Below are 44,394 nucleotides of genomic sequence, written 5' to 3' on the forward strand. Positions count from 1 at the left end.
CACCGAGATCATGTCGCACGGCAGGCCCAACATCGGCTACAAGGCCACGCGTTTCGAGCAGGACTGGACACCGGAAGGCGAGAGTTCGATCGACACCGCCCTGCGTCGTGCGGTCGAGAAAACCACCGTGCGTCACACCTTCCATCTGCCGCGAGGCGTGCGCGTCGAATGCGTAGTGATGCCGTTGTTCCCGATGGGCCTGCTCGGCTGCGGCAACGGCGATCCGCCACCCAAGCCAGTGGACGACAAAGTCTACGAGCGGATGAAGCTGGCGCCGGCCAACCCGCTGGTGCCCCCGCCGCCAGCAAGCTCCACCGCACCCGTCGCCAGCGCGATCAAACTCGACAACAGCGCGCAGTGCGCCACCGCACGCGTATCCGGTGGACCCTTGCCGCCCGGCTGCGTGGACGACCGTCTGCCAGCGGGTCGCGACCAACCGGCCAAAGCCACCTCCGCACCTACGTCATGGGTGCCGGCCAGCGATCAGTTCCACTAAGGCTTTCAGAGAAACGAGTTGAGAGGAGTGAGAGAGGGCTGGCCCCCTCGTTTCTTGCGCCTCAACGCGCGCTCCTCATAGAGATATGTCCAGGTGCCCATCCGGCCAGCCCATCAGTCACCCAGCCTGTGAAAGGCTGCATTGACGCTACCGACCGGTTTCAATAGCGTTACCTCCGGGGGATGTATCCGGCGACCGCGTGTCAACGCGTAGCCGATTCGTTGTACTTGGGGAGAAAATTTGATGAGTAAGCGTAGCCTGCGCCGCAGGGCGCCCTTGCCGTACCTGTATCTGGTGGGCAGTTCACTTGCGTTGGCCTGCCAGGTCGCCCTCGCGCAAAACGCGCCGGCCGACCAGGCGCCTTCCGCCAGCAATGCCAAGCAGCTGCAGTCGGTGGTGGTTACCGGTACCCATGCGAGCAATCGCACCGAGGCCGAGTCGCTGTCACCGATCGACGTGCTGAGCCCGGCCGATCTGCAATCCAGCGGCAATACCGACATCGCCAGCGCGCTGAACCGGCTGCTGCCTTCGCTCGATTTCCCGCGCCCGGCGATCAATGACGGCAACGATGCATTGCGCCCGGCCACGCTGCGCGGCCTTTCGCCCGACCAAGTGCTAGTGCTGGTGGACGGCAAGCGCTATCACACCAGCGCGCTAGTCAACTACAACCCCTCGGTGGGCCGCGGCTCCGCGCCGGTGGATCTCAATTCGATCCCACTCGCCGCCATCGACCATATCGAAGTGCTGCGCGATGGCGCGGCTGCGCAATACGGCTCCGACGCCATCGCCGGCGTGATCAACATCGTGCTGAAGAAGGGCGGTACCGGCGGTCACGTGCTCGCCAGCGGCGGCATCATGGACAAGGGCGACGGCGCGCAGAACGGCGTGGAAAGTTCGCTGGGCGTGCCGTTCGGCAAAGACGGCTCGCTGGGCTGGGGACGCATCTCGCTGAACTACCAGAGTGCGATGAAGACCGACCGCGCTTCCTTCGGCAAGCAGGATCCGGCCAGCAACGGCGGCCCGGAATACCAGCGCTACGGCGACCCCGGCGTGAAGACGCTGCAGGCGCTGACCAATTTCGACATAACGCTGGCGCCCAAAATCGATCTGTACGGCTATCTCAACTTGAGCCGTCGCAACGTGGATTCGAACGGCTATTACCGTACCGCCGGCTCCGCCCGCAACGTGATGGAGATCTATCCGTACGGGTTCCTGCCGCACATCGTCAACCACACCAATGACGTGGCTGCGGTGCTTGGCGTGAAAGGTGTCACCGACGGCGGCTGGCATTGGGACTTCTCGGGCAACTACGGCACCAACGTGCTGGACTTCGACGTGCGCAACAGCCTCAACGTAGCGCTGTATCGCACACTGGGTTACACGCCCACCAGCTTCCACGTCGGCAAATTCGGCACGCGGCAAAACGTTTTCAATTTCGACGCCAGCAAGGAAGTGGAAGGCTGGCTGCCGAATGCGCTCAACGTCGCGTTTGGCGCGGAATACCGCAAGGACGGCTACGACATCTTCCCGGGTGAGCCCGCGTCTTATTACGGCGACCCGGCCGGTGCCTACCCGACCGGCTCGCAGGTGTATCCGGGCCTGACGCCGTCGGTCAGCGGCAAGTTCAACCGCCACAGCGAGGCGGCTTACGTCGACCTCGAGAACGACATCACCAGCAAGCTTTCCGCAGGCGTCGCCGCGCGCTACGAGCACTACAGCGATGCCGGCTCCACCCGCTCGGGCAAGGTGTCGGCGCGCTACCAGTTCACCGACACGTTCGCGCTACGCGGTACGGTTTCCAACGGGTTCCGCGCACCTTCGCTGGCGCAGCAGAACTACGAATCGGTGGTGTCGATCATCCAGAACCAGCAGCTGGTGCAGGTCGGTACCTATCGCACGTCTTCGCCGGAAGCGCGTGCGTTGGGCGCCAAGCCGCTGACGCCGGAGAAGTCCGTCAACTACAGCATCGGCGCGGTGTGGCAGCCCACCAATGATTTCAACGCCGTGCTCGACGTGTATCAGATCCGCATCTTGCACCAGATCCTGTACTCCGACCAGATCGACCTGATCGACAACCCGGCGCTCTTCAATTACTTCAACTCGGTGGTGCCGAATTCGCAGGTGAGCGCGGCGCAGTACTTCGCCAACGCAGCTACTACGCGCACGCGCGGCGCGGACCTGATCGCCAACTATCGCCACGACCTCGGCGACTATGGCTCGGTGCGCTTCAACTTGGGCGCGAACTACAACCAGACGAGTGTGCTCAACGTGATTGCGTCGCCGTCGCAGCTGACCAGTCACGTACCGGGGCTGCAGCTGTTCGGCCGCGCCAGCAAGGGCATCCTCACGGCGGCGACGCCGCGCACCAAGTACATCCTTGGCGGCGACTGGCTGTATCGCGGTTTCGATCTGCACGCCAACATGACCCGCTATGGCGCGGTCACCCGCCTGGGCGACACACCGGACGGTGATCAGCACTTCTCCGCACGCTGGCTGCTGGACATGTCGGCCAGCTACAACTGGGATCGCTGGACCTTCACCACGGGTGTCGACAACCTGACCAATCAGTATCCGACCCGCGTTGCGCCGAATAATGCGTACGACTACTACAACGACGAAATTCCGTATTCGCCGTTGTCGCCGTTTGGCTTCAATGGGCGGTATTGGTACGCGAAGGTGGGGTATCGCTGGTAAGTCGAAGGTGGGTTGTTTGCCTTTTGCCTCCTCTCCCCCGTGTACAAATCGGTGAACGGGGGAGAGGATTGAGGTGAGGGGCGGGTGCTCGCGACAACCTCTCGCTGTCGTCACCCCGGCGTAGGCCGGGGTCCAGTGGCGTCGACGCTTCGATGTTCGCGGTATCGCGACCTGGCCGCTTACGCAGCGGGCGTTCCGACTCGCTGCCGCGAGCCGGGTCACTTCTCTTTGTTTGGTCAAAGAGAAGTAACCAAGAGAAAGACCACCCCTCTTCCGCGCTCTCCGGGCTTCGCCCTCCGAGTCCGTGAGGTCTGGCCGGGCTTTTCGACACGACGTCCCTGTCGTGTCGAAAAGGCATGGGCATCCGTGCCCATGCCCCTGCGGGCCTTATCGTCCAGCCCTCACCGCTGCACAGGGGCCCCCAAGATCAAAAGCAAACTCTCGCTCATCTGAGAGGTGGCGCGTAGGTTGGGGTGAGCGTCAGCGAACCCCAACACTGCATGGTCGCCATATCCAAATGGGTTGGAAAAGGAGCTCCATGCCACCGCGAGATGTGCACAAGAGATAGCTCCCCTTCGGGGAGGGGGCGGGGCGGCTGCTTAAAGCAACCGCCTCAATTCCTTCATTAGCGGCAACCGTCGCACGCGCACGGCGCTGACGCGGAATACCGCATTCGCCAGCGCGGGTGCGGCGGTGGGCATGGCGAGGAAGCTGGCGCCGGCGGGGTCGCGGTCGCTGGGGACGGTGATCACCTCGACGTTGTCGGGTAGTTGGGCGAGGGTGGCTAGCGGATAGTCTTTGTAGCTGCGCTGTTGCGGCTGGCCGTCTTTGAAGGTGATGGCGAGGTTGAGTGCGCTGGAAAGTGCGTCGAGGGTGGCGCCGGCGACCTGGCCTTCGAGGCCAGTGGGGTTGATCACGCGGCCGACGTCGACGGCGCAGACGACGCGCTCGATGTTGAGTTTCTCGCCTTGCATCGACGCTTCCACGGCGTGCGCTACGTAGGTGCCGTTGATGTGCCAGCAGGCGATGCCCAGGCCGTTCACGGTGCGCAACCAGTTCTTCCACTCGATGCGGTCGGCGACGAGCTTGAGCACGTTGATGAGGCGGCCGGTGTCGAGCGAGCCGCCGCTTTGCAGCGGGATGGTGCGTGGCTCGCCGATCAGGCGCAGGCGCGTGGTTAGCGGATCTTCTTTCAGCGCGTGCGCGATCTCGTCGACGAAGCTCTCGACGGCGAATGCGTTGCTGACATGCGGCATGCCGCGATGCGGGCCGCGCGGGATGGCGGACTGCAGGCTATACCAGTCGCTGCGGTAGTTGGGCACGAGGCCGGCGGGTAGTTGATTGGCGTCGACTTCGGAGGTCCACAGCCGGCTGTCCGGCACGTGCCGCTGCGCCAGTGCGGAGGCGCTGGCCATGCGTTGGTCCCAACTCACGATCTGGCGCTTGCGGTCCAGCGTGGCGCTGAGTTTGTGCACGCTGGACGAACGGTAATAGTCGTGGCCGAAGTCTTCTTCGCGAGTCCACAGCAGACGCACCGGCTTGTCGGCCAACTTGGCCAGCATCACCGCTTCGGCGACGAAGTCATGATCGAGGCGGCGTCCGTAGCCGCCGCCAACACGCGGCACGCGGATATCGATCTGGTCCGGCTTGAAGCCGGTCAGCCGCTGCACCACGGCCCAGGCATGCTGCGGCGCTTGCGTTGGCACCACCAGCGTGGCGCGTTCCTTGTCGACGCGCGCCAGGCAGTTCATCGGCTCGGCGGTGGCGTGGGCCAGCCAGGGTTGCACGTAGACGGCTTCGACGCGGCGTGCGGCTTTCTTGCCGGCGGCATCGACGTCGCCGTCATTGCGCACGCGTGTGCTGGGCACGGCGTTCTTGTCGTTGACCAGGTCGTTGGCCTGCTGTTCGAGCGCAGCGCTGTTCTCGCCACCGCTAGGGCCGGCCTTCCATTCCAACTTGAGCTTGGCGCGACCCTGCAGCGCCGACCAGGTGTCTTCGGCCAGTACCGCCACGGAGGGGGCCAGCACGGTGTCGCCGGGAAGCAGGCCAGGCTCGGGCTTGAGCTCGACCACTTTCACCACGCCCTTCACCGCTTCGGCGTCCGTGAAGTCCTTGCTGACCAGGCTGCCATCGGCCCAGGGGCAATGCAGCAACACCGCGACCAGGGTGTCGCCGTACGTGCTGTCGATGGCGAAGGCGGCCTGGCCGGTGACGATGGCACGTGCATCGACGTCGCCGGCCGGCTGGCCGATTAGCGTGTAGCGATCCGGCGTTTTCACTGGCACGGCGTTTTGCGGTGGCGCCACCTTGGAGGCGGCGTCGGCGAGGCTGCCATAGTCGAAGCGGCGACCGTCGGGTGCGATCACCCAGCCGGCCTGCGTGCGCAGACGGTCGGCCGGGACGCCGAGGCGGCGGGCCGCGGCCTGCATCAGCAGCCAGCGCGCGAGTGCGCCGGCTTGGCGCAGATCGTTCCAGGCCGCGGGAATGGAGTCGCCAAGGCCGCCGGTCTGGTGGCCGTAGATCCAGCGCGGCTCACCGTTGCCGTTCTCCACACCCAGCCCGAGCTGGACCACGCTCACGCGCGCCCAGTCGGCATCGAGTTCGTCGGCGATGATGCGCGGCAACGCCGTGGCCGTGCCGGTGCCGGTATCCGGGTCGCGTGCGCCGATCAGCACGTTGCCGTCAGCGTCGATGCGCACGTACGCGCCGAGACCGTACAAGGTGTCGCCGAGCAAGGCTGGCGGCACCGGCACGTCAGTGGCTTCGGCCAGGCGTATGCCGACGATCAGCGCGCCAGCGGTACCGGCCAGCACCTGCAGGAAGCGGCGGCGCGAGGGAAGGGCGGGGCGCACGGGCCCGATGTCATTAAGCCCGATGTCATTAAGCGTGACGTTGTCGTCGTGTCGGTGGCTCACGCGCGGCCTCCGTCGATGGCAGCCGCTGCACGCTTGATGGCGCGACGCACACGCGTCTGGCAACCGCAGCGGCACAGGTTGGGCAGTTGTTCGATCTCGTTGTCGCCCGGGTGTGGATGGCGGTTGAGCAAGTCGAGCGAAGCGATCAGCCAGCCGGGCGTGCAATAGCCGCAGCCGATCGCATCCTCGTCCACGAACGCCTGCTGCAGCGGATGCAGCTTGCCGTCGACGGCGGCCAGGCCTTCGACGGTCGTGACCTTTTTGCCGGAGACCTGGTGCATGGGCAGGGTGATCGCCGACACGGCCTTGTTGTTCACCAGCACCAGGTCGGCGCCCCCCAGCCCGTGTTCGCCGCCGTACTTGGTGCCGGTCAGGCGCAGCACGTCGCGCAGATACCAGAGCAGCGGCATGTCGGCGTCACCGGTGTGGCGGAATTGCCGGCCGTTGATCTCCAGTTCGATGCCTTCACGCACCTTTTCGGGGGTGATATTGCTAGTCGGGTGGGTGGCCAGGGCCTGGGCTTGCGCCATCGTGGAACTCTCCTTGCGTATCCGCGCATTGTGGCATTCCGGCGGCCCGCATTGGGAATGCGAAGGGCCGCCGGCGGGCGCTGCGGTTCATGCAGCGACCCACGCTGGTGCGTGAAGCTAAGGAGCTTGTTTGTCTTATTCGACGTGCGTCGCCGGCTGGCCGGGAAACATTCGCCGCCACGCGTAATACACCGGTACACCGGCCGCCATGATCAGCAGGCCCATGCCGGCATTGCGCGGGTTGTCCAGCATGGTCTGCACCACCACCCACGCGATCACGCCGACAAAGATCAGCGGAAGCAGGGGATAGCCCGGCACCTGGAAACTGGCCTGCGCTCCTTGCCGGCGGCGATACCAGAACAGCGTGGCCACACCCAGCGCGCAGGCCAGCCAGTCGCCGAAAGTGGCGTAATCCAGCAGCTGGCCGTAACTGCCCGAGACGGCCAGCAACACGGCCCAGCCCGAAAGCAGCAGCAGAGCGACATTCGGCGTGCGGTGCTTCGGATGCAGCCGGGCCACGCTACGGAAGAACAGCCCGTCCTCGCCCATCACCTGCAGCACGCGCGCGCCGGCCACCAGGGTGATGTTGCAGAAGCCCAGTGTGGAAATCGCGATGCCGACGGCGATCAGCTTGGCGCCGATCGGTCCGAACACACGGTTCATCACATCGGCGGCTGGCGTGCTGCTCGCCGCGAGGCCGTCATGGCCCAGCACGGCCAGATAGGCCACGTTGACCAGCGCATAGGCGGCGATCACCAGCAGCATGCCCAGCAACAGCGCGCGCGGCAGCGTGCGTTGCGGCTCGCGCACTTCGCCCGCCAAGTTATTGAGGTAGGTGAAGCCCGAGTATGCGAATAGCACCGGCAGCGCCGCGCCCATGAAACCCACGTCCGCTCGCGAGGCGTCTGCCGCCAGCACCCCCGAGCTGCCCGCACCCGCGAGAAAGAGACCGCATACCACCAGCACCGCCACCGCCAGCAGCTTGAGCAGCGTGAACAGGTTCTGCACCTGCGCGCCCACGCGCAGACCGAACAGATTGATCCCCGCCACAAACACCAGCGCGCCCGCCGCCAGCGGCTTGATGGCTGTTGGCGGCAGGCCGAACACCGAAGAGGCGTAGCTGGCGAAAATGGTCGCCACCGCCGCGCTGGAGCCGGAATAAATCACCAACAACATGGTCCAGCCGAATAGAAAGCCCGCCAGTGAGCCGAACGCCTCGCGCAGATAGACATAGCTGCCGCCCGCATGCGGCCGCCGCGCGCCAAGTTCCGCGTAGCACAGCGCGCCGATCAACGTGAGCAAGCCGGCGCCGACCCATATCAACAACAGCGCGAGCCCCGACTCCGTGCGCTGCGCAGCGATACCGGGGTTCAAAAAGATACCGCCGCCGATGATTCCGCCGACCACGATCATCGCGGCATCCCACGGACTCAATCGCCGCACATAACCGCTGGTCGTGGGAGAGTCGCTCATGGATGGTTCGCCCTATGAAAGTTGCAGGCGAGCATGGCGGCTGGGCCTGTTTGCAGCAAGTCCCTCACTCCAGCCCCATTGTGGAGCTGTCTCTTGTGCACATCTCGCGTCGGCAAGGAGCTCTTTTTCCGACCTATGTGGATTTTGCGACCATGCAGTGCTGGGGTTCGCTGACGCTCACTCCCAACCTACGCGCTTAGTGATCACCGTAGTGGAGCTTGCAGCTGATAATGGAGATGCACTCATCATCGAAGGCGTAGACCAGGCGATCCTTCTTGTTGATGGACCTGGACCAAAAGCCGGCTAGATCACCGCTCAACTCGTGAGGATCGCCCAATCCGTCGTTCGGAGTCCTCTGCGCGTCCTTGATGAGGGAATTGATCTTCTTCAGGGTCTTCTTATCTTCGGCCCCATCCTGGTAATCCTTCCAGGCTTCGTCCGTGAACTTGATACTTCGTGCCATCAAGTGGTCTCCTCTTCCTCCCCCTCGATCAACTCTCGTTTCTTAGCCTTGCCCGCCTTGAACTGAGCGATGGACTTGGCGAGGTGATCGCGGTTTGCTTTGTTGCTGAGCAGGTGAATGGTGTCTGCCATCGAGTTGTAGTCCGCAAGGGACATGACTACTGCGTCCTCGTGGTCGCGGCGATGGATGACCGTGATTGAGCAGTCGCTCGCTACGGTATCCAACACATCCTTGAGGTTGTTACGGGCGTCGGAAAAGCTGACAACTCGCATTGGGTTCTCCTGTCTGTCTTACCTTTCTATGTGTTTCTGATGTCTTTCTTAACTTGTGCAAGTTGTTGCACAAGTTAAGTTTAGGGCATGTCCTGAGGGGCAACAAGTGTTTAGTGCAACAGCTACCGTTTAGCGCCTCAGATGCAAAAAAAAGCCGGCACCCTCGCGGGTGCCGGCCGGTCAAAACGTCATCGCAAGGAAACTTCAAAAGCTTTGCAGGAACAGATCCAGATTGGTCACATTGAGCGTGCCGATGCCGGAACCAGGCTGATACCCCGGCTTGCCGGCATAGAACCAGTTGTCGCCGTGGCGGATGTCGTTGAACCCCGACCACGGTCCATAGCCGAAGATGTTCTGCAGCAAGTACACCTGCGGATTCCAGAAGCCGACGCGGTGCCCGGCGCTCTGCGTGAGCAGCGCGCTGATACCGTTGAGCTGCGGTGCCACGAAACTGGTGCCACCTTCGCCGGTCACTGCGCCGCCGTCCGTGGTGGAGACCAGGAAATAGCCAGTCTCCGGGTCTGCATTCAACGAGATGTCCGGCAGATTTCGGCCATGGAAATGGCTGGGTAGTTTCAACAGTACCGTAGGGCCAGCCTGGGGATCGTTGAAGGTCAGCGTCTGATCCTTCTCGCTCTTGCGGATGCCATCCGTGAACCGCTGATAGAACGGTCGTTTCCAGTACACGCTGACGCCGCCGCCGCCGCCGACCGAGAACAGGTTGATCAGGCCCTTGCCGACATAGGTGTCGAAGTAGTTCTGGATATAGTCCCAGCCCCACACGCTTTCCTTCGTGATCGACTGCGTCGGACCGCCGTGGAAGTGATAGCTGAAAGGTAGCGTCGTGCCGCCGGCGGCCGTGATGTAGGGGTCGGAAGCCGGCGAGTCGACGGTCAACGGCGCGTTGAACGTGCCGGGGCCGGTTCCGGTGCCGAGCCCGCGCACCGTGTCATACGCGCCGGAGTCGCCGGTAGCGGCGAACACCGACTGTCCTTGCACCGCGGCCTCCAGAAGTATCTGGTGGAACAGCTGCAAGTCGCCGGCATCGGAGGTGTCGGTATTGCTGGCGCCGGCGACGTTCAGTGCGGCGAAGTTGAAGATCTCAGGTGTGCCCCAGCTGGTGGAGATGCTGTCGGCCTTGTTGTCGGAGACCGCCTGCATGAACGCATCGGTGAAGCCGTTGCCGGCGTTGGGGGCGTCATACACGAGCATGTCGGCGAACGGAGCCAGGCCGCCCGACTGTTCCACGTCAAGCGCGGTTTCGCCGCTGCCGCCATCGAACGCGCCACCGCCGTCGACGTGGATCTGCGTGATGCGGTTCGGCTTGGTGGTCAGGCCAACCGTGGACCAATACGTCTCGGCATCCGACGGGTAGAAATTCGACAGCGTCACGATGGCGATCGTCGAGCCCTGGCCGTTGATCCCCTGCGAGTACAGCGGATTGATGTTGTAGAAGTTGGCGACGTCCTTGACGGTGTACGTGCCGGGTTTGCCGAGGGTGAGGTTGGGCGTCGCGGCGCTTGCCTTCACCTGCAGCGTGGTTTGCGGCTGGCCGGCGAGGGAGGTTGAATGGATGCGATGCGACAGATACTGCTTTTCATTGCTGAGGCCGGTGGCGGACAGCACGGTGTTGGCGATGGACGGCGGCAGCACCAGCGGCTGAGTCGGTCCATGCAGCGACTGTCCAGACTCCTTCGACACATAGGCATGTATAGGCGTCTGGAAGGCTGCGCTGAATTGGCCCAGCGTGCCGCTTGCGCGAATCGCCATATGATTCGGAAGCACCGTGCTGGTCAGGCCCTGCGTCTGCAGGAACGCCTGCACCTGTGCGATTTCCGCATCGGTGGCGCCGTACCTGCTCGCGAACTGGCTGGTGGTAAGGAACTGGTGGAAGTGAGCGCTGCCGGGAGTGACGGTGTCCTGGATGTAGGACTCCAGCTCGGCCTGATTATGTAGTTTCAACACCAGGGTCACGTTGGCGGGCTGGCTGGCCGTTGCCAAGCCCATGTCGGTATTCGGTCGCGCGTTGTCCGCCATGGCGGGGGCTGCGAGGCAGGCCAGCCATAGCGTCAGGGATGCGGCAAGGGTTTTGCGGTGCAGATTCGCGAGCATGCTGAGAGTTCCTCCGTGGATGGGACTCTGGCGCCAAGCAGAACAGCAGCGGTGTGTCATAGGTACGTCGCTGCTCCGCTTTCCAGCCAGGCCGTCAAAGCGTTTCAACAAACCGTGTGATTTCTTACCCCGCCGACAGACGTACCCCCTGAAGATCGCGCCGTGCCGGTTGCGCAACGCTAGCGCGGAACGGGTGCAAGTTCTTGCGGCCTTGGGGCGCTGTGCCATGACCCGGTTTCTGCCGCTTCGCCAGGGCGTCGCGGCATGGGCCGCTCTTCAGGGGCAGCCCGCTTGCGGCACAATAGGCCGGTTGTGCGCCGCGAACAGCTCCCCGCGGCGCGGGTCCCCCTCCAGTCCAAGCCGCCGCCATGACCATCATCAAGCAAGACGATCTGATCCAGTCCGTCGCCGACGCCCTGCAGTACATCAGCTACTACCACCCGGTCGACTACATCACCAACCTCGCCGCCGCCTACGAGCGCGAAGAGTCGCCGGCCGCCAAGGACGCGATGGCGCAAATCCTGATCAATTCGCGCATGGCCGCCGAAGGCCATCGCCCGCTGTGTCAGGACACTGGCATCGTCACCGTCTTCCTCAAAGTGGGCATGAACGTGCGCTGGGACGCCACGATGTCGCTGGAAGACATGGTCAACGAAGGCGTGCGCCGCGCCTACAACGACCCGGACAACAAGCTGCGCGCCAGCGTGCTGGCCGATCCGGCCGGCAAACGCACCAACACCAAAGACAACACGCCGGCAGTGATCAACGTCTCCATCGTGCCGGGCGACACCGTCGACGTGATCGTCGCGGCCAAGGGCGGCGGTTCGGAGGCCAAGTCCAAGTTCGCCATGCTCAATCCGTCCGATTCCATCGTCGATTGGGTGCTCAAGACCGTGCCGACCATGGGCGCCGGCTGGTGCCCGCCGGGCATGCTTGGCATCGGCATCGGCGGCACCGCCGAAAAGGCGATGCTGCTGGCGAAAGAAGCGTTGATGGAGCCGATCGACATCCAGGATTTGATCGCACGCGGTCCGCAGAATCGCGCCGAAGAACTGCGCATCGAGCTGTATGAAAAGGTCAACGCGCTCGGCATCGGCGCGCAGGGCCTGGGCGGCCTCACCACCGTGCTCGACATCAAGGTGAAGGATTACCCGACCCACGCCGCCAACCTGCCGGTGGCGCTGATCCCGAACTGCGCCGCCACGCGCCATGCGCATTTCACGCTCGATGGCTCCGGCCCGGTGATGCTCGATCCGCCGTCGCTGAAAGACTGGCCCAAACTCACCTATGACTCGTCCAAGGGCCGTCGGGTGAATCTCGACACGGTGACGCAGGAAGACGTCGCCAGTTGGAAGCCCGGCGAAGTGCTGCTGCTCAACGGCAAGTTGCTCACTGGCCGCGACGCCGCGCACAAGCGCATGGTCGACATGCTCAACAAGGGCGAGCCGCTGCCGGTCGATTTCAAGGGCCGCTTTATCTATTACGTCGGTCCGGTCGATCCGGTGCGCGACGAAGTGGTCGGCCCGGCCGGTCCCACCACCGCCACGCGCATGGACAAGTTCACCGAGCAGGTACTGGCGCAGACCGGCCTGCTCGGCATGGTCGGCAAGGCCGAACGCGGTCCGGCTGCGATCGAGGCGATCAAGAAGCACCAGTCGGTGTATCTGATGGCTGTGGGCGGTGCGGCTTATCTGGTGTCGAAGGCGATCAAGGCTTCGCGCGTGGTTGGCTTTGCCGATCTCGGGATGGAAGCGATTTACGAGTTTGAAGTGCAGGACATGCCGGTGACTGTCGCGGTGGATTCCGCCGGCACGTCAGTGCACCAGACCGGGCCCAAAGAATGGCAGGCGCGCATTGGCAAAATCCCGGTAGTCGTCGCCTAACGCCTTTACTCCCTCTCCCTCGTTCACCGATTTGTGCACGGGGGAGAGGGTTGGGGTGAGGGGCGGGTGCTCGCGATAACACTCCTACTTCGTCACCCCGGCGAAGGCCGGAATCCAGTGGCGTTGCCGTTCGATGTTTGCGTTATCGCGACCGGGCTCGCCTGCCGCGGGCTTCCGTCCTCCTGCCGGAGGTCGGGTCACTTTTCTCTGCTTGCCCAGAGAAAAGTAACCAAAAGAGAGGGCACCCCGGTTGCGCGCCCTCCGGCTTCGCCTGCGGGTTCGTGAGGGTTGGCCGGGCTTTTCGACAAGACATCCATGTCTTGTCGAAAAGGCGCAGGCGTCCATGCCTGCGCCCCCTGCGGGGCTTTTTCGTCCAACCCTCACCGCTCCACAGGGGGCTGGAACTCAAAGGCCAAGATCAAAAGCTCATCATTAGGAGACGGTGGGAGTTGTTGATGGACATACGCCACCGTTTAGCCATCCAAACCCCATCCCATTGCATTCCAGCTGTTGCGGCGCAACACTGGCCGAATTGTTTTCCCCGCAACCAACGCAACTGAAGGTAACCGTGAACCCGCAAAGCCCCGCGTCGCTTCCTGCCGACGCATCCTGGATCGTGATGAAGTTTGGCGGCACCAGTGTCGCTACCCTGCCGCGCTGGCAGAACATTCTGGAGCTGGTAGCCACTCGTCGTGCCGAAGGCGCGCGCGTGCTGGTTGTCGTTTCGGCACTCTCCGGCATCACCGACGCACTCAAACAACTGTGCGCGCAGGAAGACAAGGGCAAACGCATCGAGGCTGCCAAGGCGATCGCACAGCGTCACTACGACCTGCTCGATCACATGCAGCTGGCGGTTCCGGATGCACTCGGCACGAAGCTTGGCGAACTGGCGAAGCTGGCGGACGAAGGTCCGGCGGCGCTGGGCGAATTGGCTTGGGCGGCCTTGATACAGGCGCACGGCGAGTTGTTGAGCAGCACGCTGGGCGCGGCCTTTCTCAGTCACAGCGGCCTGCCCACGCAGTGGGTGGATGCGCGCGAGTGTCTCGCCGCTGTGGCGCTGCCGAACCAGAATGAGCGCACCAAGTTGCTCTCGGCGATGGTCGAGGCCAAGCCCGATCCGGCGCTCAACCTGCGTCTCGCGAAGCAGGGCGATGTTTTCATCACCCAGGGCTTCATCGCACGCGAGTCGCAGGGTCGCACGGTGCTGCTCGGTCGTGGCGGTTCGGATACGTCCGCTTCGTATTTCGGTGCGCTGCTGAAAGCGCAGCGCGTAGAAATTTGGACTGACGTGGCCGGCATGTTCACTGCCAATCCGCGCCAGGTGCCGGGCGCACGCCTGCTGCAGCGTCTCGATTACGAAGAGGCCCAGGAAATCGCTTCCACCGGCGCCAAGGTGCTGCACCCACGCTGCCTTTCGCCGCTGCGCGAGCCGCGCGTGCCGATGCTGATCAAGGACACCAACCGGCCCGAGCTGGAAGGCACCGTCATCGGTCCCGAGGTGCGCGAGCACGCGCCGAGCGTGAAAGCGATCAGCGCACGCAAGGGCCTCACCCTGGTGTCGATGGAGTCGGTCGGCATGTGGCAGCAGGTCGGCTTCCTCGCCGACGTGTTCGCGCAGTTCAAGCAGCACGGCTTGTCGGTGGACCTGATCGGCTCAGCCGAGACCAACGTCACCGTGTCGCTGGATCCCACCGAGAACCTGCTCGATTCCGACGCCATCGCGGCGCTTGCCAGCGACCTCGCCAAGGTCTGTCGCGTGAAGGTGATCGCGCCGTGTGCGGCGATCACCCTGGTTGGCCGCGGTATGCGTTCGATGTTGCATACGCTGTCCGGCGTGCTGGCCGAGTTCGGTCAGCTACGTGTGCACATGATTTCGCAGTCGTCCAACAACCTCAACCTGACCTTCGTGGTGGATGAGAACGTGGTGGACGACCTGCTGCCGCTTCTGCACGAGCTGCTGATCGCCGCCGGTGCGCTGCGCACCGACGACAGCGCGCTGTTCGGGCCAAGCTGGCAGGCGCTGTACGGCAGCGGCGAAGTGCCAGTGCCGGCGGCTTCGTGGTGGCGCACCACAGAGCGTCAGCGCTTGCTCGAACTCGGCGCGAAGGCTACGCCTCGCTACGTCTACCACCTGCCCACCGTGCGCCAGCAGGCGCGCGATCTGAAAACGCTGGCTGCGGTCGATCGCCTGCATTACGCGGTCAAGGCGAACACGCACCCGGCCATTCTGAAAGCGCTGGCCGAAGAAGGCTTCGGTTTCGAGTGCGTATCGCCGGGCGAAATGAAGGCGGTGATGGCGGCGGTGCCGGAATCCGCACCGCTGCTGTTCACGCCCAACTTCGCGCCGCGCGAGGACTACGCCTGGGCGTTGACCACGCGCGCCACCGTCTCGCTCGATTCGCTCTATCCGCTGGAGCACTGGGGCGAGCTGTTCCGTGGCCGCGAGATCGTGCTTCGCGTGGACCTTGGCCGCGGTCTTGGCCATCACGAGAAAGTGCGCACCGGCGGCAGCGGCAGCAAGTTCGGCTTGCCGGTCGAGTTAGTGGATACGTTCCTCAAGCTGGCCGATGGGCATGGCGTGATCGTACGAGGCCTGCACGCGCATCTTGGCTCCGGCATCCTCGACGACAGTCATTGGGGCGAGGTCTATAGCCAGCTGGCTAGCCTGGCCGAGCGCATCGGCAGCGTCGCCTTCATCGACATCGGTGGCGGGCTCGGTGTGCCGTCGCATCCAGGCGAGGCGCGGCTGGACATCGCCGCACTCGATCGCGTGCTGCGCGAGGTCAAGGCCGCCTACCCGCATTACAAACTGTGGATGGAGCCTGGCCGTTACCTTGTCGCCGATGCCGGCGTGCTGCTCACCCGCGTCACCCAGCAGAAAGGCAAGAGCGCGTTGCGTTATCTCGGCGTGGACACCGGCATGAACAGCCTGATCCGCCCCGCGCTGTACGAGGCCTGGCACGAGATCGTCAACCTCAGTCGCCTGGACGAACCGGCCACCGGCCTGTTCCAGGTGGTCGGCCCCATCTGCGAAAGCGGCGACGTGCTCGGCACCGACCGCCGCCTACCGGAGCCGCAGGAAGGCGACGTGATGCTGATCGCCCAGGCTGGCGCCTATGGCAAGGTGATGTCGTCGCCGTACAACATGCGCGACGAAGCGGAAGAGATCATCATTGAGTAATGCCTCCCGCCCCGCCAGGGGCGAGGTAGCCCGCATGGCGCCCTCTTTCCTCCAGAAAGAGGGCGCGCGGTAATGCAAGAATGCGCTCCTTGCTCCGACCCGCATGTGGGGGCAGGGACCATACGGAGTGACCGAGTGACCACCACCATTCAACCTCGCCTGACCCAGGTATTTCGCTTCGTTCGCTGCAGCTACGCCAACGGTGTGGCCGAGCTGGTCTATGCGTTCGACCATGGCGAAGAGCTGATCGAAACAGTGCGTTTTCCGAACGCACCGGCATTACCCGCCTCACACAAGGCAGCCTTCGACCGGGCGCTTAAGCTGCTGCACCTGATCGCGGGCGTCAGCTACTACAAGGCCGGTGTGCCACCGAAGATCGACGTGGCCGATGGCCCGCTCGACAACGCCACCGCGGACCTGCTCGACGCGTTGTACCTGCATGGTCTGGCCGAGTTCGCGTATCGGAACGGCCTGGATTTGCGTGGCCGCGTAGCGTTCCCGCATGGTGGCGCAGCGCAGCCGCAGGCGTCGGCCTTGAATCTGCCCAGGCGCACGCTGGTTCCGATCGGCGGCGGCAAGGATTCGCTAGTGGCGGTAGAGGCCATCAAGTCCATCGGCGGTGAAGCTACCGCCGTGTGGGTCGGCAACTCCAACCTGATCGCGTCCTGCGCTGAGCGCACCGGCTTGCCCACGCTCAATATCCAGCGCGAACTTGCGCCGCAGCTGTTCGATCTCAACCGTATCGGCGCATGGAACGGGCATATCCCGGTCACTGCTGTTAATTCGGCCATCCTCGCTGTCGCCGCCATCCTCTACGGCTACGACAGCATCGCCTTCGCCAACGAACGCTCCGCCTCGGCCGCTACGCTGGAATACGAAGGCCAGCTGGTGAACCATCAGTGGAGCAAGGGCTACACGTTCGAGCAGCTGCTCGGCGACTGGCTGCATACGCAGGTCGCGGCGGATCTCGACTACTGCTCGCTGTTGCGCCCGTACTCGGAGTTGGCGATCACGCGTACCTTCGCCAAGCTCACGCCGTACTTCGACGCATTCTCCAGCTGCAACCGCAACTTCAAGATTCTCGGCCCCAAACCGGCGGATCGCTGGTGCGGCCAGTGCCCGAAGTGCCATTTCGTGTTCCTCGCGCTGGCACCGTTCCTGTCCAAGCCGCGCCTGCTGCAGATCTTCGGCCGCAACTTGCTGGACGACGACGGCCAGGCCGCCGGCTTCGATGCGTTGTTGGAATACCAGGACCACAAGCCCTTCGAATGTGTGGGCGAAGGTGCTGAGGCGCGTGCCGCCATGTACGCGCTGAGCCAGCGGCCGGAGTGGCAGGAAGATGCACTGATCGCGCGCTTCCGCAGCGAAATCCTGCCGCAGCTCAACGTTGCCGACTTGGCCTTGGAGCCGTGGCTTGAGCCTTCTGCTGAGCATCGCATTCCGGCGCGGCTGCAACACGCGCTGGCGTTCTTCGCCTGATACCCAAGGTTCGTCATGCGCATCGTTGATCTGGCGTTTAAGCGCGTCGCCGTTTGGGGTTTCGGCCGGGAAGGGCGCGCGGCGATCACCGCATGGCGCAAGCGTCTCCCAGAACAACCGCTGACGTTGTTCTGCAGTGAAGCGGAAATCGCGGCGGCGCAAGCCTTCGATGCCGCATTGACCATTCATGGCCACGAGCCCGATGCCATTGCGTTGGCACCGTTCGACGTCGTGGTGAAGTCGCCTGGCATTTCCGCGTACAAGCCCGCGCTGCTGGCGGCAAAGGAGGCTGGCATCCAGATCACCTCCGGCACCGCGCTGTGGTTTGGCGAAAATCCGCAGGCCAAGGTGATTGCCGTCACCGGCACCAAAGGCAAAAGCACCACCACCGCCTTGATAGCGCATCTCGCACGCGCGCTTGGGGTGCGCACGGCGCTGGCCGGCAACATCGGCCTGCCACTGCTGGAATTGCTGGATCAGTCCGCCGATCTATGGGCGATCGAACTGTCCAGCTTCCAGACCGGCGAAGCGGGCCCGCTCTCGCTCGGCGTCATCACCAGCCTGTACGAAGAGCACCTCGACTGGCACGGCTCACGCGAGCGTTATGTCGCCGACAAGCTCATGCTGACCCACAGCTCCCGTCAGTTGCTGGTCAACGCGCTACAGCCGACTTTGCTGGAAAAAACATCCAGCCATCCACATCGCCTCCTGTTCGGTGAATCCGATGGCTGGCATGTGGCGGATGGCTTCATTCGCCGCGGCACGCGAAGCGTATTCGAAGTCGCCAAGCTTTCCGTTCCGGGCCAGCACAATGCGCTCAATGCCTGCGCCGCACTCGCCGCGCTGGAGGCGATGGGCCATGACGCGATGGCCGCCGCGCCCGCGCTGACCAACTTCATTCCGCTCCCACATCGCCTGCAACCCCTGGGCGAGCGCGACGGCGTGTTCTGGATCAACGATTCCATCAGTACCACTCCGCAAGCCACACTTGCCGCACTCGAAAGCTTGCGTGGCCGCGCCGTAACCGTGCTGGCCGGCGGCCATGACCGCGGCCTCGACTGGTCGGAATTCGTCGCCGCCGTTTCGGCCACGCCACCGCATGCCATCGTATGCAGCGGCACCAACGGCCCGCGCATCGCCACTGCTTTGCGCGAAACCGGGGTGTCCACCCAGATCGTCGAAGCCAGCGGGCTGGACGCCGCCGTCGCCGCCGCACGCGAACTGACGCCTCGCGACGGCTGCATCCTGCTTTCTCCCGGCGCGCCCAGCTTTGATCAGTTCCACGACTACGCCGAGCGCGGCCGCCATTTCGCCGATCTGGCAGGGTTTGATGGGCGTGAGATCACGGGGATCGAGGGCTTGGGGATCGCTTGACACTTTCGGGTAAGACGGCAGTCGTGAGGTTTGTATAGGATCACGATGATTGCAGCCCGGAGCCAAACGTCATGTCACGCCTTTCCTCCGCCACCGTCGTATCCACCGACGCGGACTACCTGCATCACATCCGTGCCGGCCACTACTCGCTGGATGCCGACGAGCCGAAGGCGCTGGGTGGGCAGGGGGCTGGCCCGGCACCGTTCGATCTCTACATTGCCTCGCTCGCGGCCTGCACCGCGATCACCCTGCGCATGTATGCGCAGCGCAAGGGTTGGAACCTCGGCGAGTTTCGCGCCGAGTTGAACCTTACGCGCGATGACGAAGGCAAGATCCATATCCACCGCATCCTGCATTCGGATCAACCGCTGAGCGATGAGCAGTGGCAGCGACTGCTGGAAATCGTCGCCAACACACCGGTGACCAAGGCCATGCGCGAAGGGGCGGAAATCACCAGTGCGCGGGGTGATGTTGTCTAGCGCGCTTGTAGCGGGTTTCTTCTACGGCGCCCGCGTTCCACCCAGCTGAAGGGCCAACGCGTACAGCACGCGAAGATCATCCGCGTCGAGGGTGTCGCCTCCGATACCCCGGAAGTGATGGTGGAACGAGCGCACCGCCGCGCTGCGGTCGTCCAATGGATAGCCGATGAGGCCCAGCGCCATCCATGGATCGAATCCGGGCGGGGGATCGACCAAGGTTCCTTGCGGCCAAAGGCCAAAGCCGGCATCGGCCAGTTGCTTCCAGGGAAACAACCGGCCGGGGTCGACTTTGCGACTGGGAGCAAGATCCTCATGCCCGATGATCTGGGTACGGGGAATGCGTAACCGATCGGTGAGGTCGGTCAGCAAGCGCAACAGGCTATCGATTTGCGCGGACGCAAATGGCGACTTGCCGTCGTTGTCCAACTCGATGCCGATGGAGGCGGAGTTGACGTCGGTGATCGTGCCCCAGCGTCCCGGTCCGGCATGCCACGCGCGTTGCTCGTCGGCCACCAGCTGATAGATGTCGCCGTTGCTGCCGATCAGATAGTGCGCGCTTACTGGATTCTGGCTGTGGGGGGTGCGCAACGTTTCCAGACTCTGCTGCACGGAGCGCTGGTCGGTGAAGTGCAGCACGATCAATACCGGCCGACGGCTGTCCTGATTGGGCGACTCGACCCAATGCGCCATCGGGTTGTGCGTTGGCACGGGTGCACAGGCGGCGAGCCATGCCAGCGCCAGTAGCAGCAAGGAATGACGGCAAACGCGGAGTAGGGGCGCGTACCCGGATTTGGAGGGAGACAAGGCCGTCACCTCGCGGTGGAGTTAAGGATGCTCTGTGAGCGAATTATGTGCCAAGCATGTCGCGAATCACCGCATCGATAGGCGTGGCCGTCACACCCAGCGCTTGCTGTGTGGCGATGGAATCCAGAATGCATGGATGATCGTAGAGGTAAGCCATCTCGATGACCTCTCGCATGATCGGATCGCCAGCAGCGAGTTCCTGCCGTTCGGTCATCGGCATCGGGATCAGCGTAGGCGGTGAGGCGGTAGCGATGTCGGCAATGTGAGCTGACAAGGCGCGAACCGAGAGATCGGTGGAAGGCACGTGCCAGGCACGCCCCCATGAGCCGTCAGAGCGCGAAGCGGCAATCAAGGTTCGCGCGACATCCAGGGTGCACGTCCAGCTGTGCAAGGCATCGAGGTCGCCCGGAAAGCGGGCAGGGTGGCTGCTTATGACGCCAGGGAGTGTCATCAACGTATAGAGCGATGCCGCATCCCGGCCCAGGTAATCGCTTGCGCGCACTTCGGTCACGCGCGCGCGGCTTGCCAGCGCTTCCTCCCACATCGTTGCGCGTACGCGACCTTTGACGGTATGCGGGGTCATCGGCAAGGACTCGGTAAAGGAGCCATCTACCTGGCCATATCCGTAAACATTGCTTAGCGTGACCAGCTCGGCGCCTGAGTCCTCTGCCGCCCGCAATACGGCCGCGGCAATGGGCGGGAACTCCTGCGGCCATCGGTCGTAGCGCGGCATCGCGCAGTTGAAGATCGTCGACACGCCGCTTGCGAGTTTGGTCAGAGCGATGGCGTTTGTGGCATCCAGTGCCACATGGCGGATGCCCGGAGGCGCGTGACGTGCGCTGCGGGAGACAAGGGTCACTTCATCACCTGCCGCGGCAAGCAACTGGGCGGTCAGCATGCCGGTGGGGCCGGCGCCGACAATGAGTTTTCTGGCTTGATGCATGGTGGGGTGGCTCGTGGTTGAACGGTGGGCGGTTTTGTACCGTCAACCTTTGCTTTCGTCGCGCACGTTCGGCGCTGACAAGCAGCACATTTCGCTTTGCGTCTCGGCCTGATGCTCCGGCTGACATCGAGCAGGCCGCCGCGATAGCATGCGGTGCATGCTCAATTCGCCCGATCCGTGGCCACCTGCCGGCATTCAAATCGTTCGCCGTTTCAACCCGGCTGGACGCGTCGATCTACCAGAGATCGACGATCACCGCGTGAGTTTGCATCTCAGCGAGCGCACGTTGACGACGTGTTGGGAGTCTGGCCTGCGCTTTATGCGCCGCCGTGGCCATATCGATCTCACCCCAGCACACAGCATCGGCGGCTTCGATGCGGATGAAGGAAGCGCTTCGCTCGACGTGCGCTTGCCTGGTGGATTTCTCCAGCGTGTGGCGGACGAAATGCATGTGCGTGGTGCATGCGCTGGTGTGGAAACCCGGCATCTGATTGAAGAGGAACACCTGACCCACCTCGTCCTGGCTATGGAGGCGGAGCACGGCGCCGGGTCGCCGGGTGGCCGTTTGTACATGGACAGCCTCGGTGTGGCGCTTGCCGTGCAATTGCTGGCGCGCCACGCCAAGCCGTTGCATCCGCCGCGCGAGGGGCTTTCCGCGGTGCAGGTTCAGCGCGTGGTGGACTTCATCGAGGCCAACCTGGATGCGTCTCTCTCGCTCGGTCAGCTGGCGGGTGTGGCTGGCGTCAGCCGCTCGTACTTGCAGCGCGAGTTCAAGGCGAGAAAAGGCGCCTCGATACATCAATACGTGGTGAGTCGCCGGGTGGAAAAGGCGCGCGTCTTGCTGCTGAATCGATCGCTGCCCGCCAGCGAAGTCGCACTGGCCGCAGGCTTTTCTCACCAGAGCCATATGGCGCGATGGATGCGGCGGCTGCTTGGCGTCACGCCAGGCGACCTGTAGGAGCGCACCCTGTGCGCGAAAGCCCTGCGCAGCAGGGCCGGGTCCGCACGTAGCGTGGTCCTGCCGGTTTGTCACTCGGGCCATCCATGGCCCTCGCCCCGCGGGCGGCTTACGCCGTGCAAACCGGCCATCCTGCCGGTTTGTCGCCCACAGGGTGAGGAAGGCGCGGAGGCCCGGGCCTATCCCGCAGGCGGCCCCGGGTAAGGGATAATGCGGACGTCAGCACAAGGGGGTGCCGTACGACGTGTAGGGGGCCAGCCATGCATTTAGATCTTTTCACGCTCGGCGTCATGGGACTTGCCGCCGGGGCGACCATCTCGCTGAGCTTTACCCTGCTCGGCCTGGTGTTGCGCGGCATGCCGGCGCTGCGCATGTGGGCCGCAGCGTTCTGGTTGATGACCGCGTCGGGGTTTGCGCAGGGGTTGGACGAGAAACAGAGTCTGCTTTCCGCGCTGACGGGCAGCGCCCTGGTCGCGCTGGCCAATGCCCTGATGGTGATGGGCATCGCCGTGCACGTGCGTTATCCGTTGCGCTGGCGTTGGCCGCTGTTTCTGGCCGCCGCGTTCCTGGTCATACAAGTGGGCTTTGTGGTGGTGCCGCCCTCGCAGCTCGCTGATGCACTGATGTTCGGTGCGAAGAGCGTGGTCTGGGACGTCTGGATGATCTGGGTGTTGCTGCGGCGTTCGCCACGGGACTTGCGCAAGAGTTGTGCGATGGTGGCGCTTGTTTGCGGCATCGATGCTGCGTTTTATCTGTTGCGCTCGGGCGTGATGCTTGCGCCTGACACGGCATCGCAGATGCTGCTGGCCACCCGGCTGATGGAGGCGAACTATCTCTCCGCCATCGTGTGCAATTCTCTGCTATGTACCGGCTTCACGCTGATGCTGGCGCAACGACTGACGCTGGATCTGCGCAGCATGGCGCGCACCGATGGATTGACCGGTCTGCCCAATCGCTCGGCGGTGATCGAGGAAGGGCGGCGCGCCGTGGAGGCCTGCCGCGCGCGCGGCGAGACATCGTCCGTCCTGCTGCTCGATCTCGACGGCTTCAAGGCCGTCAACGACAGCTGGGGGCACCCAGCGGGTGATGAGGTGCTGCACCACGTCGTCAAAGTTATGCGCGGTATTCACCTGCCGGATGGGGCCTTGCTGGCGCGCTACGGTGGCGAAGAATTTCTGCTGGTGCTGCCAGCGATCGACGCGGCACAGGCCATCGTGGTCGCCGAGGACATACGCGCACGCGTAGCGAACACACCCGCCTTGTTCGGTCAGCGGCGGATATCCATCACCACCAGCGTCGGCGTGGCTGGTGCGGCTGGCCTGGAATTCGAGGCGCTGGTGAATGCGGCGGACGCAGCGCTGTATCGGGCGAAGAAGTCGGGGCGAGATCGGGTGGAGTGGGAAGGTTCCGGGGCTGAGAGCCTGTTCAATATCTCTGCGTAGCTCACGCTTGCGGGCCCACGCACAGACGCAACATCCGTTCCTGGGCGAGTTGATGACGGGGGCAAACGCATCGGCACGTGGCTGGCCGATGCGTTTGCAGACGTGTCAAAGCATCGCCGAACGTCCGATCACATCCCCAGGAACGATTTGCCCTGCTTCAGCACGACGTCGCAGGCCTTCTTGGTGATCTGCGACTTGATGTCGCTCGACCCGCCACCGGCGTTGGCCAAATTCACGGTTTTACCGTCACTGGTCTGGAGGAGGCCTTTCATGCCGCTCAGATAACCAGCGTCGTGGGTGGGGTCGCTGCTCGTGGTGCCGGTCGCGGCTTTCTTGTTTTTGCCACCCATCAGCTGGCCGAGCATGTTGCTGGTGCCGGAGGATTTGTCACTGCTGGAAGTGGTGGCGCCGGAAGAGCCGCCCAGCTTGCCGAGCAGTTGGTCCTTGATGCCCGATGCGCCGGAGTCGCCGCCGAGGTAGTTGTTCTTGACGCAGTACTGCAAGAGGCCCGCGACGTTGCCCATGCTGCCGGACTTCATGCCGCCGCCGCCAAGCATGCTGCCGAGCTTGCCCAGATCCTGTGCGCCACTGGCGCCGCAGGCGAGGCTGAGTGCGATGGCTACACAGGTTGTGGTGATACCGCCGATGCGCTTCTTCATGAGCTTCCTCCGTGTGATCCACGCATTCAACACTCAAGACCGTTAGGAGTTTGTCAGAGTGTCAGCGCGAGTCACGGCATCGTACCGGAGGCCGCGTATCGCCGAGGCGCATCCCCATTGGAATGCGCCCCTTCGGTCGCGCTATAGCGATCAGCGCACGCCGCCGCCGGCGTATAGATGTTCGCCAGTCAACCAGTACGAATCGTCAGAAGCCAGGAACACCGCGATCGACGCAATGTCGTTCGGCTGACCGATGCGGCCCAGCGGCGTCTGGGACACGGCCCAGGATTCGAAGTCGGAACCGATGAAGCCGGCCGAGTGGGTGCCTTCGGTTTCGATCATGCCGGGGTTCAGTGCATTAACGCGGATCTTGCGTGGGCCGAGTTCGCGCGAGAGCACGCCGGTGATGGCGTCCACCGCGCCCTTGGTGGCGGTGTACACCGCACCGCCCGTGGGCATGATGCGGGTGACGACGGAGCCGATGTTGATGATGCTGGCGCCTTCGCCCAGATGCTTGGCCGCTGCCTGAGTGGTCAGCAATAACCCGAGCACATTGACGTTGAACTGCTTGTGGTAATGCTCTTCGGTGATCTCTTCGAGCGGGGCGAACTCATAGACGCCCGAGTTGTTCACGAGGATATCGAGGCGACCGAATGCCTTGACCGCCGCATCGACGATGGCTTGCGCGTCGGTGGCCTTGGAAACGTCGCCTTGCACGGCGACGGCCTTGCCGCCGGCGCCGTTGATCGCTGCGACGACGCCTTCGGCGCCCGTCTTGCTGGAGGCGTAATTCACGACCACTGACGCGCCTTCTGCGGCCAGCGACTTGGCGATGGCGGCGCCAATACCTTTGGATGCGCCGGTAACGAGGGCGACTTTACCTTTGAGCTTGCTCATGACGTGTCCTGATGTGGGGTGGCTGAAGTTGTTCTGAACTCCAATAGTTCGCAACATATGAACTATAGAACTATATGTCAAGGGGCTGATAGAATCACCGCATGAAGCCCTTGGTCCATCCATCGATCGACGACATCACCGTGGAAGGTATTCTCCATGCGCTGTCCGATCCCGTGCGCGCCGTGATCTATGCGGAGCTGGCGGCTTCAAGCGGTGCGGCGACCTGCTCGAACTTCCTGCAGATGAGCGATCGTTGTATTCCCAAGTCCACGCTGTCGCAACACTTCCGCGCGCTGCGGGAAGCGGGGTTGATCCGTAGCGAACGGCATGGCGTGGAGATGCACAATACCTCTCGCTGCAAGGAAATCGAACAGCGCTTTCCGGGGTTGCTGCCTGCCATCTTGAAGGCGCACACCGCCCAGTCCGCGGAGCGGGCCCGAGCTGCAAAGCGGAAGTCTGCGGCGGGAAAGACAAGGGCCGGTTGAAGTCGGCATCCGCAGTCGCAGCAAACCGGTGAGCTGTTGTTGCGCGGGTGGCTCAATCATTCCGCGGTGATGGTGGGCGACAATCCGCATCTGTTCATTTCACCCAATGAGCTTGTCAGCCTCGCTGGATTTGGGGGGGGGGCAGGCTCTTAGTCGTCTGCGGATTCCGGTCGGTCTGAACACCGATGCCAGTTGAGGCTGAACATGCCACTGGCTGTGGTCATGACCGCCCTGATTCTTGAGACGCTCGGCGGCGTTTCGATTTTCCTGGCCCTTGCTAGCCTCGCCCTGCTCTCGCTGAGGAGCAGGGTGAGGCTTTGAAGGGCAAGCCCTATTCGACGGTGAGTTTGACGTCGATATTGTTGCGAGTCGCATTGGAATAAGGGCACACCTGATGAGCCTTAGCGACCAGCGTCTCGATCTCGTCACGTGGAATGCCCGGCAAGGCGATCGACAGCGCGACGGTCAGGCCAAGGCCCCCTTCCTCCCTCGGTCCGATACCGACCGTGGCGATCACCGTTGAGTCGCTGGGCACCTTCGGCCCGCCTTGCGAGGCGACGAATTTCATGGCGCCAAGGAAGCAGGCCGCATAGCCGGCGGCAAACAGCTTCTCGGGATTGGCGCCATCGCCGCCAGGGCCGCCCAGTTCCTTCGGCTTCGTCAGGCTCACTTCAAATGTACCGTCCAAGGTGGCGGAGCGGCCATCGCGGCCGCCTGTGGCGCGGGCGGCGGTCTGGTACAGAACGTTCACGGACATAGGGATTCCTTATCAGTCATGTGGGATGAAAGGGTTACCGGCTGGACGCCTTTGCTGCCCGTTCGATCAAACGCGCCACTTCCGTTGGCTTGGAAAGGTAGACCGCGTGGCTGGCGGGAATCGCGATCGTTTCGCTGCCGGCTCGCTTGGCCATGTTGCGCTCGAGATCGGGATTGATGTTGTGGTCGCGAGTCGCGATCAGCGCCCAGCTCTTCTTCTGGTGCCAGGCGGCCGTCGTCACCGGTGCACCGGCTGCGGCCTTGGCCAACATGGGCTGGGAATGCGCCATGAAGCTCGCCTGGGCAACTGGGACATCGGCAGCGAAATCGGCGGGGAAGGCGGCCGGATCGAGATACAGGAAATCGTCCTTGGTGGCACGCATGTCCTTGTTGGCGGCGGGGACTTGCGAGAGCAGGCCGACCGCGTTCTCGCCCTGGTCGGGGATGAAGGCGGCGATGTAGACGAGGCCGGCGACATTCGGCGCGTTGCCCGCTTCGGTGATGACCATCCCGCCATAGCTGTGGCCGACCAGAAGGGTGGGGCCCTGTTGCTGATCCAGCACTCTTTTGGTCGCCGCGACATCGTCGGCGAGTGATGTCAGCGGCTCCTGCACCACGCTGACCGTATAGCCGTCTTTACCAAGAATGTCGGCGACGCGCTGCCATCCGGAACCGTCGGCGAAGGCTCCGTGGACGATGACGACGTTCTTGACCGGCTCGGCCCGTGCTGGGGCCACGGCAGCTGACAGAAGTGCGACCGCTGCGGTTGCAGCGGCAATGGCTTTGTTTAGCATCGATCTCTCCTTCATGGACAAATAAGTTCAACCGAAAGGTTGAATAAAACATCGGCGCAAAAGATTGTCAACCTTTTGGTAGAATATTTTTGCATTGAAGAATCGAGCCTGCAGCCGCCATGATTGAGAAGAAAGTCGCCTCTCGCACCGCGCGCCTCGACGCGGTATTCGCCGCGTTAGCCGACCCGACGCGGAGGGCGATTGTCGAACGGCTCTCACGCAGCGAGGCGCGCGTGACCGAGATCGCTGAGCCCTTCCCTATGTCATTGAACGCGGTGTCGAAACATATCCGCGTGCTGGAAGCGAGCGGCGTGGTCGAGCGGCACAAGAAAGGGCGTGAGCACTTTCTCTCCATCAATACCGGTTCGCTGGACGAGGTCGATGGCTGGATCGAACGGATGCGCCACTATTGGGAGGCGCGGCTAGACGCCATGGAGCGCGTACTGGCCGAGCTCAACAAGGACCCCAAACCGGGTCCCAAGGATCGAAAGCATGTTTCGAGATGACACAACGGCCCCGACCGTCCAGGTGCGCCGGCGCTTGAAGGCTGGTGCGGGGCAGATCTTCGACTTGTGGACCCAGCCCGATTTGATGGTCCGGTGGTTGAGCCCCTTTCCGGGCGAGGTCCATTGCAAGGCGAGCTGTGACCTCCGCCCTGGCGGAACCTTCAGCCTTGCCATGTCATCGGGGGAATCAAGTCGCGACGTATCCGGCACCTATGTGCTGGTCGACCGGCCGCACAAGCTTGTGTTCACGTGGATGGGCCCGCTGACGAACCATGTGGATACGTTGGTAACGGTCGAACTCCATCCGTACGGCGACGAAACCGAACTCGTGCTGACCCACGAACGTCTACCGACCTCGGCCATTATTGAAGGTCATACCAAGGGCTGGGGAAACATACTGGACCATCTGGCGGACGCGGTTTCAAAAGTCCTGTCGTTGTAGGGCGGGTCAGTTTAAGAGTGCTGGCATCGCGTGCCCGCTGTTGATCGATCTCGCGCGATGAAAAGCCGCCTCAATGCAGCCATTGAATTCGATAACGTTCGTCCTGGCTCAGGTTCGTGTGGCTCATGTGCAGTTCCACTTGGCGGTGAAGTTGCGCAGGCTATCGCACCTGGGCCGCTTCACCTCATCGGGTATTGCACTTGAGTCTAGAGACTGCCCAGCACCCGCAGTGTCTATTACACGCGCAACTTAATGCGCTTGATTTAGCGTGGAAATAGCCTGTGAAAAAACCATCTAAAACTCGAGTGGCTTACAACTTACGATGTATTGAAGTCGGCTAATTCGGCGCGTAACGTCCTTCGGCCGTCGTACGGGGATCCATGCAAAGCACAGTCTCTGAACAGAGGAGAGTTGTCATGCCTGAGAAACCGAACATCGAGGAATTGCCCATCAGCCCTGTGGAAGGCCATAGCCATCCGCACCTTCCGTTCGGTCCCCGCCCTCCCATCGCCGAGTTGCCATGGGCGCCGTACGACAGGGCAAGTCCCGAAGCGCTTGCCGAGTTATTCCGCCTGCGTGATCGAGTCCATACGTTGGAGTCCCAGGCGCTCGCCGGGCGGCTGAAGGTGACTCACCCACCACGTTACGAGATTCCCGCGCATATCGAGTCGATGTATCGCGGAGATCTGCCGAATGAGCTTCCTGAAGGGGGCGAGGGTGGCGGTGGGGTCTATAAATCCCCATGGCACATCAACGAGCTGCCTCCTCCGGATCAACTGCTGCGGGATATCGGCGCACTCGTGCAGCGCCTTCTCACCGTCGAAACGCAGCTTGCGGCATTGAAGGCCAAGATAGAAACGGTGGGCGCCAAGGGCAATGCGGCCCGTTGAGCCGCAGGCCAAGGCCAGCACAGCCCTAAGCCGGGACGCCCTGGCGCTGTATCTGCGCGAGCACGGCATTCTCTATGCCTCCGCCTCGCAGCAGATACGCCATCGCGATGGCTCGCCTGCGCCGTGGGCGTTCTACAGCTGGGACACGACGCTGACATCGGAAGGACTCCGACTGGCGGCGTCGTGCATTCTGGAGCGACTGCAGGGCTACCGCGCGACGCAACTCGCCACGATCGGCTATACCGGCATGCCGCTGCTTTCTGCGTGCGTGCTGCTGGGTGCAGGTCGCTATACCGGGTTGTGCATTCGCGAGCGACGAAAGACCTATGTGTCCTGCAGGCGCGTGGAAGGGCCTTTCGACAAGAGCAAGCCGGTAGTGATCATCGACGATTCGATCAGCTCCGGCACCTCGCTGTGCAAGGCGATCCGTGCGATCGAGGACGAGGGTGGGGAAGTCGAAGGCGCCATTGCGCTTGCGCAGTTTCCTCATCGGGGCGGTCTCGACTGGGCGAATGCGGCGGGCTATCGCGCGGAGGCGATCTTCGATATCTGGTCGGACCTAGGTATGGCGCGCACACTGGCGCCACCGCCGCCACGATCGATGCCGCTCACAGGGATCACTGCCGCGCCGGAGGGCATGCATCCAACGGCGCTCGCTCGCTTCGCCGCGACAACCTATCTCACGACGGGTGCCGCGCCGCTGCCGCCGCGCACTATGGATCGTGCGTACGACTGCGCCGGCGGCGTGTTTGTGAGCTTTCGCGAGCGACACAACGAGAACCGGATCGCCCGCCATGGGTTCTGGCATTTTGTTGCCGCCGAAGCTCGGCCGTGCGAAGACGTGATTGCCGCGACGATCGAGACGCTGCAAGAAGCAAACGGCCGGATCACGCTGGACAACCTGGGGCAGCTGAAAATCGCTGTGACTTTCTTCTCTGCGTTGGAGCCGATCGAGCCCCGACAGCTCGATTTCGATCGTTACGGCATCGTGGTGAAGAGTCGTGTATTCCCGCACAAGCGCGGCGGCGCGCTGCCCAATACTCAGGTTTTCATCAGCGACACGGAGCAGTATCGGCAGGCGCGCGAGACCAACGCCGGCATAGCGCCAGGCGAGCCGCATGATGTATTCCGGCATGACGTGTTCAAGCACGTCGAGCCGGCCGACCACTGGTTGCCCTATGGCCGCCCGGAAGACGAGCAGACCGCATGGTGGCGCAACGTGGTGCTGGGCCGGCGTATCACTTCGCACGCCAGGGCGCTTCTTGCGCGAGCGTTGGGCCACGGAGGCGCCAGCCCCGCCGGCTTGCCTGACAACACGTTGTCCTGCGAGATAGCGGGTGTCGCCGTACGGCTCTACCGAGACGGCTTGATCGGCTACGGCCTTGCCCTCGGTTCGCAGCTCGATGCCGGGCTGCGCCAGGCGGTGGCGCAGGTTGGGGCGGACTCGCGGCTTGCCGGCGATATCGATGCCTTGAATACGCCGATGGTCGTCTCGATCCTGCATCACCCGGAGCCGCTAGGTGCGGCCTCGCTGGCGCTGGTGGCGCACAAACTGCGCCGAGGTCTCGACGCGCTCAGCATCACTCATTCGGGGCGTACCACGATCCTTCTGCCCAGCGCGCTGTCGTACAACAACCTCTCGCGTGAAGCGTTTGTGCAAACGGCGATAGATCTCGCAGGCGCGGAAGCCGCAGTCGAGGCAGGGCAGGCCGAATGGCGCACCTTGCAGTGCGCCGAATGGCTGGATGCGGACGAGCAGGCGAGGCCGCTGCGCTTTGGTTTTCCCCAACGCGGTACGCCCAACGAGCATCGTGTCGATAGTGAAGGGCTCATCCGCCTGCTCGGCGCCTATATCGCCGAATCGATCGGTGCGGACGGGATGCCTCGCTACCTGCTGCTGCCGATGGCGGGGAAGGGGCGGGCGCGTGGCACTACCGGGCGTGTCGTCCACGCGCTGATGGCGTTGGATCTCGCCGGATCGTTTCTAAATGAAAAGTCCTGGTGCGCAGCGGCCACCACTGGGCTTCGTTATTGCCTGGCCCATGTGCATGACGGCGCCAGCATGTTGCCGGGTTGTGTTGGCGGCCTGCTTGCCGATGCGGTCTTGTTGCGTGCCTTGATCAATCACCCTGAGCTTGCAGCCAGTCCAGAGGCGGGCTCGCTGGCCTACCGATTGCTCCAATGCATGCAGCCGGACGGGCGCATCGGCCAGACACCCAAGCGGATCGACCTGCCGGAGGAACAGGACTTTTTCCCGGGAGCGGCACTCGCCGCGCTTGGCAGTCTCTCTGCCGTCGATCCGGCTATCTCGCCCGATGCGTTCCATGCGCAGATCGCCTGGTACGCCCATCGTTTCGCGGCATACCCGAGCTGGGGCTCGGCTGGCTGGCTACCGCAAGGCATGGCGGCGCTGCATCAGGTCAAGCCCGATCTGGCGGCTGCACGGCTCGCCTTTGCCGCCACCGATTGGGCGCTTGAACGGCAACTGGAGAGCACCGGTGCATTTCTCGAAGACCTCAGTCCCGATGAGCCGAGCTTCAATACGGGCTTCATCGCTGAAGGGGTCGCAGCCTCATGGGCGTTGGCGCTGAGTACCGGCGACACCGAGCGCGCCGTGAGATACGCCCACGCGTGGGCGGAAGCGATGCGATTCATGACGCGATTGATCGTTTTTCCAGAAGACACGTTCGCCATGCGCGCCGGATCAGTGGCGGTGGGTGGTGTCCGGTGCACGCTATCCCGCTCGGATATCCGCATCGACCAGGTCAGTCATTGTTTGCATGCGCTGGTGGAAGGCGCGCGACTGGAGCGCGTCATGGATCGGGGCGTGCTCGATAAACAGCGGGAGCAGACCGCGTAGATGCGGCGAGTTGCCGGTGTGCTGTGCTCACGAAATGGCGTGCCGCAACGACCAAGTCAGTGCGAGATGACCGGCCCAGACGGTTGCTGTGTAGTGTCCTGCACCTGTGCTTGAGTCTGGGACTGCGCCTGAGTCTGTTCCTGCGTTTGCCGGAACTGCTGCATAGCCTGCGGCCATTGCGCGCCACTTTGCTCCATCGGTGTGTTCAGTCCCGCCACCGTGCCAACACTGGTGTGCTGATCGAAGAAGTGATCGCGAACGCCGGGTGGACGCTGCGCAGCCCAAAGGCGGCTTGCATCCTCGCTCAGCGCAATCTGATCAATCCGATGCAAACCATCCGCTCTCGCTGCAACCGTCAAAGCCGATGCCAGATTGTCGCTGCGTTGATCGGGCGTGCGGCCCTGTTGCTCGTCCAGGCGATAAACGTGGGCACGTGTCTGAAGATAGAGGGCGTGGTCAGGGTGCGCCGGGTCGTCCAGTCGTGCGGGGCATTGCAGATGAGTGTTTGGCGCTTCCGGGTGAACCGCTTGCGTATTGGCACGCTCAAGCAGCTGCCCTTCAATCTCACGCATGGTTGCCGGCCCGGCGACTCCATTCGGCGTCAAATGATTCGCTTTCTGGAATGCCTGTACGGCTTCATGTGTGGCGGGCCCGAAGCTCTTGTCGACCTTCAAAGGCCGTCCATCGGGGGCGGTATAACCCAATTGGCTCAGTTGTGTTTGAAGGTCGCCAACGGTATCGCCGTGTGCGTCTAGTCGCAAAGTTGCTCTGGCATGTGCTTCTTGGCCCTGGCTATGGGGGGAGTGACGCGCAACTTGCTCGGCCTTTGCGCGCGCAATCGTGTCTACAGGTATCCCGGTATCGACGAACTGGACGAGGTCATCCTTCTCTTGCTTGGCACGATCTCTCAGATTTTCCCACTGATCGGGGAGGCTTGAAAAAAGAGTCTGGACGTGCGCTGCTTTATAGTCCTGAACCGCTTCGATAATGTCTTTATCGGATAGCTTTGAAAGCTCGTAGTGATCTCCGAACTTTTCCTTAAGGCCCTTCTCAAAGACGGGTTTTGTCAGCCCCCGATACTGGACGGCAGTGCTCCAAAGCGTGTCCTGGACGGCAGAACCTCTCTCGCTAAAATCTAGGCCGTCGTGCTTGAGGCGGGAAACCTGGACGTCATAGTGTGTCCTTTTGATGAAGTCGTACTGGTCTTCTGCAAAGGCGTCCTTCGTAGTCGGCCCGGTGGCCGGCTCGGTCCATTTCGCGCCAAACTCTTTAGACCCAGGCGTCAGTCCATCGAAATCCTTCTTGTAAGAGGATTGTTTTAAGTATTCGTCGACAGTTCCCGATGTTGATGCGAGCTGGAACGCTCCGTAGGAGACACCGCCCTTGTCGTGGCGCCCTGACGAAATGGTTTCAACGCCCTTGCCATGAGTTTCAAACCACGTTGAAGTTTGACCGAGTCGCCATTTCTGCTGTTCGCCCGCCATAACTGCACTTCCTTTGCGTTAGTTGTTCGCGTTTTCGATCGATGGGATCGAGGAGGGCTATCGAGATTTAAGTCGATCTTCCAGCTGCGTAGCCCGGTCGGCGGCCATCTCGATTTCGCATCCATAGGAGGCTAGTTCGGCCTCCTCCTTGTTGCAGTAGCCATCGCGGAAACGTATCCAGCGCCTCTCCTCCTCACGAAGCTTCGCTTGCCCGTCTTTGCTTAGTGAAACCATCAGCTGTTTGTAGACCAGATTGAGCCTTCCATCCTGATAATCGTATTCGTCGTCCATGCAATCCTTCGTTGGTGGCGTGGATCCACCAGCGTCGCCTAGGCATTGCTTGAAGGAAGGGCGAATCTTAATGAGTGCGCTGTGTGCGGCCACCTCAGACAGCTTGGTGGGCATCGGGTGCGCTGGCCATTGATCGGCCGAGCAAGAAAGCGACACGAATGCCATGGAGAATGCGGTTGCAAATAGAGCTTTTCGCTCGACTGAAATAGATGACGTGCGCATCTCACGCTCCAGATGATGTTTTGTCTCCTTCACTGAGCATAGTTATGCATGCTTGGCTCGGCAATTGCGTGACTATCGGATGGATAAATCCACTGGCTGGTCTTTCACGTCTAGCCTAGAAATGGTCCCTGTGGACGCCTATGCGGCACGGGGTGAGAGGGTGGGCACGGCTACAGCGTGCCCACAGCACGGAGTGCCGCTGTCGAAAAATCTGTGCTCAACCCACGTCCCACAACCGCCGAGCCTCTTCAGCAACGACATCCGGAAACTCTTCCGGGAAAAACAACTTCGCCCCTTCGATACGCCGCACGCCGCGGGAGCGGGGCAAGGTCTTGTCGAGGTAGTCGGGGTCGTCCTTCGAAAAGATATCGTCGCCGGTGCCCCAGAGGATGCGTGTCGGTACGGCGCAGCGCTTCAGTGCCGGCTCGACGCCCGCTAAGGGGTTGGGCGCGAGGCCGATGGCGTAGGCGTTGGTCAGTGCCTTGCGGTGCGAAGACTCGACCAGCGGGTGGAGGTACATGTCGATGGTTTCGTCGGCGAGGCGGTCGGGGTAGGTGAAGGTCATGCCGCCGAGGCCCTTGTCCGAGCGCGCCAGGCTTTTGTCGGCGACCCACGGTGCCAGCCACTCGTCGGCGAAGCGGCCGGCATGGGCCAGCTCGATCACGGGCAGCACGGCCGGTGGCGGGCAGTTGTTTTCTACGTCGCAGTTGGTCAGCAGCAGGGTGCGCACACGTTCCGGATGGCGCGTGACAAAGAGCTGGGCGACGGCGCCGCCGCTGTCGTTGGCGATGAGATCCACGCTGCCGATGGACAGCTTGTCCAGCAAGGTCACCAGCATGTCGACCTGGTCGGCGGGCGTCACGCTCTGGCCTTCGGCGACTTGGGTGTAACCGAGGCCAAGCGAGTCCGGCGCGACGCAGCGGCGATAAGGCGACAACCGATCGAACGCGCCACGCCACTGGAAGCTGTTGAGTGGAAAGCCATGCAGGAACAGCGCGGCCGGACCGCTACCGCGCTCCACATAGGCGATGTTGCCGAAGCGCGTACTGGCGAAACGCCGTGCGGCGTGCCATGCCGCCGCATCGGTGGGTGCGCTGCTTGCCTGGGAAGTGGCCATGCCCTGGCGGACGATGCGGGACGCGCAGCCGGCAACGACGCCAGCCGCCAAGGTGCCCATGGCCAAGCCGAGAAACTGTCTGCGATGCATCTCGATACCCTCGTGGTGTGATGTGCGATGGGTGCCGATGATTGGCTTGCCCGGGCATGCCGGCAATGACGTTTCAGGTCATGCTTTCATGACCTGGGAGGTCATGGCATCCACACTGCGGCGGTCGTATCCTGCGCGCTTGAACCGAAGCCACGCGCCCCTGCCGTCGACACCGATGCCCGCGTCCCACGTGGGCGTTTTGCTGCGCGAATGGCGTGCCTCGCGACGCCTCAGTCAGCTGGATCTGGCTTTGGACGCTGGTGTATCCGCACGCCACCTCAGCTGTGTGGAAACCGGCAAGGCCCAGCCCAGTCGCGACATGCTGGCGCGCCTGGCCGACGCACTGGACATGCCTTTGCGCGAACGCAATGCGCTGCTGATGGCGGCGGGTTTCGCGCCGAAGTATCCGGAGTCCGCCCTGGCTACACCGGAGCTGGCCCAGATGCGCCGCGCCATCGAATTCATCCTGGCGCAGCAGGAGCCGTACCCGGCTTTCCTGCTCAATCGTCATTGGGATGTGTTGATGGCGAACCAGGCGGCGATGCGCATCAATCATTTCGTTATGCGTGGCCGGCCTAGCGCGCATCAGAACATGCTGCGGCAAATTTTCGACCCCGATGATTTCAGGCAGGCCGTGGCCAATTGGGAAGAGGTGGCCCGCGACTTGATTCATCACCTTCACAACGAAGTCGCCGCCTCGCCATCGGATACCAAGGCGCGCGAACTGTTGGAAGAAGTACTCGCTTATCCCGGCGTGCCGGCGCGTTGGCGTATGCGTGATCTCGGTGCGGCGCCGTCACCTTTGCTAACCACCGTGCTGCGTCGCGACGACACGGAAATGCATTTCTTCTCCACCATCACCACCTTCGGCACGCCTCGCGACGTGACCCTCGACGAGCTGCATGTCGAATGTTGTTTTCCGGTGGATGAGGCGACGGCGGCGTTGTGCCGAGAGTTGGCGAAGGGCGAGCTTGCGTAGGTTGGGGCGCTCTCATTTACCTCGAACTACGAAGCGGTTCGGGTAGGTTAGGGTGAGCAGCGCGAACCCCAACATCAACGATAGCCATGGCGTTGGGGTTCACTTCGTTCACCCCAACCTACGAAGCTAATTCGCTCCCTGATTGGCGTCGAATCTAAGCTACGCGAGCTCTTGGCTCCCTCTCTTGCTTGCAGGGGAGGGCTGGGGAGGGGTGAGTACTTGAGAAAGCGTTTCGGGAGAGGCTTTCGCAAGTGTTCACCCCCCTCCCGGCCTCCCCCTGCAAGCAAGGGGAGGAGAACATCGCACAGCTGAGATTCGACGCTGGTGAAGGATTCAGTGGCAAACCAACACTGGCACGTCGCAACTCAAGATCACCTTGTGCGTCGTATTGCTCAGCAATAGCCGCTCGATGTTGTTGCACTCATGCGCGTCCATCACGATCAGATCGCAGTGATACTTGGTTGCCGCACCGGCGATCGCGACATAAGGCCGATTGTCGAACAGATACTCCACGTCGCAGACCACGTTGACCGCATGCGCCATCTCGCGCACTTTCGCGAGGTTTGTCTCGGCGCGTTCGCATGCTTGCTTGCGATAGATGTCGCCCTGGAGCACGTCGGCAATGAAGCTCACGGCTGGTAGTGGTGTGAGCACATGAAGGGCGTGGATGCGCGCGCCGAGCTGAGCGGCCAGTTTGATCGCGGTGTTGATGGCTCGCATGGTGGGATCGGAGCCATCGGTGGGGAGCAGGATGTGTTTGAACATGGTGATGGACTCCCGTGCAAGAAAGCGTTGGAGACCATGTCGCAGCTACGACTATAGGCTGATCCACGGCGTTCGCCAGTGCGCCCAGCTTGGTTTGGCGGCGGTTGCGGTCATGTGTTTCGCCCATGAAAAAGGCCGCACCCCGGGAGGTGCGGCCTCATCTGTTTCAGGTGTTGGCGGGCTTACCAGATCTTCACGCGGTCCTTCGGATCCAGGTAAAGCTTCTCGCCGGCCTTCGGCTTGAACGCGTCGTACCAGGCGTCGAGATTGCGCACGGTCTGCGCGCGGAACTGGCCTGGGGCGTGCTCGTTGGTGACTACCTGCTGGCGCAGTGCAGCGTCGCGGGTCTTGGTGCGCCAGGATTGCGCGAAGGCGAGGAAGAAGCGCTGGTCGCCGGTCAGGCCGTCGATCACCGCTGCCGGTTTGCCGCCCAGCGACTTCTGGTAGGCCGCATAGGCAATCGCCAGGCCGGACACGTCGGCAATGTTTTCGCCCAGCGTCTGCTGGCCGTTGAGGTGCAGGCCGGGCAGTGCCTCGTACGCGTTGAACTGCTCGGCCAGCCGCTGGCCGGCGGCTTTGAAGTGGGCCTGATCTTCCGGCGTCCACCAGTTGGCCAGGCGGCCCTGGGCGTCGAACTCGGCGCCGGTGTTGTCGAAGCTATGGCTGATCTCATGACCGATCACAGCGCCGATCGAACCGTAGTTGGCGGCGGCGTCGGCCTTGGGATCGAAGAACGGCGCTTCGAGAATCGCGGCGGGGAAGTTCAGCGCGTTCTGCAGCGGCAGGTTCACCGCATTGACGGTCTGCGGCGTCATCCACCACTCGGCACGATCCACCGGCTTGCCGAGCTTGGCCAGTTGGTGGTGATACTCATGCTGTTCGGCGCGCAGGTGATTGCCGAGGGCGTCGTCCGGACGGATCTCCAGCTTGCCGTAGTCGCGCCAGGTTTCCGGGTAGCCCACGCCGACCTTGAGCGTGGCGATCTTCGCTTTGGCCTTCTGCTTGGTGGCAGGTGTCATCCAGTCCAGCGTGTCCACGTGCTCGTCGAACGCGGCCATGATGTTGTGCACCATCTGCTGCACTTGCTGCTTGGACGACGCGGGGAAGTAGCGCTTCACATAGAGCTGGCCCACGGCGTCGCCCAGGTCATTGTTGGTGAAGCCGATGGCGCGCTTCCAGCGGTCACGCTGCTTGGGCGTGCCCTGCAGGGTGTGGCCGTAGAAGTCGAAGGCGAGGTCGGCATAGACCTTGGGTAGCAGGAGGGCGCTGTGATTGAGCGTGTGGAAGGTGAGGTAGTCCTTCCAGGTCTGCAGCGGCTCGCTTGCGGTCAGTGCGGAAAGCTTGGCGATGGCTTCCGGCTGCCAGGCGACGATGGTCTCTTGCTTGTCGAGGCCGGCGGCCTTGAAGTAAGCGGCCCAGTCCAGTCCCGGTGCACGCTTGGCGAACGACGACTCGGCCCACGGGTTGTTGGCCTTGTGCACGTCCTGGCTATCGACCACCGGCGCCTGCGCGCTGGCGATCTTGGTTTCCAGCGCGAGGATGGCCTTGGCCTTGGTATCCGCATCGGCCACGCCGGCCTGCTTGAGCAGCCCGGCGATATAGGCCTGGTACTGAGTGCGGAACTCGGCCATGGCCTTGTCGTCGGACAGGTAGTAATCGCGGCCGGGCATGCCCAGGCCGCCCTGCAGCAGGTAGGGCACGCTGTGTGACGGGTCGTCCATGTTCTGGCTGACGAACAGGCCGAACAGGTTTTCGGTGTTGAAGTTGGTGGCGTTGACCGGATCCACGTCGGCGCGCAGCGTGCCGCCGAGGACGCTGGCCAGATCGGCCGGTGACTTGATCGCGTCGATCTTGGCCAGTACCGGCTTGATCGGCTCCAGGCCATGTTTCTCGATGGCCGCTTCATCCATGAAAGCGGCGTAGTAATCGGCGATCTTGCGTGCGTTGGTACCGGCGGCCGGGTTGCTCTTGCCGGCGTCGCGAATCAGTTCGGCGTTGCGCTTCTCGGCCTTCTCGAACACCTTCAGGAACACACCGGTGCTGGAGCGGTCGGCCGGGATTTCGGCTGTCTTGGCCCAGGCGCCGTTGGCGTAGCTGTTGAAGTCATCGCCCGGCTTCACCGCGTGGTCGATACCGGCGAGATCCACACCCGACGCGCTGCGGGTTTCTTGCGCGGCGCTGTCGGTGGCCGGCACGGCTTGCTGCGGTGCGGCAGGCATGGCGGCCAGGGTGGAGGCGCCACCAAGAACGGCGGCGGTGAAAATCCAACGGATGCGCTGCATGGCGACGATTCCAGGGAGCAAAGGGACGCCAACGATAGCCGCCGGCCGTGGGTTTGTGGGGATGACGAATGGACTATCTTTCGATGTCGATCCTCGCATCGTTCGTTCGACATAGAGATAAGGCCGGCCTTTCCAGAGGAAGTAAGCCATGAATAACTCAGTCGTATCTCGCGATGAATGGTTGAAGGCGCGCACGGATTTGTTGGTCAGGGAGAAGGCGTTCACGCGCATGAAGGACGAGTTGAACGCGGCGCGACGCGCGCTGCCCTGGGTGAAGGTGGAGAAGCGCTATGTGTTTGACGGGCCCGCAGGCCCGCTATCGCTGGCCGATCTGTTCCAGGGGCGCAGCCAGCTTTTCATGAAGCACTTCATGATGGGGCCGGGGCAGCAGCATCAGTGTGTGGGTTGCGCCTTCGAGGTCGATCATCTCGAAGGGATTCTTGTGCATCTGGAGCACCACGATGTGTCGTACGTGGCGGTGGCGCGTGCACCCATTGAGGAAATAGAAGCGCTCCGCACCAGGATGGCGTGGCGCTTCCCGTTCGTCTCATCGTTCCATAGCGACTTCAACTACGACTTCAATGTGTCCTTCACGCCGGAGCAGTTGGCGGCGGGGAAGGCGTTCTACAACTTTCGCGAAACCGATCCGGGGTTGGAGGATCTTTCGGGCGACAGTGTCTTTTACAAAGACGCTGAAGGGCAGATCTTCCACACGTACTCGACGTTCGGGCGAGGCGGGGAGCAGTTTCTCGGTGCGTATGCGTTTCTTGATGTGATGCCGAAGGGGCGCGATGAGACGGGGCCTTATCGATCGTTGACGGATTGGGTGCGGCCACACGATATGTATGGCAAGCATGGAGTGGTTGAGGGGACTGGGCGATACCACGCAGAGGGATGTGGTTGTGTGGCGCATACGTGATGCGGGTTTGAGACGCCGTTGCTATTTCGTCACTCGGCGTAGACCCTGTCTCTTGTGCACAGCTCACATGTTTGAACTCCCTCTCCCCGCCGGGGAGAGGGTTGGGGTGAGGGGCGGGTGCTCGCATGAGCATGGCTCTTTGCCTTCGCCTCCTCTCCCCTTTGGGGAGATGATTGAGGTGAGGGGCGGGTGCTCGCGATAACCTTTCACTGTCGTCACACCGGCGTAGGCCGGGGTCCAGTGGCGTTGACGCTTCGATGTTCGCGTTATCGCGACCTGGCCGCTTATGCAGCGGGCATTCCGGACGCCTGCTGGCGACCGGTGAATGACCAGCGCAAGATTTCAGTGGGCGCTATCGCTATCGGCAAGCTAGGCAGTGCTCAGCGCGCCAGCACTTCGCCTAGCACGGCCATGCGTACGAAGACGCCGTTGCCGACTTGTTCGAGGATGCGGGATTGTGCGCCGTCGGCGACTTCGGAGGCGATTTCGGTGCCGCGGTTGATGGGGCCGGGGTGCATCACCATGCAGCCTTTGGCGGCGAGTGCCAGGCGGCGGTTGTCGAGGCCGAAGCGTTGGAAGTAGGCGGCTTCGTCGGGCAGGTCGGCGGCGGCCATGCGCTCTTTTTGCAGGCGAAGCATGATGACGGCGTCGGCGCCCTGGATGGCCTGGTCGAAGTCGGTGAAGCGTTCGCACTGGGGTAGTTCGGTGTCCGCCGGCATCAGCGCGGCGGGACCACACAGGCGGATGGTCTTGGTGCCGAGTGCGCTGAGTGCATGGACGTCCGAACGGGCCACGCGCGAGTGTTTCACGTCGCCGCAAATCACCACGGTGAGGTTTTCGAAATCGGGGCGGTGCTCGCGGATGGTCAGCGCGTCCAGCAGGCCCTGGGTGGGGTGAGCGCGACTGCCGTCGCCGGCGTTGACCACTGACACGCCGCTCATCGCGTGGCGCACCAGTTCATCAGGCGTGCCGGAGATTTTGTGGCGCACCACGATGGCGTCGAGGTGCATGGCTTCCAGCGTGTGCAGCGTGTCGTACAGCGCTTCGCCCTTGCTGGTGGAGGAGAAGCCGAGGTCGAAGTTGATCACGTCGGCGCCGAGGCGGCGTGCCGCGAGTTCGAACGACGTGCGCGTGCGCGTGGACGGCTCGAAGAACAGGTTGAGGATGGTGCGCCCGGCCAGCAGATCCAGCTTGCGGGTGCCGTGAGCGCAGGCGTCGCGCATGGACACGGCACGGTCGAGCAGACGCTCGATGGTGGCTCGCGGCAGGTTTTCGAGCGTGGTGAGGTGGCGCAGGCGTGAGGTCATGGGCGTTGTCGAGGGTCTGGGCGTCGAGGGTCAGGGATGGCTGAGGCCGTGAGCCGTCGGCTCGATGGGCTGGGCAAGCCAGCGCTCGAGGATCACGGCGGCGGCTTCGGCGTCGATGGTGGCGGCATCGCGGCGTTTCTTCAGTCCGGCGGCGCGCGCATCGGCAAAACGTTGCGCGGCTTCCTGCGAGCTGTGGCGTTCGTCGATCAAGGCGACCGGCAGGCGATAGCGTTCGCTCAAGCGTTCGGCGAGGCGGCGGGCGCCACGGCTGGCGGCTTGTTCTTCGCCTTCCAGCGTCAGCGGCAGGCCGATGACCAGGGTGTCCGGCAGCCATTCCTGACGCAGGGCGTCGAGCTTCTGCCAGTCGGGTTCGCCGTCGCGGACCGGGATGGCGGCGAGGGCGCGGGCAAGCCCCGTGAACCGGTTGCCGACCGCGACGCCGAGCAGGCGGCTGCCGTAGTCGAAACCGAACACACAGCTCATGCGTGACCTGCGTAGCCGGGCAGCTGCAGCGGGTCGACGCCGACCAGTCCTGCAGCGGCGCTCCAGCGTTCTTCCAGCGGTGTGTAGAACACCACGCGTTCATTGGCCTCGACGGTGAGCCAGGTGTTGTCCTTCAACTCTTGCTCGAGCTGTCCGGCGCTCCACCCGGCATAGCCCAGCGCCATCACGGCCTGGCGCGGCCCTTCGCCAGCGGCCATGGCGACCAGGATGTCGCGCGACGTGGTGACCGACCACTGGTCATTGATGCGGTAGCTCGATTCCCAATGGCCCGCCTCACGGTGCAGTACAAAGCCGCGCTCCTGCTGCACTGGCCCGCCGATCAACACCGGCAGGTCGGCGACTTCGGGGTCTTCGCACTCCAGCTTCATCTGCGCCAGCACATCGCCCAGCCGGTATTCGGACAACTGGTTCACCAGCAGGCCCACCGCGCCATCTTCGTCGTGCTGACAGATGAAGGCCACGCCGCGCGAAAACGGCGGCTCGATCAAACTGGGCATGGCGATCAGGAAATGGCCAGCGAGGGATGAGGGAGGCGTTGCGGTCATGCGGGCATTGTATGCGCAGGGGACGATAGATGCGTGTGAGGACGTTCAGGCGAAGCGGCGTCTGTAGGAGCGCACCCTGTGCGCGATGGGCGCTGAGCATCGGCGCTATCGCGCCGGGTCGCCCACAGGGTGGGCTCCTACAGTGCGGGTTATCTCGTATGCAGCACGTTGTTCGGCTGGAACTGCCAGGTGCGGGTGATATGCAGCTCGTCCACGCGCTCGCTGCCGGTGGGCAGGGGCGGGAAAGGGGCGGCGAGGCGCACGATGCGCTCGGCGGCCTTGTCCAGCAAAGGCTGGCCGGAACTGTTGATGATTTCGATGCTCATCACCTTGCCATCACGATTGAGGGTGACGGTGAGCAGCACGTCGCCGTGCAATTGCTGGCGGCGGGCGGCGTCGGGGTAGTTCAGGTTGCCGATGCGCTCCACCCGGTCCACCCAGCCGCGCATGTAGGCGGCGTAGGCGTATTCGCGGGTGGATGAGGAAATGAACTTCTTCTTCGGGCGCTTGGCGTAGGCCGCTTGCAGCTGGCGGCGCTCGGCCGCGAGCTGCGCCGCTTCCATCTGCATGCGGTCGGCGTCCGAGGTCGGCAGGTCGCTGTCCGCTTTCTCCGGGTGGGCGCTGTCGGAGTTCACGCTGAAACGGCTGTTGCCGGTGGTGGTCAGCAGCTTGGTGTCCGTGACCTCCTGCGGCTGGGTGGCCGTCGCCTGTTGCGCCTGCGCAGCCACCCCCGGGTCAGGCTTGGGCAGCGGGCCGGAGAACGGCTGTGAGGGGCGCGCCGCCTTGTCGCTCTCGCCGCCGCCGCGGTTACTGGCCTGGGCGAGGAAGTCGGCCTTGTCCGGCGCCTCGCGGTTGGCCACGTCCACCAGGGTCACGTCCAGCGTGGGCAGGCTGGGCTTCGGCTTGACGAAGTCGATGGTGATGCCCAGCAGCAGCACGCCGTGCAGCAGCAGCGAAAACAGCAGGGTGGCGCCGATCGGATCGCCGCCGGTGGTGCGGGGTGGGGTGCTCACGCAGAGACTGTCTCGATGACATCGAACAACTGGCCGGCAATATTAAGCCCGAATTGCTTGTCCAGCTCGCGCGCACACGTCGGCGATGTGACGTTGATCTCGGTGAGGTAGTCGCCGATCACGTCCAGCCCCACGAACAACAGGCCGCGGCGGCGCAGCTCGGGCGCCACCTGGGCCACGATCCAGCGGTCGCGATCCGACAGCGGCACGCCCTCGCCGCGACCGCCCGCGGCCAGGTTGCCGCGGAATTCGTTGCCCTGCGGAATACGGGCCAGCGCATACGGCACTGGCTCCCCATCGACGATCAGGATGCGTTTGTCGCCCGCGCTGATCTGCGGGATGTACTTCTGCGCCATCACCATGTGCCGCCCTTCACCGTGCGGGCCGCCAGCCAGCAGGGTCTCCAGCATCGAATTCAAGTTGGTGTCGCCGGCTTTGACGCGGAAGATGCCGCGCCCCCCCATGCCGTCCAGCGGCTTTAGCACTACCTCGCCGTGTTCGGCGGCGAAGCGGCGCAGCTCGGCCGGGTCGCGGGCTACCAGCGTGGGCGCCATGCACTGCGGGAAACTCAGCGCGTACATCTTCTCGTTGCAGTCGCGCAGGGCCTGGGGATCGTTGATCACCTTCACGCCGGCTCGCTGGGCCAGCTCCAGCACCATGGTGTCGTAGATGAACTGCGAATCGACCGGCGGGTCTTTGCGCATCAGCACCACGTCCAGCTCGCGCAGGTCACGCCACCGCGCCTCGCCGGGCGTGAACCAGCCGCTGGGGTCGTCCTTCACTCTCATCGGGGTCAGGCGCGCCCAGGGTTCGCCGTCACGCACCGCCAGGTCGCCCTGTTCCATGGTGTAGATCGCATGGCCGCGGTGCTGGGCCTCCAGCAGCATGGCAAAAGTAGTGTCCTTGGCGATCTTGAAGGCGCCGATAGGGTCCATCAGCACGGCGACCGAAAGGGTCATCGTCATTCTCCGGTAGTTGGGATGTTCTGATCTATTCAACGTAGGCGTCACCGCAGTGTCAGCTCGCCTGCGGCCCGGGCGTCGGCGAAGGCAGACTGGCTGTCTGTCGAGGCGGCGCCCGGGCCGCAGG

The 44,394-nt window shown here is 63.3% G+C and carries 38 protein-coding genes (1 of these 38 cut by a window edge); 16 read left to right on the forward strand and 22 right to left on the reverse strand.

Annotated features, from left to right (window positions below):
- Positions 1-496: the 3' end of a hypothetical protein gene (locus OUZ45_RS03465; RefSeq protein ID WP_266168520.1), read on the forward strand. 1,475 nt of this gene lie to the left of the window's left edge; the window shows 496 of its 1,971 coding nt (coding positions 1,476-1,971); its start codon lies beyond the left edge, outside the window; the stop codon is at positions 494-496.
- Between the two features lie 243 nt (positions 497-739).
- Positions 740-3,190 carry a TonB-dependent receptor plug domain-containing protein gene (locus OUZ45_RS03470; RefSeq protein ID WP_266168521.1) on the forward strand — a complete coding sequence of 817 codons (2,451 nt, stop codon included), beginning with the start codon at positions 740-742 and terminating at the stop codon, positions 3,188-3,190.
- Between the two features lie 599 nt (positions 3,191-3,789).
- Here OUZ45_RS03470 and OUZ45_RS03475 read toward each other — a convergent pair.
- The 6 genes from OUZ45_RS03475 to OUZ45_RS03500 all read right to left on the reverse strand — a co-directional run bounded on the left by OUZ45_RS03475 (position 3,790) and on the right by OUZ45_RS03500 (position 10,955).
- Positions 3,790-6,042 (reverse strand): xanthine dehydrogenase family protein molybdopterin-binding subunit, encoded by a 2,253-nt coding sequence (locus OUZ45_RS03475; protein ID WP_323137520.1) that lies wholly within the window; start codon positions 6,040-6,042, stop codon positions 3,790-3,792.
- A gap of 59 nt (positions 6,043-6,101) precedes the next feature.
- Complete coding sequence (locus OUZ45_RS03480) at positions 6,102-6,635, reverse strand: (2Fe-2S)-binding protein (RefSeq protein WP_266168523.1); 534 nt, start codon at positions 6,633-6,635, stop codon at positions 6,102-6,104.
- 135 nt (positions 6,636-6,770) lie between these two features.
- Positions 6,771-8,108 carry an APC family permease gene (locus OUZ45_RS03485; RefSeq protein ID WP_266168524.1) on the reverse strand — a complete coding sequence of 446 codons (1,338 nt, stop codon included), beginning with the start codon at positions 8,106-8,108 and terminating at the stop codon, positions 6,771-6,773.
- Positions 8,109-8,304: 196 nt separating this feature from the next.
- Positions 8,305-8,571 (reverse strand): Txe/YoeB family addiction module toxin, encoded by a 267-nt coding sequence (locus tag OUZ45_RS03490; RefSeq protein WP_266168525.1) that lies wholly within the window; start codon positions 8,569-8,571, stop codon positions 8,305-8,307.
- Positions 8,571-8,843, reverse strand: a complete 273-nt coding sequence (locus OUZ45_RS03495; RefSeq protein WP_266168526.1) for a type II toxin-antitoxin system Phd/YefM family antitoxin — start codon at positions 8,841-8,843, stop codon at positions 8,571-8,573. Before OUZ45_RS03495 ends, OUZ45_RS03490 begins: the two co-directional genes overlap by 1 nt.
- 204 nt (positions 8,844-9,047) lie before the next feature.
- Positions 9,048-10,955, reverse strand: coding sequence for a S53 family peptidase (locus OUZ45_RS03500; RefSeq protein ID WP_266168527.1), 1,908 nt, complete (start codon positions 10,953-10,955; stop codon positions 9,048-9,050).
- 368 nt (positions 10,956-11,323) lie between these two features.
- Here OUZ45_RS03500 and OUZ45_RS03505 point away from each other — a divergent pair, with 368 nt between their 5' ends.
- From OUZ45_RS03505 to OUZ45_RS03525, 5 genes are all read left to right on the forward strand, one after another.
- The gene (locus OUZ45_RS03505; protein ID WP_266168528.1) at positions 11,324-12,838 is read left to right on the forward strand and encodes a fumarate hydratase; all 1,515 of its coding nucleotides are present in this window, start codon (positions 11,324-11,326) and stop codon (positions 12,836-12,838) included.
- Between the two features lie 568 nt (positions 12,839-13,406).
- The gene (locus OUZ45_RS03510; protein WP_266168529.1) at positions 13,407-16,019 is read left to right on the forward strand and encodes a bifunctional aspartate kinase/diaminopimelate decarboxylase; all 2,613 of its coding nucleotides are present in this window, start codon (positions 13,407-13,409) and stop codon (positions 16,017-16,019) included.
- Between the two features lie 135 nt (positions 16,020-16,154).
- Complete coding sequence (gene murL, locus OUZ45_RS03515; RefSeq protein ID WP_266168530.1) at positions 16,155-17,498, forward strand: UDP-N-acetyl-alpha-D-muramoyl-L-alanyl-L-glutamate epimerase; 1,344 nt, start codon at positions 16,155-16,157, stop codon at positions 17,496-17,498.
- Positions 17,499-17,513: 15 nt separating this feature from the next.
- Entirely contained in the window at positions 17,514-18,872 is a 1,359-nt protein-coding gene (gene murD, locus OUZ45_RS03520) for a UDP-N-acetylmuramoyl-L-alanine--D-glutamate ligase (protein WP_266168531.1), read from the forward strand.
- A 71-nt stretch (positions 18,873-18,943) separates the two neighbouring features.
- Positions 18,944-19,351, forward strand: a complete 408-nt coding sequence (locus OUZ45_RS03525; RefSeq protein WP_266168532.1) for an OsmC family protein — start codon at positions 18,944-18,946, stop codon at positions 19,349-19,351.
- A gap of 21 nt (positions 19,352-19,372) precedes the next feature.
- On the opposite strand, the gene OUZ45_RS03530 is transcribed toward OUZ45_RS03525, so the two are convergent.
- Together OUZ45_RS03530 and OUZ45_RS03535 are read right to left on the reverse strand one after the other, a co-directional pair.
- On the reverse strand, positions 19,373-20,155 hold the full coding sequence (locus tag OUZ45_RS03530) for an N-acetylmuramoyl-L-alanine amidase (protein WP_266168533.1): 783 nt from the start codon (positions 20,153-20,155) through the stop codon (positions 19,373-19,375).
- Between the two features lie 43 nt (positions 20,156-20,198).
- Complete coding sequence (locus tag OUZ45_RS03535) at positions 20,199-21,098, reverse strand: NAD(P)H-binding protein (RefSeq protein ID WP_266168534.1); 900 nt, start codon at positions 21,096-21,098, stop codon at positions 20,199-20,201.
- A gap of 157 nt (positions 21,099-21,255) precedes the next feature.
- Here OUZ45_RS03535 and OUZ45_RS03540 point away from each other — a divergent pair, with 157 nt between their 5' ends.
- Both OUZ45_RS03540 and OUZ45_RS03545 read left to right on the forward strand, forming a co-directional pair.
- Positions 21,256-22,056: a helix-turn-helix transcriptional regulator gene (locus tag OUZ45_RS03540; protein ID WP_266168535.1), complete on the forward strand. Its 801-nt coding sequence runs from the start codon at positions 21,256-21,258 to the stop codon at positions 22,054-22,056.
- A gap of 260 nt (positions 22,057-22,316) precedes the next feature.
- A complete protein-coding gene (locus OUZ45_RS03545) occupies positions 22,317-23,498 on the forward strand; it encodes a GGDEF domain-containing protein (protein WP_266168536.1) in 1,182 nt (393 codons plus the stop codon).
- 128 nt (positions 23,499-23,626) lie between these two features.
- On the opposite strand, the gene OUZ45_RS03550 is transcribed toward OUZ45_RS03545, so the two are convergent.
- Positions 23,627-24,157 (reverse strand): DUF2501 domain-containing protein, encoded by a 531-nt coding sequence (locus tag OUZ45_RS03550; protein WP_266168537.1) that lies wholly within the window; start codon positions 24,155-24,157, stop codon positions 23,627-23,629.
- Between the two features lie 150 nt (positions 24,158-24,307).
- The gene (locus OUZ45_RS03555) at positions 24,308-25,054 is read right to left on the reverse strand and encodes a glucose 1-dehydrogenase (protein ID WP_266168538.1); all 747 of its coding nucleotides are present in this window, start codon (positions 25,052-25,054) and stop codon (positions 24,308-24,310) included.
- A 101-nt stretch (positions 25,055-25,155) separates the two neighbouring features.
- On the opposite strand from OUZ45_RS03555, the gene OUZ45_RS03560 reads away from it, so the two are divergent.
- Complete coding sequence (locus OUZ45_RS03560) at positions 25,156-25,539, forward strand: ArsR/SmtB family transcription factor (protein ID WP_266168539.1); 384 nt, start codon at positions 25,156-25,158, stop codon at positions 25,537-25,539.
- Positions 25,540-25,870: 331 nt separating this feature from the next.
- Here OUZ45_RS03560 and OUZ45_RS03565 read toward each other — a convergent pair whose 3' ends face one another.
- Together OUZ45_RS03565 and OUZ45_RS03570 are read right to left on the reverse strand one after the other, a co-directional pair.
- Positions 25,871-26,296 carry an organic hydroperoxide resistance protein gene (locus OUZ45_RS03565; protein ID WP_266168540.1) on the reverse strand — a complete coding sequence of 142 codons (426 nt, stop codon included), beginning with the start codon at positions 26,294-26,296 and terminating at the stop codon, positions 25,871-25,873.
- A 34-nt stretch (positions 26,297-26,330) separates the two neighbouring features.
- A complete protein-coding gene (locus OUZ45_RS03570) occupies positions 26,331-27,104 on the reverse strand; it encodes an alpha/beta fold hydrolase (RefSeq protein WP_266168541.1) in 774 nt (257 codons plus the stop codon).
- A gap of 104 nt (positions 27,105-27,208) precedes the next feature.
- On the opposite strand from OUZ45_RS03570, the gene OUZ45_RS03575 reads away from it, so the two are divergent.
- The 4 genes from OUZ45_RS03575 (at position 27,209) to OUZ45_RS03590 (ending at position 31,787) form a co-directional block, all read left to right on the forward strand.
- A complete protein-coding gene (locus tag OUZ45_RS03575) occupies positions 27,209-27,595 on the forward strand; it encodes an ArsR/SmtB family transcription factor (protein WP_266168542.1) in 387 nt (128 codons plus the stop codon).
- A complete protein-coding gene (locus tag OUZ45_RS03580) occupies positions 27,582-28,037 on the forward strand; it encodes an SRPBCC family protein (RefSeq protein WP_266168543.1) in 456 nt (151 codons plus the stop codon). The genes OUZ45_RS03575 and OUZ45_RS03580 overlap by 14 nt, the downstream gene beginning before the upstream one ends.
- A 416-nt stretch (positions 28,038-28,453) precedes the next feature.
- Entirely contained in the window at positions 28,454-28,927 is a 474-nt protein-coding gene (locus tag OUZ45_RS03585; protein ID WP_266168544.1) for a hypothetical protein, read from the forward strand.
- Positions 28,914-31,787 carry a hypothetical protein gene (locus tag OUZ45_RS03590; protein ID WP_266168545.1) on the forward strand — a complete coding sequence of 958 codons (2,874 nt, stop codon included), beginning with the start codon at positions 28,914-28,916 and terminating at the stop codon, positions 31,785-31,787. The genes OUZ45_RS03585 and OUZ45_RS03590 overlap by 14 nt, the downstream gene beginning before the upstream one ends.
- Before the next feature lie 56 nt (positions 31,788-31,843).
- Here OUZ45_RS03590 and OUZ45_RS03595 read toward each other — a convergent pair whose 3' ends face one another.
- From OUZ45_RS03595 to OUZ45_RS03605, 3 genes are all read right to left on the reverse strand, one after another.
- Positions 31,844-33,271, reverse strand: coding sequence for a peptidoglycan-binding domain-containing protein (locus OUZ45_RS03595; RefSeq protein ID WP_266168546.1), 1,428 nt, complete (start codon positions 33,269-33,271; stop codon positions 31,844-31,846).
- Between the two features lie 57 nt (positions 33,272-33,328).
- A complete protein-coding gene (locus OUZ45_RS03600) occupies positions 33,329-33,784 on the reverse strand; it encodes a lysozyme inhibitor LprI family protein (RefSeq protein WP_266168547.1) in 456 nt (151 codons plus the stop codon).
- A 217-nt stretch (positions 33,785-34,001) separates the two neighbouring features.
- A complete protein-coding gene (locus OUZ45_RS03605) occupies positions 34,002-34,991 on the reverse strand; it encodes an alpha/beta fold hydrolase (RefSeq protein WP_266168548.1) in 990 nt (329 codons plus the stop codon).
- Positions 34,992-35,166: 175 nt separating this feature from the next.
- Between OUZ45_RS03605 and OUZ45_RS03610 the strand changes: the two genes are divergently transcribed.
- Positions 35,167-35,970, forward strand: coding sequence for a helix-turn-helix domain-containing protein (locus OUZ45_RS03610; RefSeq protein WP_266168549.1), 804 nt, complete (start codon positions 35,167-35,169; stop codon positions 35,968-35,970).
- 333 nt (positions 35,971-36,303) lie between these two features.
- Here OUZ45_RS03610 and OUZ45_RS03615 read toward each other — a convergent pair whose 3' ends face one another.
- Together OUZ45_RS03615 and OUZ45_RS03620 are read right to left on the reverse strand one after the other, a co-directional pair.
- A complete protein-coding gene (locus OUZ45_RS03615; RefSeq protein ID WP_266168550.1) occupies positions 36,304-36,735 on the reverse strand; it encodes a universal stress protein in 432 nt (143 codons plus the stop codon).
- A gap of 182 nt (positions 36,736-36,917) precedes the next feature.
- Positions 36,918-39,017 (reverse strand): M13 family metallopeptidase, encoded by a 2,100-nt coding sequence (locus tag OUZ45_RS03620; protein ID WP_266168551.1) that lies wholly within the window; start codon positions 39,015-39,017, stop codon positions 36,918-36,920.
- Positions 39,018-39,165: 148 nt separating this feature from the next.
- Between OUZ45_RS03620 and OUZ45_RS03625 the strand changes: the two genes are divergently transcribed.
- Positions 39,166-39,936: a DUF899 domain-containing protein gene (locus OUZ45_RS03625; RefSeq protein ID WP_266168553.1), complete on the forward strand. Its 771-nt coding sequence runs from the start codon at positions 39,166-39,168 to the stop codon at positions 39,934-39,936.
- Positions 39,937-40,316: 380 nt separating this feature from the next.
- Here the strand turns inward: OUZ45_RS03625 and OUZ45_RS03630 are convergent, their stop codons facing one another.
- The 5 genes from OUZ45_RS03630 to gshB all read right to left on the reverse strand — a co-directional run bounded on the left by OUZ45_RS03630 (position 40,317) and on the right by gshB (position 44,264).
- Positions 40,317-41,243, reverse strand: a complete 927-nt coding sequence (locus OUZ45_RS03630) for an aspartate carbamoyltransferase catalytic subunit (protein WP_266168554.1) — start codon at positions 41,241-41,243, stop codon at positions 40,317-40,319.
- Between the two features lie 30 nt (positions 41,244-41,273).
- Entirely contained in the window at positions 41,274-41,726 is a 453-nt protein-coding gene (gene ruvX / locus OUZ45_RS03635; protein ID WP_266168555.1) for a Holliday junction resolvase RuvX, read from the reverse strand.
- Positions 41,723-42,292: a YqgE/AlgH family protein gene (locus OUZ45_RS03640; protein ID WP_266168556.1), complete on the reverse strand. Its 570-nt coding sequence runs from the start codon at positions 42,290-42,292 to the stop codon at positions 41,723-41,725. The genes ruvX and OUZ45_RS03640 overlap by 4 nt, the downstream gene beginning before the upstream one ends.
- 149 nt (positions 42,293-42,441) lie before the next feature.
- Positions 42,442-43,305, reverse strand: a complete 864-nt coding sequence (locus tag OUZ45_RS03645) for an energy transducer TonB (protein ID WP_266168557.1) — start codon at positions 43,303-43,305, stop codon at positions 42,442-42,444.
- Positions 43,302-44,264, reverse strand: a complete 963-nt coding sequence (gshB, locus tag OUZ45_RS03650) for a glutathione synthase (RefSeq protein ID WP_266168558.1) — start codon at positions 44,262-44,264, stop codon at positions 43,302-43,304. Before gshB ends, OUZ45_RS03645 begins: the two co-directional genes overlap by 4 nt.
- Positions 44,265-44,394 lie beyond the last annotated feature (130 nt).

The sequence above is a fragment of the Dyella subtropica genome (genome assembly GCF_026283965.1).
In the GTDB taxonomy this organism is placed as follows: domain Bacteria; phylum Pseudomonadota; class Gammaproteobacteria; order Xanthomonadales; family Rhodanobacteraceae; genus Dyella_D; species Dyella_D subtropica.

Excerpts from the sequence above, each read along its gene's own strand:
- OUZ45_RS03585 (WP_266168544.1), top strand. The coding sequence starts at position 28,454 with ATGCCTGAGAAACCGAACATCGAGGAATTGCCCATCAGCCCTGTGGAA.
- OUZ45_RS03570 (WP_266168541.1), bottom strand. The coding sequence starts at position 27,104 with ATGAAGGAGAGATCGATGCTAAACAAAGCCATTGCCGCTGCAACCGCA.
- OUZ45_RS03555 (WP_266168538.1), bottom strand. The coding sequence starts at position 25,054 with ATGAGCAAGCTCAAAGGTAAAGTCGCCCTCGTTACCGGCGCATCCAAA.
- OUZ45_RS03610 (WP_266168549.1), top strand. The coding sequence starts at position 35,167 with ATGCCCGCGTCCCACGTGGGCGTTTTGCTGCGCGAATGGCGTGCCTCG.
- OUZ45_RS03525 (WP_266168532.1), top strand. The coding sequence starts at position 18,944 with ATGTCACGCCTTTCCTCCGCCACCGTCGTATCCACCGACGCGGACTAC.
- OUZ45_RS03535 (WP_266168534.1), bottom strand. The coding sequence starts at position 21,098 with ATGCATCAAGCCAGAAAACTCATTGTCGGCGCCGGCCCCACCGGCATG.
- OUZ45_RS03495 (WP_266168526.1), bottom strand. The coding sequence starts at position 8,843 with ATGCGAGTTGTCAGCTTTTCCGACGCCCGTAACAACCTCAAGGATGTG.
- OUZ45_RS03600 (WP_266168547.1), bottom strand. The coding sequence starts at position 33,784 with ATGCGCACGTCATCTATTTCAGTCGAGCGAAAAGCTCTATTTGCAACC.
- OUZ45_RS03540 (WP_266168535.1), top strand. The coding sequence starts at position 21,256 with ATGCTCAATTCGCCCGATCCGTGGCCACCTGCCGGCATTCAAATCGTT.
- OUZ45_RS03575 (WP_266168542.1), top strand. The coding sequence starts at position 27,209 with ATGATTGAGAAGAAAGTCGCCTCTCGCACCGCGCGCCTCGACGCGGTA.
- OUZ45_RS03640 (WP_266168556.1), bottom strand. The coding sequence starts at position 42,292 with ATGACCGCAACGCCTCCCTCATCCCTCGCTGGCCATTTCCTGATCGCC.
- OUZ45_RS03590 (WP_266168545.1), top strand. The coding sequence starts at position 28,914 with ATGCGGCCCGTTGAGCCGCAGGCCAAGGCCAGCACAGCCCTAAGCCGG.
- OUZ45_RS03605 (WP_266168548.1), bottom strand. The coding sequence starts at position 34,991 with ATGCATCGCAGACAGTTTCTCGGCTTGGCCATGGGCACCTTGGCGGCT.
- OUZ45_RS03565 (WP_266168540.1), bottom strand. The coding sequence starts at position 26,296 with ATGTCCGTGAACGTTCTGTACCAGACCGCCGCCCGCGCCACAGGCGGC.
- OUZ45_RS03560 (WP_266168539.1), top strand. The coding sequence starts at position 25,156 with ATGAAGCCCTTGGTCCATCCATCGATCGACGACATCACCGTGGAAGGT.
- OUZ45_RS03615 (WP_266168550.1), bottom strand. The coding sequence starts at position 36,735 with ATGTTCAAACACATCCTGCTCCCCACCGATGGCTCCGATCCCACCATG.
- OUZ45_RS03550 (WP_266168537.1), bottom strand. The coding sequence starts at position 24,157 with ATGAAGAAGCGCATCGGCGGTATCACCACAACCTGTGTAGCCATCGCA.
- OUZ45_RS03470 (WP_266168521.1), top strand. The coding sequence starts at position 740 with ATGAGTAAGCGTAGCCTGCGCCGCAGGGCGCCCTTGCCGTACCTGTAT.
- OUZ45_RS03595 (WP_266168546.1), bottom strand. The coding sequence starts at position 33,271 with ATGGCGGGCGAACAGCAGAAATGGCGACTCGGTCAAACTTCAACGTGG.
- murD (WP_266168531.1), top strand. The coding sequence starts at position 17,514 with ATGCGCATCGTTGATCTGGCGTTTAAGCGCGTCGCCGTTTGGGGTTTC.
- gshB (WP_266168558.1), bottom strand. The coding sequence starts at position 44,264 with ATGACCCTTTCGGTCGCCGTGCTGATGGACCCTATCGGCGCCTTCAAG.
- OUZ45_RS03500 (WP_266168527.1), bottom strand. The coding sequence starts at position 10,955 with ATGCTCGCGAATCTGCACCGCAAAACCCTTGCCGCATCCCTGACGCTA.
- OUZ45_RS03545 (WP_266168536.1), top strand. The coding sequence starts at position 22,317 with ATGCATTTAGATCTTTTCACGCTCGGCGTCATGGGACTTGCCGCCGGG.
- OUZ45_RS03480 (WP_266168523.1), bottom strand. The coding sequence starts at position 6,635 with ATGGCGCAAGCCCAGGCCCTGGCCACCCACCCGACTAGCAATATCACC.
- OUZ45_RS03630 (WP_266168554.1), bottom strand. The coding sequence starts at position 41,243 with ATGACCTCACGCCTGCGCCACCTCACCACGCTCGAAAACCTGCCGCGA.
- OUZ45_RS03580 (WP_266168543.1), top strand. The coding sequence starts at position 27,582 with ATGTTTCGAGATGACACAACGGCCCCGACCGTCCAGGTGCGCCGGCGC.
- OUZ45_RS03620 (WP_266168551.1), bottom strand. The coding sequence starts at position 39,017 with ATGCAGCGCATCCGTTGGATTTTCACCGCCGCCGTTCTTGGTGGCGCC.
- ruvX (WP_266168555.1), bottom strand. The coding sequence starts at position 41,726 with ATGAGCTGTGTGTTCGGTTTCGACTACGGCAGCCGCCTGCTCGGCGTC.
- OUZ45_RS03505 (WP_266168528.1), top strand. The coding sequence starts at position 11,324 with ATGACCATCATCAAGCAAGACGATCTGATCCAGTCCGTCGCCGACGCC.
- OUZ45_RS03485 (WP_266168524.1), bottom strand. The coding sequence starts at position 8,108 with ATGAGCGACTCTCCCACGACCAGCGGTTATGTGCGGCGATTGAGTCCG.
- OUZ45_RS03490 (WP_266168525.1), bottom strand. The coding sequence starts at position 8,571 with ATGGCACGAAGTATCAAGTTCACGGACGAAGCCTGGAAGGATTACCAG.
- OUZ45_RS03625 (WP_266168553.1), top strand. The coding sequence starts at position 39,166 with ATGAATAACTCAGTCGTATCTCGCGATGAATGGTTGAAGGCGCGCACG.